At 72.1% G+C, this 49,827-nt stretch carries 37 protein-coding genes; 29 read left to right on the forward strand and 8 right to left on the reverse strand.

The window, feature by feature from the left end; translation table 11 throughout:
- Nucleotides 1-232: 232 nt before the first annotated feature.
- From ACZ7GJ_RS24060 to ACZ7GJ_RS24095, 8 genes are all read left to right on the forward strand, one after another.
- Nucleotides 233-1,351, forward strand: coding sequence for a hypothetical protein (locus ACZ7GJ_RS24060; RefSeq protein ID WP_470754560.1), 1,119 nt, complete (start codon nucleotides 233-235; stop codon nucleotides 1,349-1,351).
- Between the two features lie 80 nt (nucleotides 1,352-1,431).
- On the forward strand, nucleotides 1,432-1,773 hold the full coding sequence (locus ACZ7GJ_RS24065) for a metalloregulator ArsR/SmtB family transcription factor (protein WP_470754562.1): 342 nt from the start codon (nucleotides 1,432-1,434) through the stop codon (nucleotides 1,771-1,773).
- On the forward strand, nucleotides 1,770-2,516 hold the full coding sequence (locus ACZ7GJ_RS24070; RefSeq protein ID WP_470754563.1) for a DUF2071 domain-containing protein: 747 nt from the start codon (nucleotides 1,770-1,772) through the stop codon (nucleotides 2,514-2,516). The genes ACZ7GJ_RS24065 and ACZ7GJ_RS24070 overlap by 4 nt, the downstream gene beginning before the upstream one ends.
- Before the next feature lie 100 nt (nucleotides 2,517-2,616).
- Entirely contained in the window at nucleotides 2,617-3,441 is an 825-nt protein-coding gene (locus tag ACZ7GJ_RS24075; RefSeq protein WP_470754564.1) for an arylamine N-acetyltransferase family protein, read from the forward strand.
- Between the two features lie 32 nt (nucleotides 3,442-3,473).
- Nucleotides 3,474-4,079: a YdbC family protein gene (locus ACZ7GJ_RS24080; RefSeq protein WP_112451534.1), complete on the forward strand. Its 606-nt coding sequence runs from the start codon at nucleotides 3,474-3,476 to the stop codon at nucleotides 4,077-4,079.
- Nucleotides 4,080-4,151: 72 nt separating this feature from the next.
- On the forward strand, nucleotides 4,152-4,811 hold the full coding sequence (locus ACZ7GJ_RS24085) for a histidine phosphatase family protein (RefSeq protein ID WP_365919689.1): 660 nt from the start codon (nucleotides 4,152-4,154) through the stop codon (nucleotides 4,809-4,811).
- 11 nt (nucleotides 4,812-4,822) lie between these two features.
- Nucleotides 4,823-5,737 carry an ADP-ribosylglycohydrolase family protein gene (locus ACZ7GJ_RS24090; protein ID WP_470754566.1) on the forward strand — a complete coding sequence of 305 codons (915 nt, stop codon included), beginning with the start codon at nucleotides 4,823-4,825 and terminating at the stop codon, nucleotides 5,735-5,737.
- Nucleotides 5,738-5,914: 177 nt separating this feature from the next.
- Nucleotides 5,915-7,651 (forward strand): DUF4153 domain-containing protein, encoded by a 1,737-nt coding sequence (locus tag ACZ7GJ_RS24095; RefSeq protein WP_470754567.1) that lies wholly within the window; start codon nucleotides 5,915-5,917, stop codon nucleotides 7,649-7,651.
- A gap of 119 nt (nucleotides 7,652-7,770) precedes the next feature.
- On the opposite strand, the gene ACZ7GJ_RS24100 is transcribed toward ACZ7GJ_RS24095, so the two are convergent.
- Nucleotides 7,771-9,324 (reverse strand): MFS transporter, encoded by a 1,554-nt coding sequence (locus ACZ7GJ_RS24100; protein WP_470754568.1) that lies wholly within the window; start codon nucleotides 9,322-9,324, stop codon nucleotides 7,771-7,773.
- A gap of 140 nt (nucleotides 9,325-9,464) precedes the next feature.
- On the opposite strand from ACZ7GJ_RS24100, the gene ACZ7GJ_RS24105 reads away from it, so the two are divergent.
- The 3 genes from ACZ7GJ_RS24105 (at nucleotide 9,465) to ACZ7GJ_RS24115 (ending at nucleotide 11,575) form a co-directional block, all read left to right on the forward strand.
- Nucleotides 9,465-10,067: a TetR/AcrR family transcriptional regulator gene (locus ACZ7GJ_RS24105; RefSeq protein WP_470754678.1), complete on the forward strand. Its 603-nt coding sequence runs from the start codon at nucleotides 9,465-9,467 to the stop codon at nucleotides 10,065-10,067.
- A gap of 105 nt (nucleotides 10,068-10,172) precedes the next feature.
- On the forward strand, nucleotides 10,173-10,883 hold the full coding sequence (locus ACZ7GJ_RS24110) for a ribonuclease HII (RefSeq protein WP_470754569.1): 711 nt from the start codon (nucleotides 10,173-10,175) through the stop codon (nucleotides 10,881-10,883).
- 59 nt (nucleotides 10,884-10,942) lie between these two features.
- Nucleotides 10,943-11,575: a hypothetical protein gene (locus ACZ7GJ_RS24115; RefSeq protein ID WP_470754570.1), complete on the forward strand. Its 633-nt coding sequence runs from the start codon at nucleotides 10,943-10,945 to the stop codon at nucleotides 11,573-11,575.
- A 206-nt stretch (nucleotides 11,576-11,781) separates the two neighbouring features.
- On the opposite strand, the gene ACZ7GJ_RS24120 is transcribed toward ACZ7GJ_RS24115, so the two are convergent.
- Entirely contained in the window at nucleotides 11,782-12,411 is a 630-nt protein-coding gene (locus tag ACZ7GJ_RS24120; protein ID WP_470754572.1) for a hypothetical protein, read from the reverse strand.
- Between the two features lie 214 nt (nucleotides 12,412-12,625).
- Nucleotides 12,626-14,785, reverse strand: coding sequence for a RecQ family ATP-dependent DNA helicase (locus tag ACZ7GJ_RS24125; protein WP_470754574.1), 2,160 nt, complete (start codon nucleotides 14,783-14,785; stop codon nucleotides 12,626-12,628).
- 131 nt (nucleotides 14,786-14,916) lie between these two features.
- On the opposite strand from ACZ7GJ_RS24125, the gene ACZ7GJ_RS24130 reads away from it, so the two are divergent.
- From ACZ7GJ_RS24130 to ACZ7GJ_RS24160, 7 genes are all read left to right on the forward strand, one after another.
- Nucleotides 14,917-16,179 (forward strand): DUF4192 domain-containing protein, encoded by a 1,263-nt coding sequence (locus tag ACZ7GJ_RS24130; RefSeq protein ID WP_470754575.1) that lies wholly within the window; start codon nucleotides 14,917-14,919, stop codon nucleotides 16,177-16,179.
- A 251-nt stretch (nucleotides 16,180-16,430) separates the two neighbouring features.
- Nucleotides 16,431-18,362, forward strand: a complete 1,932-nt coding sequence (locus ACZ7GJ_RS24135) for a glycogen debranching N-terminal domain-containing protein (protein ID WP_470754679.1) — start codon at nucleotides 16,431-16,433, stop codon at nucleotides 18,360-18,362.
- A gap of 234 nt (nucleotides 18,363-18,596) precedes the next feature.
- Nucleotides 18,597-19,343, forward strand: coding sequence for an NUDIX hydrolase (locus ACZ7GJ_RS24140; protein ID WP_470754577.1), 747 nt, complete (start codon nucleotides 18,597-18,599; stop codon nucleotides 19,341-19,343).
- Between the two features lie 107 nt (nucleotides 19,344-19,450).
- Nucleotides 19,451-21,217 carry an ATP-binding cassette domain-containing protein gene (locus tag ACZ7GJ_RS24145; RefSeq protein WP_470754579.1) on the forward strand — a complete coding sequence of 589 codons (1,767 nt, stop codon included), beginning with the start codon at nucleotides 19,451-19,453 and terminating at the stop codon, nucleotides 21,215-21,217.
- A 137-nt stretch (nucleotides 21,218-21,354) separates the two neighbouring features.
- Complete coding sequence (locus tag ACZ7GJ_RS24150; protein WP_470754581.1) at nucleotides 21,355-22,296, forward strand: FadR/GntR family transcriptional regulator; 942 nt, start codon at nucleotides 21,355-21,357, stop codon at nucleotides 22,294-22,296.
- A gap of 447 nt (nucleotides 22,297-22,743) precedes the next feature.
- Nucleotides 22,744-24,339, forward strand: a complete 1,596-nt coding sequence (locus tag ACZ7GJ_RS24155; protein WP_470754583.1) for an RNA polymerase sigma factor — start codon at nucleotides 22,744-22,746, stop codon at nucleotides 24,337-24,339.
- Nucleotides 24,340-24,449: 110 nt separating this feature from the next.
- Nucleotides 24,450-25,397, forward strand: coding sequence for a S1 family peptidase (locus tag ACZ7GJ_RS24160; RefSeq protein ID WP_470754584.1), 948 nt, complete (start codon nucleotides 24,450-24,452; stop codon nucleotides 25,395-25,397).
- Between the two features lie 148 nt (nucleotides 25,398-25,545).
- Here the strand turns inward: ACZ7GJ_RS24160 and ACZ7GJ_RS24165 are convergent, their stop codons facing one another.
- Nucleotides 25,546-25,782 (reverse strand): DUF7455 domain-containing protein, encoded by a 237-nt coding sequence (locus ACZ7GJ_RS24165; RefSeq protein ID WP_385223581.1) that lies wholly within the window; start codon nucleotides 25,780-25,782, stop codon nucleotides 25,546-25,548.
- A gap of 444 nt (nucleotides 25,783-26,226) precedes the next feature.
- On the opposite strand from ACZ7GJ_RS24165, the gene ACZ7GJ_RS24170 reads away from it, so the two are divergent.
- The 3 genes from ACZ7GJ_RS24170 to ACZ7GJ_RS24180 all read left to right on the forward strand — a co-directional run bounded on the left by ACZ7GJ_RS24170 (nucleotide 26,227) and on the right by ACZ7GJ_RS24180 (nucleotide 30,583).
- The gene (locus ACZ7GJ_RS24170; protein ID WP_365919657.1) at nucleotides 26,227-28,347 is read left to right on the forward strand and encodes a DNA gyrase/topoisomerase IV subunit B; all 2,121 of its coding nucleotides are present in this window, start codon (nucleotides 26,227-26,229) and stop codon (nucleotides 28,345-28,347) included.
- A gap of 140 nt (nucleotides 28,348-28,487) precedes the next feature.
- Nucleotides 28,488-28,994, forward strand: a complete 507-nt coding sequence (locus ACZ7GJ_RS24175; protein ID WP_470754588.1) for a DUF485 domain-containing protein — start codon at nucleotides 28,488-28,490, stop codon at nucleotides 28,992-28,994.
- Nucleotides 28,991-30,583: a solute symporter family protein gene (locus tag ACZ7GJ_RS24180; RefSeq protein WP_470754589.1), complete on the forward strand. Its 1,593-nt coding sequence runs from the start codon at nucleotides 28,991-28,993 to the stop codon at nucleotides 30,581-30,583. The genes ACZ7GJ_RS24175 and ACZ7GJ_RS24180 overlap by 4 nt, the downstream gene beginning before the upstream one ends.
- 36 nt (nucleotides 30,584-30,619) lie before the next feature.
- Here the strand turns inward: ACZ7GJ_RS24180 and ACZ7GJ_RS24185 are convergent, their stop codons facing one another.
- Together ACZ7GJ_RS24185 and ACZ7GJ_RS24190 are read right to left on the reverse strand one after the other, a co-directional pair.
- A complete protein-coding gene (locus tag ACZ7GJ_RS24185; RefSeq protein WP_470754592.1) occupies nucleotides 30,620-31,318 on the reverse strand; it encodes a response regulator in 699 nt (232 codons plus the stop codon).
- Nucleotides 31,315-32,916, reverse strand: a complete 1,602-nt coding sequence (locus tag ACZ7GJ_RS24190) for a sensor histidine kinase (RefSeq protein ID WP_470754596.1) — start codon at nucleotides 32,914-32,916, stop codon at nucleotides 31,315-31,317. Before ACZ7GJ_RS24190 ends, ACZ7GJ_RS24185 begins: the two co-directional genes overlap by 4 nt.
- 239 nt (nucleotides 32,917-33,155) lie before the next feature.
- Here ACZ7GJ_RS24190 and ACZ7GJ_RS24195 point away from each other — a divergent pair, with 239 nt between their 5' ends.
- The 6 genes from ACZ7GJ_RS24195 (at nucleotide 33,156) to ACZ7GJ_RS24220 (ending at nucleotide 43,796) form a co-directional block, all read left to right on the forward strand.
- Nucleotides 33,156-37,442 carry a discoidin domain-containing protein gene (locus tag ACZ7GJ_RS24195; RefSeq protein WP_470754600.1) on the forward strand — a complete coding sequence of 1,429 codons (4,287 nt, stop codon included), beginning with the start codon at nucleotides 33,156-33,158 and terminating at the stop codon, nucleotides 37,440-37,442.
- A gap of 125 nt (nucleotides 37,443-37,567) precedes the next feature.
- On the forward strand, nucleotides 37,568-38,587 hold the full coding sequence (locus tag ACZ7GJ_RS24200; protein WP_470754602.1) for a LacI family DNA-binding transcriptional regulator: 1,020 nt from the start codon (nucleotides 37,568-37,570) through the stop codon (nucleotides 38,585-38,587).
- Between the two features lie 228 nt (nucleotides 38,588-38,815).
- Entirely contained in the window at nucleotides 38,816-40,216 is a 1,401-nt protein-coding gene (locus ACZ7GJ_RS24205; RefSeq protein ID WP_470754605.1) for an ABC transporter substrate-binding protein, read from the forward strand.
- Between the two features lie 111 nt (nucleotides 40,217-40,327).
- Nucleotides 40,328-41,236: a carbohydrate ABC transporter permease gene (locus ACZ7GJ_RS24210; protein ID WP_470754606.1), complete on the forward strand. Its 909-nt coding sequence runs from the start codon at nucleotides 40,328-40,330 to the stop codon at nucleotides 41,234-41,236.
- Between the two features lie 14 nt (nucleotides 41,237-41,250).
- A complete protein-coding gene (locus tag ACZ7GJ_RS24215) occupies nucleotides 41,251-42,126 on the forward strand; it encodes a carbohydrate ABC transporter permease (protein ID WP_470754607.1) in 876 nt (291 codons plus the stop codon).
- Nucleotides 42,127-42,188: 62 nt separating this feature from the next.
- The gene (locus ACZ7GJ_RS24220) at nucleotides 42,189-43,796 is read left to right on the forward strand and encodes a glycoside hydrolase family 13 protein (protein WP_470754609.1); all 1,608 of its coding nucleotides are present in this window, start codon (nucleotides 42,189-42,191) and stop codon (nucleotides 43,794-43,796) included.
- Nucleotides 43,797-43,835: 39 nt separating this feature from the next.
- Here ACZ7GJ_RS24220 and ACZ7GJ_RS24225 read toward each other — a convergent pair whose 3' ends face one another.
- Nucleotides 43,836-45,059 carry a citrate synthase gene (locus ACZ7GJ_RS24225; protein ID WP_470754610.1) on the reverse strand — a complete coding sequence of 408 codons (1,224 nt, stop codon included), beginning with the start codon at nucleotides 45,057-45,059 and terminating at the stop codon, nucleotides 43,836-43,838.
- 70 nt (nucleotides 45,060-45,129) lie between these two features.
- On the opposite strand from ACZ7GJ_RS24225, the gene ACZ7GJ_RS24230 reads away from it, so the two are divergent.
- Together ACZ7GJ_RS24230 and ACZ7GJ_RS24235 are read left to right on the forward strand one after the other, a co-directional pair.
- The gene (locus ACZ7GJ_RS24230; RefSeq protein ID WP_470754611.1) at nucleotides 45,130-46,290 is read left to right on the forward strand and encodes a citrate synthase; all 1,161 of its coding nucleotides are present in this window, start codon (nucleotides 45,130-45,132) and stop codon (nucleotides 46,288-46,290) included.
- A gap of 35 nt (nucleotides 46,291-46,325) precedes the next feature.
- Nucleotides 46,326-47,426, forward strand: a complete 1,101-nt coding sequence (locus ACZ7GJ_RS24235) for a CobW family GTP-binding protein (RefSeq protein WP_470754612.1) — start codon at nucleotides 46,326-46,328, stop codon at nucleotides 47,424-47,426.
- Between the two features lie 127 nt (nucleotides 47,427-47,553).
- On the opposite strand, the gene ACZ7GJ_RS24240 is transcribed toward ACZ7GJ_RS24235, so the two are convergent.
- Nucleotides 47,554-49,674 (reverse strand): restriction endonuclease, encoded by a 2,121-nt coding sequence (locus tag ACZ7GJ_RS24240; protein WP_470754614.1) that lies wholly within the window; start codon nucleotides 49,672-49,674, stop codon nucleotides 47,554-47,556.
- Nucleotides 49,675-49,827 lie beyond the last annotated feature (153 nt).

Consider the following 49,827-nt stretch of genomic DNA (forward strand, 5'->3'; position numbering starts at 1 on the left):
GGGGCGTGGGTACCACCACGTCGGCGGGAGAGGGAAGGGGGGAAGGCTGTGGTGTGACGCCTTTCCCGGGGGAGGGGGGCGGGGGGGGGGGTGTGGGGGGGGGGGGGCCCCCCCCCCCCCCCCCCCCCCCCTCCCTTCTGCAGTGCACGTGGTGGCGAAAGCGGCTTGTCGCAGTGGCTCTGGCATGGCATGCTCCGGCCATGATCAAGAGAATCGAGTCCTCCGTCCGCCGATGAGCGAGACGACCGGGACGGGACTGCCCGGATCACCGACAACACTGTTCGACCACGCGCTCCGGCTGCACCGGCTGGCTCCCGGAGAGCCGCTTCATCGCGACGGGGAACCGTACCCCGACGACGGCGCGCACCGTCATCGGCAAGAGCCGCGCTCACCTGAGGGCCGGCACGTGGCCGGCAAGGACGTGGCGCTCATCCTGGACGCGCATTTCGCACGGGCCTCTGCCCATCCCAGTGAACTGGCCGATGCGTTCCACGACGTCTACGTACCGCTTCACCACAACGAGCACATCGCCGCCGCGGCTCAGCGGGCGGACAGCGAACGTGTTCGCCGAACGGGTCGATGGCTGGTCCGACGCGGGACCGATCGATGCGCGGTCACCGTTGGGCTCGCCTTGGTCGTCGCCGTGGGGACCGCCGACGACATCCCGCTGATTCAAACGATCGGGCTGCTCTCCGACCGCTTCGGGCCACTGGCGGCGCACGCCTTCGAGTGTCAGGCGGGAGGTGTCCAGGCACTGCTCTGGCTTGCCGAGCGAGCCACCGGCTGGGGACGTGTCTACGTCGTCGAGGCTCTCTGCAGACTCGACGACCCGGCTGCCCGACCGTGGCTGCTTCGCAGGGCCTGCGATGGGGACTTCCTCAACGGATACTTCGCCGGCAAGGTCGCCACTGTCGGCAGACTTCATGAGGCGCTTGCGGACCTCGGAACTGACGGCGAGATGGTCGACCACGCCGGTCGGCTGCTCCATCTCATGAGCGACTGCGGGGGCATGGGGCTCACCCTCGCTCACTACCCCCATGCGGCAGCGGTCCTGGAGGCTCATGCCCGCCATGTGGGTTCGCTCAGCCCGACCGTCGAGCGCTACTTCACGATCGCGGCGCTCACTCAGCACCTGACCACGAAGTCTGCCGAGGCTGCGGGGTGCGCCGGGGTACAGCAGGAGGCGCTCCGGGAGGCGTACCTCGAAGTCCTCGACCGAGAGGAGTGGACCCGGACCGCATGTGCAGGTTTCGCGGCGGACGACAACCGGATGCGGTGGCTCGCCGATCACCGGTCGCCACAGCTGAGGCTGCGTGCGTTCCCCGATCGAGAGCCGGTTGCCGAGGACTAGCGCAGGCCGGTCCCCTTCGGCGTGCCCGGGAACAGGGGGTGCTGTATTTAGCTAATTAGCTCATGTGCTAAAAAGGTCGTATGGCCGAGAATAGCGAGACCGAAGACGAGGCCGGTGTCTTCCGGGCGCTCGCCGATCCCACACGGCGCCAGATCCTGGAGGACCTGCGCGACGGGGAGCTGGCGGCCGGGGAGATCGCCGGCCGGTTCCCCATCAGCGCACCCTCCGTGTCCCGGCACCTCGGCGTGCTGAAGTCCGCCGGGCTGGTGCGGGAGCGGCGCGACGGCAACCGGATCCTCTACACGCTCGTCGAGGAGCGGCTGGCCGCCTCCGTCGGGCGGTTCCTCAGCATGGTGTGCCCGGAGCAGATCGTGCTCCGGCACCAGCGGCGCAAGACCGACTCGGGGGAGAACACGCAATGATCAGTCCGAAGATCGCGAGTGTCATCGAGCGGCGGCTGCTCGTGAACTACCGGGTCGAGCCCGACGTGGCGGCGAGGCTGCTGCCGGCGGGGATGCGGCCGCAGCTCGTGGGCGACTGGGCCGTCGCCGGGATCTGCCTGCTGAGGCTGGGGGACACCCGGCCGCGCTGGGCGCCCGCCGGCGTCGGCGTGCGCAGCGAGAACGCCGCGCACCGGATCTCCGTCGAGTGGGACGGCCCGGACGGGATCGAGACGGGGGTCTGGATTCCGCGCCGCGACAGCGGCTCCCGGATCAATGTCCTGGCGGGCGGCCGGATGTTCCCCGGAGCGCACGGGTCCGCCGTCTTCGACGTGCGGGAGACCCCGCAGGAGGTCGGGGTCGCCTACGAGACCAAGGACGGCTCCACCCGGGTACGGGTCGTCGCCCGGGTCGCGGACGAACTGCACGGCAGCCGGCTGTTCGGCGACCTGGCCGAGGCCTCCGAGTTCTTCCGGCAGGGCGCCCGCGGCTACTCCCCCGCGCGCGCCGAGGGCCGGCTCGACGGCATGGAGCTGCACACGGACGCGTGGCGGGTGGAGGCCACCGAAGTCACCCGCGCCGAGTCCTCCTTCTTCGAGGACCCCGAGCGCTTCCCGCCCGGCACGGCCCACTTCGACTGCGCCCTGCTGATGCGCGACGTGCCGGTGGAGTGGCACCCGCTGGACTCCGCCGCGAGCGTGGGGTGCGCTGCTACGGCAGCGTGAAAGCGGGTTGGCGTCCAGGGCGCCGGCGAGCCGATCATTGTCCGGGGCGCGATGACCGTCCGCCCCGGACGTGACGTGACGGCGAGTACGGGGAGCAGCCATGTGGAGCGGGGACGAGCTGGATCTGGACGCCTATCTGGCGCGGATCGGGTACGGAGGCCGGGAACTCCTCCCGGACCTGCGGACGTTGTACGAAGTGCACCGGGCCCACACCGGTGCGATCACCTTCGAGAGCCTGGACGTGCTCTTCGGCCGCCCCGTCGAGCTGGACGTCAAGGCCATCGAGGACAAGCTCGTGCACGCCCGCCGCGGCGGCTACTGCTACGAGCAGAACCTGCTGCTGGCCGCTGCCCTGGAGCGGATCGGCTTCGAGGTCTCCGGGCGCGGGGCCCGCAACCGCACCCGGGGGGACTCGCTGCTCGCGGTGACGCATGCCGTCCTCGCCGTCACCATCGAGGGTGAATCCTGGCTCTGCGACGCCGGGTTCGGCTACCAGGGCCCGCGTGAGCCGGTGCCGTTGGCACGCCCCGGTGTCGAGGTGCGGCAGGGGGAGTGGACCTTCCGCGTCCGTGAGGAGGAAGGCGGAGTCCTCGCGCTGTCAACGCTGCGCGAGGGAGCCTGGCGGGACCTGTACGCCTTCTCCCCGCAGCCGTACCACCCCGTCGACTACGTCGTGCTGAACCACTACAGCTCCTCCCACCCCCGCTCCTCCTTCGTGGGGCAGGTCGTCGCCCAGTACCCGGGCGACGCCGTCCGGCTGTCCCTCGTGGGGCGGGAGCTGATACGGCTCCACCCCGACGGGCACGTCGAGCGGGATGTGATCGGCTCCGAGGGCCTGCTCGACCTGCTCGACCGGGAGTTCGGGCTTCGGCTGTCCGGGCGGGACGCCGCCGAACTGCTGCGGATCTACCGCGCCGGGGACTGACCCGGGCCCCGCCGGGACCGTACGATGGCGCAGTGCTGGTCAAGTGGATTCGCTGCACGGTGACGGACCGACGCGGGTTCGAGCGCGGGCAGCGCAAATGGGCGGGGCTGCCGGGGGAGCCGGGTTTCCGGGGACAGGGCGGCGGCTGGAGCCGAGGCCGGCAGGGGGTGGCGCATGTTTTCGCGTTCTGGGAGAGCCGCTCCTTCTATGACTCCTTCATGGCCCGCTCCCACGACCGGCTGGCCGCCTCCCAGAACGGCACCTACACCGACGCGCGCGTCACGCTCTTCGACCACCGCTTCGACGTGAAGACCGGCTTCGAGCCGCGCTTCACCGACGCCGATGTCGTCAGGGTGGCCCACACCCGGGTCCGGGAGGGCCGCGTGGACCACTTCGCCCTCATGCAGGAGAAGGTGTGGAACCCGGCCATGGCGGGCTCGCCGGGCATGGTCCGGGGCCTCTTCGGGGAGGCGCCGGGCCGGGAGTTCCTCGTGCTGTCGATGTGGCACGCGGCGGCCGAGCACGGCAAGTACCGCCAGGAGAGGGTCGAGCGGCTCTCCCTGCGCGCCCAGATCCAGGCCGACGTCGAGGCCCTCACCGGAGACGTCGTCGACCTCGAACCCTCCTGGACGGTATGACCGTAGGACGATCGTCAGGCCGACCGGCGTGCCCGGTCGGTCTGTCCGCACGCCGCCGAATAGGGTCGTGGGATGGTACGACCACGGCGCATCGTCCTTGTCCGGCACGGGGAATCGGAGGGGAACGTCGATGACTCGGTGTACGAGCGCGAGCCCGACCACGCCCTGCGGCTGACCCGGAGCGGGCGCGAGCAGGCCGCGTCGGTCGGCGTACGCCTGCGCGAGCTGTTCGGCGACGAGCACATCAGCGCGTACGTCTCCCCGTACCGCCGGACCCTGCAGACCTTCCGGGAACTGCGGCTCGACCCGGCGCGGGTCCGGATGCGCGAGGAGCCCCGGCTGCGCGAGCAGGACTGGGGGAACTGGCAGGACCGCGAGGACGTACGGCTCCAGAAGGCGTACCGGGACGCGTACGGCCACTTCTTCTACCGCTTCGCACAGGGCGAGTCGGGGGCGGACGTGTACGACCGGGTCGGCTCCTTCCTGGAGAGCCTCTACCGCAGCTTCGAGGCGTCCGACCATCCGGAGAACGTGCTGCTCGTGACGCACGGCCTGACGATGCGGCTGTTCTGCATGCGCTGGTTCCACTGGTCGGTGGCCGAGTTCGAGGCCCTCTCCAACCCGGGGAACGGCGAATTCCGGGTGCTTCTGCTGGGCCCGGACGGCCGGTACCGGATGGACCGCCCGTTTGAGCGGTGGACCACACCCGAGCCTTATGACCTGGACGGCTAAAGTGACGCGGGATGACCTCTGACTCCTCTTCCGAAAGGCGCTACGCACGCGCCATGGCCAGCCTGCGCGGGCTGGCCCTGGGTGACGCCCTGGGCTCCCAGTACTTCGTCCCCGTGAACTACCCGCTGCTCAAGCAGCGCGAGCTGCCCGCCGGCACCGACCCGTGGCAGTGGACCGACGACACCGAGATGGCCTGCTCGCTGGTGGCCGTGCTCGCCGAACACGGCCGGATCGACCAGGACGCCCTGGCCGCCTCCTTCGCCCACCACCACGACTTCGACCGCGGCTACGGCCCCGCCGTGAACCGGATGCTGCGCCTGATCCGCGAGGGCGCGGACTGGCGGACGCTGGCGGCCGAGCTGTTCAACGGGCAGGGCTCGTGGGGCAATGGCGCGGCCATGCGGGTCGCACCGCTGGGCGCCTGGTACGCCGACGACCCCGAGCAGGCCACCCACCAGGCGGAGATCTCCGCCTACACCACCCACCAGCACCGCGAGGCGGTCTGCGGCGCCATGGCCGTCGCCGCGGCGGCCGCGCTCGCGGCGGCCCCGGCGGGCCCGCCGAAGGCCGCCGATCTGCTGGACGGGGTGATCGCGCTGGTGCCGCGTAGCGCCGTCGGCGCCGGGCTGCGGCGGGCGCGGGACATGCTGGACTACGGCGACGCGACCACGGTCGCCGCGGTACTGGGCTGCGGCCGGCGCACCAGCGCACACGACACCGTGCCGTTCGCCCTGTGGTCGGCGGCGCGGTCGCTGGACGACTACGAGCAGGCGTTCTGGACCACGGCCAAGGTGGGCGGGGACGTGGACACGACCTGCGCGATCGTCGGCGGGGTGCTGGGCGCGCGCGGCGACGCGGTGCTGCCGGCCGCCTGGCTGGCGCGGACCGAGGCCCTGCCGGCCTGGCTGCCGGAGGCGGCGCGGTAACGGCGCTCTGCACGGGTCTGGACCCGTCGCTGCACCCGTCTCCGCCCCCGTCCGTTTGTCACGGTCCTGCCACAGGGCTCTTTTGAGCCTGTTCAAAACTGCATGTCACCGGCCTACTCTGTCCGCTTCGCCGCCTCCACCGGATCACCGGGGGCGGCCCGCAGGGGAGGGGAACCGATGTCAGAGAACACCGACGGCGCGGCGCAGGCCGCGGACGGGGGCGTGGCCGCCGGGGAAGCGGCGGAGCAGGCTCGGGCCGCGGAGGCTCGGTCGGCCGCGGAAGCCGATGCGGGATCCGCTTCGTCGACGCCGACGCCGACGCCGACGCCGATTCCGCCCGCGCCGCCCGGCTGGGATCCCAAGGCGTGGAAGATCTACCAGGCCCGCCAGCAGCGGGCCCGGTCCGGAGCCTGGTCCCTCGCGCCGGTGGCGTGGGCGGAGGCGGCCCGCCCGGGCGACGCGGGACCCGTCGGCGGTGCCGTCCTGCTCGCCACCGCCGCCTCGGGCATCGCCACCGCCCTGCTGCTCGCCGACGGGCTGGGTCCCGGCCTGCTGATCGCGGCGGTGCCCGCGATGGCGGGTGCGTACGCCGCCGCCCGCGCGGCCCGGCGTAGCGCCCGCCCGTGGACCGTGGTGTGGGCACTCGGCTGCGTGGCGCTGCTGGCCGTGCCCGCCCTGCGCGACTCGGGCTGGCCCGCCACGCTGGCGGTGCTCGCGGCCGTCCTGACCGGCGCCCTGGCCCTGCACGGCGGCCGCAGTTGGCCCGGCATCCTGCTCAGCCCGATCGGCTTCATCGACTCCACCGTGCTGGGGGTGCGCTGGGCCTGGACCGGTCTGCGTTCGCGCGGCGGCGGGGTCTCCCGCGACCGCTGGCTGCCCGTGGTCAAGGCCGTGGTCGTGGCCGCGGTCCTGCTGGTGCTCTTCGGCACGCTGTTCGCGTCGGCCGACGCCGCCTTCGCGGACCTGGTCGGCGGACTGACGCCCGAGATCAGCGCCGAGGACGGGCCGGTGCGCGTCCTGCTCTTCTTCCTCGGGTCCCTCATCGCGCTCGCAGTCGCCCGCACCGCAGTGGCGCCCTCGCGCTGGGACCGCATCTCGGTGGCCCCCGGCAAGGCGCGCTCGCGCGTCGAATGGGCCCTGCCGCTCATCCTGCTGAACCTGCTCTTCGCCGGCTTCAACGCCGTCCAGCTCACCGTGCTGTTCGGCGGCTACGAGAAGATCCTGGCCAGCACCGACCTCAACTACTCCGAGTACGCACGCCAGGGCTTCTGGCAGTTGCTCTGGGCCACGCTGCTCGTGCTCGTCGTCATCGCGCTCGCTCTGCGCTGGGCCCCGCGCGCCGGAGCCGGCGACCGGCGGCTCGTCCGCGCGGTCCTCGGGACCCTGTGCGCGCTCACCCTGGTGGTGGTCGCTTCGGCGCTGCGCCGCATGGACCTCTACGTGGACGCCTACGGGCTGACGCGGCTGCGGGTGTCGGTGACGGCGATAGAGCTGTGGCTCGGGCTGGTCATCGTACTGATCATGGCCGCAGGGGTGTTCGGCGCGCGATGGCTGCCGCGCGCGATCGCGGGGAGCGCCATGGCCGGCGTACTGGCCTTCGGGCTGCTGTCCCCGGACGGGATGATCGCGCAGAGCAACGCCACCCGCTACGAGCAGCGCGACAAGCTCGACCTGGCCTACCTCCGGTCCCTGTCGGCGGACGCGGTGCCCGTCCTGGACCGGCTGCCGGAGCCCCAGCGCTCCTGCGCCCTGATGGGGATCAGCAACGACCTGGCGCGCGACCGTGACGAGCCCTGGTACGCCATCAGCCTCGGCGAGTACCGCGCCCGGCAGATCCTGCGCGAGCGGCCGGTGAAGGCCGTGTTCGCGGAGTGCCGCAAGCTCGGAGCGTCCGGCATCCGAGTCGAGTACTAGTACGGAGTTCAGCAGTACCGGAGTTCAGGAGTACCGGCGTCTCCTACGGGGCCCGGGCGCGGGGGACGGTCCCACGCCCGGGCCCTCGTCGTTCGCGTGCGCCCCGTGCGGGAACCGGCTCAGGCCGCCGGACCGGCCTTCGCGGCGATGCCGTTGAGGGCCTCCAGGTCGCTCTTGCGCACCCGTATCACCAGCAGCGCGGTGACCAGGGCGACCGCCGCCATGACCACCCCCGCGACGAAGGCGTTGGCGATGCCCTGGGTGAGGACGACGTCCCCCCAGGGGTCGGGCAGCCGGCCGGTCTGCGCGAAGGCGGCCAACTGACCGGGGTCCGCCTGCTCCCTGAAGGCGGCCACCTGCCGGTCGGCCTCGGTGCGCGAAGCCGTGCCGAAGACGGTGACCAGGATCGACAGGCCCAGCGAGCCGCCGACCTGCTGGCTGGCGTTGAGCAGCCCGGACGCCGCACCCGCTTCCTGCGGCGCCACACCGGAGACGGCCGTGAGGGTGAGGGTGACGAAGTTGAGCCCCATGCCGAAGCCGAACAGCAGCATCGGGCCGAGCACCCCGGCGAGGTACGAGCTGTCGGTGTCGATGAGGGCGAGCCAGGCCAGCCCGGAAGCGGTGATTGCGGATCCGGTGACCATGAACGGCTTGGGGCCGAAGCGCGGCAGGAAGCGCTGCGCGATGGCGGCCGCGGCCACGATGGCCACCGTGGTGGGCAGGAAGCCGAGTCCGGAGCGGATCGGTGAGAAACCGAGCACGTTCTGCACGAACTGGACGATGAAGAAGAACATGCCGAACATGGCGGCGGCGAGGCCGAGCATGATCAGGTAGGTGCCGGCGCGGTTGCGGTCGGCGAACATCCGCAGCGGGGTGATCGGTTCGCGGGCCCGGGACTCGATGACGACGAAGGCGGTGAGCAGGACGACCGCCGCGCCGAACGAACCGAAGGTGAGGCCGTCGCGCCAGCCGTCCTCGGAGGCGCGGATGAACCCGTAGACGAGCGAGGCCATTCCGCCGGTGGAGGTCAGCGCTCCGGCGATGTCGAAGCGGCCCGGATGGCGCTCGGACTCGCTGATGTAGAGCGGTGTGAGGAACGCGATCAGCAGGCCGATCGGCACGTTGACGAAGAGGACCCAGCGCCAGTCGAGCCATTCGGTGAGCATGCCGCCCGCCAGCAGGCCGAGCGCGCCGCCGCCCGCCGAGACGGCGGCGAAGACCCCGAAGGCGCGGTTGCGCTCGGGGCCTTCGGCGAAAGTGGTCGTGATGAGGGCGAGTGAGGTCGGCGAGGCTATCGCGCCGCCGATCCCCTGGAGGGCGCGGGCGGCGAGCAACTGCCAGGGCTCCTGGGCGAAGCCGCCGAGGAGGGAGGCCGCGGTGAAGAGCAGGATGCCGGTCAGGAAGACGCGGCGCCTGCCCAGGATGTCGCCGGCCCGGCCGCCGAGCAGCAGGAGGCCGCCGAAGGCCAGGGTGTAGGCACTGATCACCCAGGACAGGTCGGTCGTGGAGAAGGCGAGGGCGGTCTGGATGTGCGGGAGCGCGATGTTCACGATCGTCGCGTCGAGGACGACCATGAGCTGGCAGGCGGCGATGACGGCGAGCGCGATGCCGGTGCGGCCCTCGCGACGGGCCGCACCGGGTGTTCGAGACTTGGAGAGTTGAGGAGTAGTCACTGAGGATCCCCCCGAAGTGAAATAGTGAACGTCTTCGTTCACTGCCGATCCACCGTAGGAGTCAGCCTTAGTGAACGCAAGCGTTCACTAAGGCTGAAAATACGTGCGAGGGACGCGCGAGCCGGTCGGAGGTCGCAATGATGGTGGGTTCGCGCTGGTCGACGACGTCGCCGGGGCGCAGACGGGGGCCGGAACTCGAACGCGCCATTCTCGACGCCGCGTTGGAGCAGCTGAGCACCGTTGGCTGGAATGCGCTCACGATGGAGGGTGTGGCGGCTGGTGCGCACACCGGCAAGGCGGCGCTGTACCGGCGCTGGCCCTCCAAGGCCGACCTGGTGGCCGACGCGCTGCGCACCGGGCTGCCGCCGCTGGGGGAGATCGGGGACCTCGGCTCGATCCGCGAGGACCTGTACGAGCTGTGCGTGCGGATGCGGGACGTGATGCACTCCAGGGCCGGACAGGCGTTGCGCGCGGTCCTTCACGAGTGCGATCACGCACAGGCGGACCGGTTCCGGGAAGTCATCCGGGCCGGGCTGCATGAACCGGCTCACAGGCTGATCCGTGCGCTGGTGCAGCAGGGAATCGAGCGGGGCGATGTGCGGCCGGAGGCGACCGGGCCGTTCGTCGTGGACGTCATTCCGGCGATGATGATGTACCGCACGAAGATGTGCGGAAGCGAATGGCGGGAAGCGGAGATTGCCGAGATGGTCGACGATGTGATGGTGCCCCTGCTCCGCGCGTGAGCCGGTGCGCGAGCCGGTGCCCGCGCTCCCGTCACCGGAGTACGCGCATCCGTGACCGGGGCGGGGTGTGCAGGCGGCGCGGGGCGGCGTAACCTTGCTGGCGCCATGCCGTACGAAGCACCCACCCACACCGTCGAACGCTCCCTCCGTGCAACCACTGGCGCCAAGGTCATCGCCGGGGTCGACGAAGTCGGACGAGGGGCCTGGGCCGGTCCCGTCACCGTGTGCGCGGCGATCACCGGCCTGCGCCGGCCGCCCGAAGGGCTGACCGACTCCAAGCTGCTCACCCCCAAGCGACGTGACGCGCTCCTCGACGTCCTGGAGAGCTGGGTCACCGCCTACGCGCTGGGGCACGCCTCTCCCGAGGAGATCGACGAGCTGGGGATGACCGCCGCCCTGCGGCTGGCCGCGGAGCGCGCACTGGAAGCGCTGCCGATCCGGCCGGATGCGGTGATCCTCGACGGCAAGCACGACTATCTCGGCCCGCCCTGGCAGGTCCGTACGGTGATCAAGGGCGACCAGTCCTGCATTTCCGTCGCGGCCGCATCTGTGATCGCCAAGGTTCGACGCGACCGGATGATGGCCGAAATCGGCGGACAGGGCGGCGGAATTGAAGATTTCGCTTTCGCCGCCAACGCCGGATATCCCTCGCCCGTGCACCGGGCGGTGCTGGAGGAGCGGGGTCCGACCCCCTACCACCGGCTCTCGTGGTCCTACCTCGACGCACTGCCGCGCTGGCGCCATCTCAAAAAGGTTCGGCGCAGCGAGGAGTCGATGGAACTGGAAAGCGGAGGCCAACTCGGCTTCGATTTCTGATCGCACCCACGCGCCACCCACCGGTACGTTTCGTACCGGTGTTTGATAGATATCAACTCATGCCTCTCACCATCGCCATCGAGGAGCCTCAGATTCACGAGAGTGCCCAGGGTCCCAGCGTCACGCCGGCCGCGAGCCGCACCGCGCAGACCCCCCGCCCCGTACCTGGTCCGCGTCCCGCCGCCGTCCCGCGGCCCGGGCGTCCCGGTCCCGCCCGGCCCGCACCGCCCGCGCAGCGTGCGCCGCAGGCCGCCCCCGGGCCCGTTCCCGCAGCCCCCACCGCACCGTCCGTCTCCGCGGCGGTGCCGCAGGTCCAGCTGATCCCGGCCTCCGCCGAGGGTGCGCTGGACGCGGCCGAAGAGGCCGTGGACCTGCTGCTCGACACCGGGCGCGCGCCCGGCGACATCCTGGTTCTCACCACCGGCGACCCCCACCCGTGGGCCGCTCACGAGCTGTCCTTCGGCGAGGCCGCGTACTGGGCCCTGCACGACGCCGCGGACGACGTGTTCTACGCGGACGCGGCGCAGGTCCAGCGCGCCGCCGGCCGTCCCGTCGTGGTCTTCGCGGCCAACGGCGGACCGGACGACGCCGCTGTCGGCGCACTGCCCGTCGCGCTCGCGCGGGCCGGTGCGCTGCTGATCGTGTGCGGCGACCCGCAGCAGATCAACTCCGTGCTGGGTGCGGGCGTCTGACGTCCCGTGACCCGGTGCGGGCGAGGGGCGGGGCGGGCGAGCAGCCGGTCCCGCTGAAGTCCGAGGCCTGACCAGCCGTACGCCCGGTTACGGGTGTACGGCCCTTGGGCGTGCCCGGGCGCCGGATGCACGGAGCACTGGGTGCGGGGGCTGTCCCTCGGCCCAGTGCGCGGCAGGGCGTCAGTGCGCGGCAGGGGCGGCCGGCGTCAGCGCGCGGCAGTGCGGCGCAGCGCCTCGTTCGCGCCGCCGCCGGTGTGCAGGGCGAGCGGGGCGAACTCCGTCGCCACGTCGCCGAGGCGCTCCGGCCGCGAGTCCGAACTGGGCCGCCGGCCGCCGCGGCCCTCGCCCAGCACCTGCCAGCCGTCGCGGGTGAGGGTGATGTAGGCGCCGCAGCGCAGCCCGTGCAGGGTGCAGGCGTCCCGCAGTCCCCACATCCAGGCCCCGTCGTCCTCGGTCCAGCCCTCGTCGCCCTCGCGGCAGTACATCAGGACCGCGGTCCGCACCGGAGTCCGCCGCCGCAGGTCGTGCGGGAGGACCCGGCGCAGCCGGGACAGCAGGGCGTTGCGGTAGTCCCAGCCGTCCGCCGATGCCGTGCGCTGGGTGAAGGAGGCGCTCGCGACGAGCTGCTCCTCGGGTCCGAGGACCGCGATCACGACGGTCGACGGCACCGGGCTGTGCCGGGAGTGGAGACCGCTGACGATCTCGCGCGGGTTGCGGAGCAGGGGAACCCCGGCCGCCGTCCACTCGGCGGGTTCCAGCAGTCTGCCGTGCCGGCTGGCGCCACCGGTGGCCATGGCCAGGGACGCCGTCGAGGGCGGGGCGAATCCGAAGGTCACGGTCCTCCCTTCGGGTACACGCCCGCGGACGGGCACGGCTGGCTGAGGGCACGCCGCGGCGCGGCCCTGGAGGGTGCCGACGAGCCGAGCGGGAGCACTTCGATTCTCGCGTGGCCGTTGAGCATGCGGCAACGAGCAATTGGCGCCGCCGACCGGAATTCGCCGGTATGCCGTTCATATCCTTGCCCCGCCACGCCGTGGATGACGCATCGGGCTATGGCTGGAGCGCCAGCACCAGCGGAAACACCCCCTTCGCACCCGCCCGGCGCAGGAGCCGCGCGGCCACGGCGAGCGTCCATCCGCTCTCCGCCCGGTCGTCCACGAGGAGAACCGGACCCGCTGCCTCAGCCAGTGTCGCAGCGAGTTCCGGGGGAACGGTCAATGCCTGGTGGAGTCCGCGCACCCGCTGGGCGCTGTTGGACGAGGGCAGCCCGAACTCCGGTGCCTGGTCGGTGTACGCGAGCGTCCCGAGCAACGGCATCCGCCCGACCTCCGCGATCCGCGCGGCCAGCGAGCCGACCAGCAGGGGACGGCTGCGCGAGGGAAGCGCGACCACGCCGACCGGCCGCGCGGGTGCGTCCGCCGCTCCGGAAGCCCATCCGCCCGGGCCCCGGGCCCAGTCCGCCAGCACCGCCACGACGGCCTGGGCGACATCGTCCGGAATCGGCTGGTCGGGAGCCTGCGGCGCGAGCATCGGCCGCAACCGGTTGCCCCAGCCGATGTCGGAGAGCCGGCCCAGGGCCCGCCCCGCGAGGGCCTGTTCGCCGACCGGGATCTTGCCCTTGAGGTCGACGCCGACGGCGGCCAGTCCCGTCGGCCACATCTTGCGCGGCTCCAGCTCCACCCCGGGCCTGCCCAGCTCTCCGCGGGCCGTGTCCAGCGCGGTGGAGGAGACCTCCGCGGTGAACCGGGCGCCGGCGCAGTTGTCGCAGCGGCCGCACGGCGCGGCCTCCTCGTCGTCCAACTGCCGGCGCAGGAACTCCATGCGGCACCCGGTGGCCGCCGCGTAGTCGCGCATCGCCTGCTGTTCGGCGGCACGCTGGCGGGCGACCCAGGCGTAGCGGTCGGTGTCGTAGACCCACGGCTCACCCGTGGAGGTCCAGCCACCCTTCACGCGGTGCACCGCGCCGTCCACGTCGAGGACCTTGAGCATGGTCTCCAGCCGCGTGCGGCGCAGGTCGACCAGCGGCTCCAGGGCGGGCAGCGACAGCGGCCGGCCCGCCTGTGCCAGGACCTCCAGGGTGCGGCGTACCTGCTGCTCCGGAGGGAACGCCACCGAGGCGAAGTACTGCCAGATCGCCTCGTCCTCGCGGCCGGGCAGCAGCAGCACCTCGGCGTGCTCCACGCCGCGGCCGGCCCGGCCGACCTGCTGGTAGTAGGCGATGGGGGAGGAGGGCGAGCCCAGGTGGACCACGAAGCCGAGGTCGGGCTTGTCGAAGCCCATTCCCAGCGCGGAGGTGGCCACCAGGGCCTTGACCCGGTTGGCCTGAAGGTCGTTCTCCGCCTGCTCGCGGTCGGCGTTCTCCGTCTTGCCGGTGTACGAGGAGACCGTGTGCCCGCGGTGTCGCAGGTACGCGGTGACCTCCTCGGCGGCGGCGACCGTCAGCGTGTAGATGATCCCGGAACCGGGCAGCTCGGCGAGGTGGTCGGCGAGCCAGGCCAGTCGGTGCGCCGCATCTGGCAGCGTCAGCACCGCAAGGCTCAGGCTCTCCCGGTCCAGGGGACCCCGCAGCACCAGGGCGTCCGTACCGGCCCCGGTGCCCAGCTGCTCGGCGACGTCCGCGGTCACCCGGGCGTTCGCCGTGGCGGTCGTGGCCAGCACCGGGACGCCCGGCGGGAGATCGGCCAGCATGGTGCGCAGGCGCCTGTAGTCGGGGCGGAAGTCGTGCCCCCAGTCGGAGATGCAGTGGGCCTCGTCCACCACGAGCAGGCCCGTGGCGGCGGAGAGCTTGGGGAGCACCTGGTCGCGGAAATCGGGATTGTTGAGCCGCTCCGGACTCACCAGCAGGACGTCGACGTCGCCCGCCGCGATTTCGGCCTGAATTCCCTCCCATTCCTCAGGATTGGCCGAATTGATGGTGCGGGCGTGGATCCCCGCGCGGGCCGCGGCCTCGACCTGATTGCGCATCAGAGCGAGGAGCGGGGAGACGATCACGGTGGGACCGGCGCCGCTCGCGCGAAGCAACGAGGTGGCGACGAAGTACACCGCGGACTTGCCCCAGCCGGTGCGCTGCACCACCAGGGCGCGCCGCTTGTCCGCGACCAGGGCCTCGATCGCACGCCATTGGTCCTCGCGTAGCCGGGCGGTGCCCGTGGGATCGCCCACGAGACGGGCCAGTACGGAGTCGGCCGAGGACCTCAGGTCTGCGTTCATGCCCCCATGCAACCCGATGCCTCCGACATCGCGCCAATGGCACTCTGGCCCTGTGGATGTTGAATTTTGGACGGATTTGAGAGTTATCCACAGGGGTTTCCGGATCGGATCTTGCGCGGGACCGTCGGGGCATGACGAACAACCACGAGTCACGTATCCCGTCCGGACGGCCTGCCGTCAGCCCCTCCGGATCCACCGACGACCCCAGGATCACCCTGCGCAGCCCGGCCGAACTGGCCGACGCGCTGCCCTACATGCTCGGCTTCCACCCGACCGACTCCCTCGTCATGGTCGCCGTGCACGGCGAGGGCGGACGCTTCGGCGGCCGGCTCCGCGTGGGCATCCCGACCGCCCCCGCGGAGTGGGAGGACACTGCCCAGCAGGCCGCCGACTGCCTGATCCGCGGCAGCGAACGGCGAGGGGACAAGCCCGACGGCATCGTCGTCTACCTCTGCCAGGACCCGTACGGCGACGAGAGCGGGCAGCGGGTCATGACCCGGCTGCGCCCGCTCGCCCAGCGGGTCCGCCTGGCCTGCGGAGCCCTGGACGTGCCCGTACTGGAGGCGCTGTGCCTCTCCGGCGGGCGGTACTGGTCCTACTGCTGCCCCGACGAGCGCTGCTGCCCGGCCGAGGGCAGCGCGCTGGCCGCACCCGGAACCTCCGTCATGGCCGCCGCGGCCACCTACGCCGGACTACAGGTCAGGGGCTCGCTGCGGCAGATCGAGGGGCGTCTGACACCGATGGGCGGGCCGATGGCTGGGGAGATGGAACAGGCCCTGGACCGGGCGGCCGCCGCCCTGGTGCCGAAGATCCTCGACGGCGCCACCCGGGCGGAAGTGGGCGCCGAGACCGTCACGCTGGCCCGGGCCCTCATGCAGCGCATGACCCTCGCACCGCCCGTCGAGGGCGGACCCGGCGCCGACGACTGGGACGACGCACTGCTCGGCCACGACGAAGCGGCCTCGCTGATCCTCGGGCTCCAGGACCGCGAGATCCGGGACATCGCCGCCGAGTGGATGGAGGGCGAGGAGGCCGTGCCCGCCCTGCGCCTGTGGCGGGCCCTGGCCCGGCGCTGCGTCGGGGCCTACGGGGAACACGCGGCGGCCCCGCTCACCCTCGCGGGCTGGGTCTCCTGGTCCACCGGGGACGAGCCGACCGCCCGGATCGCGCTCGCCCTGGCGCTGCGGGCGGACTCCGAGTACCGGTTCGCCCAACTCCTCCACCACGCCTGCAACGAGGGCATCGACCCGGAAGGGCTGCGGCACTGCCTGCGCGAGGAGCGCCGACGCCGGGAGCCGCGGCGCAAGCGCCCGGGCGCCGGCACCCGCCCGCCCGGCCGCCGCACCCGCACGGCCCGCCGCGAGCCCCGCCGCACCGCGGGGAGCGACCAGTGAGCCGGCAGCGGCGCACCCCCGAGCGGCGGCTGCGTCGTGCGCTGGGTGCGGCACTGCACCACGGACTCCCACCCTGGCGGGCGCAGGGGCCGCCGGGGCCCGTGACCCGGGCGGGGGTGGGGGCGTTGCGCTGGGGGGCGGTGAGGGCCCGGCCGCGCCGCCGCCCAGCCGAACCGACCGGAGCGCAGACAAGGCGACAGATGTCCCACCCCGCACCCCCCGCCCGCGTACCTCCCTCCCGCAGGCCCGATCTGCCGCCCGTGCACGACGCGGTGATCTGCCTCGCCGCGCCCTGCCTGGCCGTCTCCCCGGAGCACGGCCAGCTCACCGGACGGGGGATCGAGGGGATCTACCGCTCCGGCCGTCGGCTGCTCTCCCGCTGCGTGCTGCGCGTCGGCGGCCGGGACCCGGTCGCCGTCCAGGGGCGCAGCCTGGGCGCCGACCGGGCCGCCTTCACCGCCACGGTGCGGACCGGAGCGGAGGCCGGTCCCGACCCCGACGTCGGTGTGGAGCGGGTCCGGCACGCGGACGGCACCGAGCGGATCACCTTGCGCAGCTTCACGGCCCGTGCGCTGCGGCTGCCCGTGGAGGTCTCGCTCGGCACCGACCTCGCGGAACTGGCCGAGGTGGCGGCCGGGCGCGTCGGACCGGAACTGCCGGCCGCGGTGCATGCCGCCGGGCTGCGCTGGAGCACCGGAGCGGCGCAGGCCGTCACCGCGGCCGAGCCGCCGCCGGACGATGCGCTCGCCTCGGCCGGGCTGCTGCGCTGGCAGCTCGACCTGGGGCCCGGCGAGTCCCGCACCATCGAGCTGCGGACCACTCCGGACCGCAGCGCCCGGGCCCCCGCAGGCCAGGTGGCCAACCCGCTGGCCGACGCCCGCGCCGAGGGCGACGACCCGAGGGCCGAGGCGTGGTTCAGGACCAGTGTCGAAGACCTCGGCGCGCTGCTGCTGCGGGACCCTCAGGACCCCGCCGACGCCTACGCGGCGGCTGGCGTGCCGTGGCGCCTCGGACTGGCCCCGGCGGAGTCGCTGTGGGCCGCCCGGATGGCGCTCCCGGTCGGCACCGGGCTCGCCGCGGCCACCCTGCGCACCCTGGCCCGGACCCAGAGCGGCGGGAAGGGGCCCGACGCGGGGAAGATCCCCGGGCCGCTGCGCGGGGCCGGACCGCAGCTGCCGCCGGGCTGCACCGGGACCGAGGCGACCCTGGCCTTCCCCGCGGTGCTCGCCGAAGCCCGCCGCTGGGGGATGCCCGAGGCGGAGGTGGACCGGCTGCTGCCGGCCGCCGAGCGGTGCCTGGGCTGGCTGCGGGGAGCCCTGGGCAGGGACGGGTTCCTCGCCGACCCCGATCCCGGGCCGCGTCGCTGCGAGACCCAGGCCCACGCCCACCGGGCCGCGCTGCTCGGCGCCGACCTGCTCGCCGGGTGCGGTCGGCCCGGAGCCGAGGAGTGGCGGGAGTGGGCGGCCGCGCTGCGGGAGCGGTTCCGGGCCGAGTTCTGGGTCGACGGCCTCGACGGCGGCCGGCCCGCGGCGGCCCTGCACCCCGACGGGCGTCCGCTGCCCCGGCTGACGGGGGCGGCCGCGCACCTGCTGGACACCGGGCTGCTGGGCGGAGGCCGGCTCGCACCCGGGCTGCTGGACCGGGTCCGTACCGAGCAGCTGGCGCGGTTGCTCGGGGGCCCCGCCATGGATTGCGGATGGGGGCTGCGGAGCATGGCGGCCCGGGAGCCCGGGCACAACCCGTTCGGCCACCGCTCGGGCGCGGTACGGGCGTACGAGAGCGCCGTGGCGGTGGCCGGACTGGCCCAGGCGGGCTTCGAGAAGGAGGCCGCCGGGCTGCTGCGCGGCCTGCTCGACGCGGCGGAGGCCTTCGGGTACCGGCTGCCGGAGATGTACGCGGCCGAGCAGCGCACCGCGGGCAGCGCCCCGTTGCCGCACCCGGCGGCCTGCCGCCCTGCGGCGGTCGCCGCAGCCGCGGGCATCCACGTGCTGAGCGCCCTCGCCGGAATCCGCCCCGACGCCCCGGCCGGAACCGTCGCCCTCGCCCCGATGCCGGGCGCTCCGCTGGGCGCACTGCGACTGTCGGGTCTGCGGGTCTCGGGGGAGCCCTTCGCGGTCCGGATCAGCCGGCTCGGCCTCGGCATGGTGGAGGAGGCGGCCGATGCGCTGCAACTGGGTGTCTAGCTTCTGCCCGGCCACTCCGGCCACTCCGGCCACTCCGGCCGGGCTCGCGGGGGCCGGCGGGCCGGCGCGGTCATCCGGGCCGATCGGACCGGCCCGGCCGGGCATCCGTGGGTCCCGACCGGCGCGGGGCCGACTCGGCGCTCTGATCGCCCGGGCGGGCCCCGGCTTGTGCACCGCGGCGTTCAGGATCACCAAAGCTCTGTTTATCGTCAGGCAGACGACTATGATCGCGGCATGTCGCCCTACGACCCGTCGGCCTTTCCGCCCTTCGCCGTCACTGTCGACCTGGTCGTGCTCACCGTGCGGCGCCACGCGCTCTGCGCGTTGGTCGTCCGCCGGGGTGAGCAGCCGTTCCAGGGCCGCTGGGCGCTGCCCGGAGGCTTCGTGCGCGGGGACGAGGACCTGTCGGCGGCCGCGGCCCGGGAGCTCTCCGAGGAGACCGGACTGTGCGCCCACGACCCCGCTGAACCCGGCGCGGGCAACGGAGCCCATCTCGAACAGCTCGCGACCTACGGCGACCCGAAGCGGGATCCGCGCATGCGCGTGGTCAGCGTGGCGCACCTGGTTCTGGCGCCCGACCTGCCCGCGCCCCGGGCCGGCGGCGACGCCAACAGCGCGCGCTGGGCCCCCGTCGACGAACTCCTGGCCACCGCCGACCCGGCATCCGCGGGACTCGCCTTCGACCACGAGCGGATCCTCGCCGACGGTGTGGAACGGGCCCGCTCGAAGATCGAGTACTCCTCCCTGGCCACTGCCTTCTGCCCGCCGGAGTTCACCGTCGGGGAGCTGCGCCGGGTCTACGAGGCCGTCTGGGGCGTCGCCCTCGACCCCCGCAACTTCCACCGCAAGGTCACCGGCACCCCGGGGTTCCTGGTGCCGGCCGGGGGGACGACGACCCGTCAGGGCGGTCGGCCCGCCCAGCTGTTCCGGGCCGGCGGTGCGACCCTGCTCAACCCGCCGATGCTGCGTCCGGAGGTCTGACCCTTCGACACCTCCTGTCGGCTCCCCGGAAAATCGGACATATCGCGTTATCTTGTTTGCGGTACTCACACTGCCGCAGAGCGGTCTCACACCCCGCGAGAGAAGCGATGCTCCAGGCCATCGGACTCACCAGTACACCCCGTCGAGACCTCCCGCCCCTCGTGGACGACCTCACCTTCGAGGCCCGCCCGGGGAGCGTGACCGCCCTGCTCGGTGAACCGGGCGCGGGCAAGACCACCGCACTGCGGCTCATGCTCGAACTGGAACCGGGCCGCGGCGTCACCTACTTCCGCGGCCGACCACTGCACCGGGTCCCGCATCCCGGCCGCGAGGTCGGTGTGCTGCTCGGCGACCTCCCCGGCAACCCGGCGCGGACCGTACGCAACCAGCTGCGGATGCTGTGCGCCGCCGCGGGGGTGCCGGCCTCGCGGGCCGACACCATGCTGGAGGTCGTCGGCCTGACGGGCCTGTGCGACCAGCGGCTCGGATCGCTGTCGCTCGGAATGGAACGCCGGGTCGGGCTCGCCACAGCACTCCTTGCCGACCCCTGCACGCTGCTCCTGGACGAGCCCGCGGCCGGGCTCTCCCCCCGGGAGCGCGGCTGGCTGCACGCACTGCTGCGCGGGCACGCCGCACTCGGCGGCGCGGTGCTCTTCACCACCGACGACGCGAAGGAGGCCGCGGGCAGCGCCGACCGGGTCGTCAGCATCGAGGCGGGCAGGCTCGTCGCCGACCAGGACGCCGCGGAGTTCGCCCGCACCCGGCTGCGGCCGCGGGTGGCCGTGCGCACCCCGCACGCCGCCCGGCTGGCCGACGTACTGGGCCGCGAGGCGCGCGCGGCACAGCGCCCGGTGGAGATCGTCGAGGAGAGCGGCAGCCGCCTGTCGGTGTACGGCAGCAACTGCGCGGAGGTCGGCGAGGCGGCCTTCCGGCACGGCGTCCTGGTCCACCAGCTCGCTGACGAGACCGGCGACGCCGGAACCCCGCCGACGCTCCCGCACGCCCGGGCCGAGGGTGACACCCGGGAGGTGCCCCGCGCCGCGGCCGACAGCGACGGCGGCCGCCACCGCTCCCGGCGGCCCGCGTCGGCCGTGCGCCGGGTCGGAGGCCCGCTCCGGCCGCTCCGCTACGAACTGCACCGCGTCTTCGGCACCGCCACGCCCGCCCTCACCGCCGCCCTCGTGGTCGCGGTCTCCGTCGTCGTCGCGCTCGTGCTCGCCCGAGCCGGGCAGACCCCGCAGAACCGGCTGCTCGCCGCCTGGCCGGAGCTGCTCCCGCTGCCGCCCGCCGCCCTCGGCGCCGGACTGCTCGGCGCGCTCGCCTTCGGTGAGGAGTACCGCTACCCCGCGCTCGCCGCCGACCGCGGCACCGTCCCGCGCCGGATGGGCCTGCTCACCGCCAAGCTGGCGGTCACCGCCGCCCTCGCCCTGCTGCTCGGCGCACTGGCCGTGGCCGCCGACGCCGCCGCCCTGAAGCTCGTCTTCGACAGCGGCCCGCTGCGCTCCCCAGCGGAGTGGGTGTCCCCGGCCGCGAGTTGGGCGGGGCTGCTCATCGGCTGCGCCTGGTCCGGCGTGCTGGCCTCCGGAGTCTTCCGCTCCGCGGCCGCGGGCCTGGCCGCGGTGCTGGCCGTACCGGTGGCGGTCGTACCGCTGGTGCGCAAGGTGATCGAGGGGCCGTCCGCGTACCCGATGACCGGGCTCGCGGCCCGGCTGCGCGGCATGGCCTGGGCGCAGTGGCCGCCGGAGGCCGACCGGCTGGTGCTCGGCGCTCTCCGGGTGATGGCCCAACCCGTCGGCACCGCATTGGTGTTGTCGCTGATGGTCCTGTTGTGCGCCTATGGGTTCACAGGACTGCGCAGCCGCGTTCGTTGGTGATCGTTCCGACGCTAGAGATGTCCGTAATGAGGCCGTTGGGGTTCGTGTCGGGTGAGCCGGACCGCAACTCCCCGTAAAAGGCCCGGTTACTTACGATAAGTCGTCAATTGTGTAGGTGGCACCGATCACCCTTTCGTGTGCTTTTCACCAAAGACCTCAAGGGTCATGGAGGCACGACCGACAAAGGATTCGTGAGTACCCTTGCGCACACCATGATGACCGCCGCCCGCCACGCCGAATCCGGCATCGCCGGCCCGGGCGAACTCGACCGCTACCCCTACGCGGAGGCCCCCGGGGCCGACCGTGTCGCGGTGCCCCACTGGGAGGGAGGCGACGTCGAGTTGAGCCGGGTCGGCCGCCGCGCCGCCGGCAGCCGCGGCCGCGGATTGCACGGCCAACTCGTCCAGCAGCTCGGCCAGATGATCGTCTCCGGCGACCTCGGTGCGGACCGCCCCCTGGTCCCCGAGGAGATCGGCCAGCGCTTCGAGGTCTCCCGCACGGTCGTTCGCGAATCGCTCCGGGTCCTGGAGGCCAAGGGCCTGGTCAGCGCCCGGCCCAACGTCGGCACCCGGGTCCGCCCGGTCGCGGACTGGAACCTGCTCGACCCCGACATCATCGAGTGGAGGGCCTTCGGCCCCCAGCGCGACGACCAGCGCCGCGAGCTCAACGAGCTCCGCTGGACCATCGAACCGCTGGCCGCCCGCCTGGCCGCCGGCCACGGCCGCCCGGACATCCAGCAGCGCCTCGCCGACATGGTCGAGATCATGGGCCACGCACTCGGCCAGGGCGACTCCATCACCTTCGCCCGCGCCGACAACGAGTTCCACGCGCTGCTCATCCAGGTCGCGGGCAACCGCATGCTGGAGCACCTCTCCGGCATCGTCTCCTCCGCCCTCCAGGTCTCCGGCAGCCCCATCACCGCCTGCGACCGCCCCAGCGAGACCTGCGTCGCGCACCACGCGCGCATGGTCGAGGCCCTCGCCGCCGGCGACGCGACGGGCGCCGAGGGCGCCATGCGCCAGCTTCTGACGGTGCATCCGGAGGTCGAGCGCGTGGTTCCGGCCCCGCGCGAGCACTGACGGGCGCACGCGCGGGGGCGCGGAGGTGCACCACCAGTCGCCGGGCCCGGTCGGGTCCGGCGACACCGGCGTCCGACGGGTGTCGCCCCTGGTCGGCGGCGCCGTCCGGCCCTCGCGGCCGGGCCTGTTCGGCCGTGTGGGACCCGTGCCGGAGCCACCCCGCACCGGCCTCGGAACCCACCCCGGACCCGCCGGTGTGACCGTATGACGGGCGTGGATGCGAAAGGGGTGTGACTCGGGCCACGAAGATTGGGCGTAACGCTCTGCGAGGTCACGCGATGACCTAAGAGGTGATGGCCGACGGAGGGAAGACAGCAGCCCTTGGGGGTGCTGTACAGCTCCCCGGCCCCTGCCCGCGCCCCCGGCCCATCCCCAGTCGGTGGTCGTCGGCTCCGGTCCAGCACCACCAGGCCCGGGGTCGGAAGCCGTTCCCATCGTTCCGAGAGGTTGTTCGTGTCGGCCAGCACATCCCGTACGCTCCCGCCGGAGATCGCCGAATCCGAGTCTGTGATGGCGCTCATCGAGCGGGGCAAGGCCGAGGGGCAGATCGCCGGCGATGACGTGCGTCGGGCCTTCGAGGCTGACCAGATTCCTGCGACCCAGTGGAAGAATGTTCTGCGCAGCCTCAACCAGATCCTCGAGGAAGAGGGTGTGACGCTGATGGTCAGTGCCGCGGAGTCGCCCAAGCGCACCACCCGCAAGAGCGTCGCAGCGAAGAGCCCCGCCAAGCGGACGGCCACCAAGACGGTGGCGGCGAAGACGGCGGCCGCGCCGCCCGTCGACATCGAGGCCCCCGCGGACACCACGGCCCCGGCGGCCGAGACGGTGGCCCCGGAGACCGCTGACGCGCTCGCGCAGGACCCCGGAACCGAGCCCGCCGCCAAGAAGACGGCAGCGAAGAAGACGGCGGCGAAGAAGGCCGCACCGGCGAAGAAGGCCGCGGCCAAGAAGACGGCGGCCAAGAAGACCGCCGCCAAGAAGGACGCGGACGAGGGCGACGAGGAGACCACGGAAGAGGGTCCCGACGCGGCGAAGGCCGAGGCCGACGAGGAAGAGGAGGGCGGGGAGAACAAGGGCTTCGTCATCTCCGACGACGAGGACGACGCCCCCGCCCAGCAGGTCGTCGTGGCCGGCGCCACCGCCGACCCCGTCAAGGACTACCTCAAGCAGATCGGCAAGGTCCCCCTCCTCAACGCCGAGCAGGAGGTCGAGCTCGCCAAGCGGATCGAGGCGGGCCTGTTCGCCGAGGACAAGCTGGCCAACTCCGACAAGCTCGCGCCCAAGCTCAAGCGCGAGCTGGAGATCATCGCCGAGGACGGCCGCCGCGCCAAGAACCACCTGCTGGAGGCCAACCTCCGCCTCGTGGTCTCCCTGGCCAAGCGCTACACCGGTCGCGGCATGCTCTTCCTGGACCTGATCCAGGAGGGCAACCTCGGCCTGATCCGTGCGGTGGAGAAGTTCGACTACACCAAGGGCTACAAGTTCTCCACGTACGCCACCTGGTGGATCCGCCAGGCGATCACCCGCGCCATGGCCGACCAGGCCCGCACCATCCGCATCCCGGTGCACATGGTCGAGGTCATCAACAAGCTGGCCCGGGTCCAGCGCCAGATGCTCCAGGACCTGGGCCGCGAGCCCACCCCGGAGGAGCTGGCCAAGGAACTCGACATGACCCCCGAGAAGGTCATCGAGGTCCAGAAGTACGGCCGCGAGCCGATCTCCCTGCACACCCCGCTCGGCGAGGACGGCGACAGCGAGTTCGGCGACCTGATCGAGGACTCCGAGGCGGTCGTCCCGGCCGACGCCGTGAGCTTCACGCTCCTGCAGGAGCAGCTGCACTCGGTGCTCGACACCCTGAGCGAGCGCGAGGCGGGCGTGGTCTCGATGCGCTTCGGCCTCACGGACGGCCAGCCCAAGACCCTCGACGAGATCGGCAAGGTCTACGGCGTCACGCGCGAGCGCATCCGCCAGATCGAGTCGAAGACGATGTCGAAGCTGCGCCACCCGTCCCGGTCCCAGGTGCTGCGCGACTACCTGGACTGACGGCGCCGGGTCGGGCCTGCGGTCATGTGCCGTGGCCGCGCGCGGGTGCGCGCGGCCGCCGGGCATCCCACTCTGGGTGGAGTCATGCACACTCGGAGTCAGGAGGCCCCATGCGTCGTCCCTTTGCCCATGTCCTGGCGGGCACGCTGACCCTGGTGGCGGGAGCGGCGGCGGCGCCGCTGGCCGGCGCGCCGCACGTGGCAGCGGACAGCGTGGTGATCGGCGGGAAGCCGGTGAAGGCGGCGGACAGTCCCTGGGTCGTGGCCCTCGCGAGCCGTGACCGGTTCGGGGGTACGCGGGGCGGGCAGTTCTGCGGGGGCGTCGTCGTGGCCCCGACCAAGGTGCTGACGGCGGCCCACTGCCTGGGGCGGCAGGTGCTGGGCGGACCCGTGGAGTCCGTCTCCGACTTCCGTGTGATCACCGGACGTACGGAGCTCAGGGCGGACGACGGCCGGGAGATCGCGGTGCGCTCGGCCCGGGTGAACCCGGCCTACGACTCCGTGAGCAATGCCGGGGACCTGGCCGTACTGGAGCTGGACGAACCCGTACCGGCGCACTTCGTGCTGCCCATGGCCGGGGTGGGGCATCCGGCGTACGAGGCGGGTACGGAGGCCGCCGTGTACGGCTGGGGCGACACGAGCGGATTCGGTGACTACGCGTACGCGCTGCGGGCCGCGCGGGTGACCGTACTGGCCGACGAGGTCTGCGGCCGGGCCTACCCGGGGGACGCCGACGGCCAGTACCGGGCGGAGTCCATGGTGTGCGCCGGGGACCGCGACGGCGGCAAGGACGCCTGCCAGGGTGACAGCGGCGGGCCGCTGGTGGCCCAGGGGCGGCTCATCGGGCTCGTGTCCTGGGGGCGCGGGTGCGGGCGCGCGGACAGCCCGGGGGTGTACACGCGGATCGCTCCGCTGGCCGGCTTCGTGACGGGCCCGGAGGCGGCTCCGCAGGGGCGTGGTGGTCCCGGTGCCCACTCAGCCCCCGGCAGCGCCCTACAGCCCGCACAGAAGCCCGTCAAGGCCCCATTCGCGGGAAACCGCCCGGCGCCGGGGCGCTGAGGCGGGCCGCTTCAGCGCGAGGCGGGCCGCTTCGGCGCCCGTACGCGTCCGGACATGAGGACGGGCGGCTCCCCTGGGTCTCAGGGGTGCCGCCCGTCGACCGGCCTGGCCGGTCCTGGCTCGTCGGATGCGAGGTGTAGGCCTTGTGTCAGCGGTCCTCGGTGTCGGCCGCATTCGCGGTCGGAGCGGACGTGAGCCGCTCGGTCTCATCCTGTATTTCCGCGGCGATCTTCTTGAGTTCCGGCTCGAACTTACGCCCGTGGTGGGCGCAGAAGAGCAGTTCACCGCCGCTCAGCAGGACGACGCGCAGATATGCCTGGGCGCCGCAACGGTCGCATCGGTCAGCGGCCGTCAGCGGGGTCGCGGGTGTCAGAACAGTAGTCACGTCGCCTCTTCTCTAGCTCGACGAGCTGTCGTACCAGGGTCAACATCCAACCAGGCCGAAAACGTTCCCGCTCGCGGCTTTTCCTCGAAACTTCCTTCCGAAGCTGGCCGGCTGCTGCCGGTTGGCGGCGAAGGAGCCGTATTGCGTTGCTTTACGGTTTCGCGTTGTCAGTCGTTCGCTTGTAGCAGTTCCGTCCTCCCCGGCTGAGTGCCGGTTGTTCATGAGGACGTGCCCGAACCCTAAATGGTTCATGCGCGGAAGGGAACGTGATGTTTGCTTCACTCCCACGGGGGATCGAACACCCGTGCGGGCCTGCACTAGGCTGATGAAGCACGAGGGTGGCGTTGCATCGGCTCTACCAGGCCTCGGTACCCTCTGACCGGCAACCGAGCCACCCCTGCGCCCGACCGGGCCAGAAAAGAAATTCAGCGAGGAGCGAACTGCGTGACCGCCGACACGTCCGTGCCTTCCAGCGCACTGCTGACCGGAGCAGACCGGGACGGCTCCAACTACACCGCGCGGCACCTGCTCGTCCTCGAAGGCCTCGAGGCCGTCCGCAAGCGCCCCGGCATGTATATCGGGTCCACCGACAGCCGTGGCCTCATGCACTGCCTCTGGGAGATCATCGACAATTCCGTCGACGAGGCCCTGGGCGGGTACTGCGACCACATCGAGGTGATCCTCCACGAGGACTCCTCCGTCGAGGTCCGGGACAACGGCCGCGGCATCCCCGTAGACGTCGAGCCCAAGACCGGCCTCTCCGGCGTCGAGGTCGTCATGACCAAGCTGCACGCCGGCGGAAAGTTCGGCGGCGGCTCGTACGCGGCCTCCGGCGGCCTGCACGGCGTCGGCGCCTCCGTGGTCAACGCCCTCTCCGCCCGCCTGGACGTCGAGGTCGACCGCAACAGCTCGGTCCACGCCATCAGCTTCCGCCGCGGCGTCCCGGGCATGTTCACCGAGCAGGGCGCGGAGAGCCCCTTCGACCCCGCCAACGGCCTGCGCAAGGTCAAGCGGATCGCCAAGGGCAAGACCGGCACCCGGATCCGCTACTGGGCCGACCGGCAGATCTTCCTGAAGGACGCCCGGCTCAACCTGGAGACGCTCTACCAGCGCGCCCGCCAGACCGCCTTCCTGGTCCCCGGCCTGACCCTGGTCGTGCGCGACGAGCGCGCCCTCGAGGGCGCCGGCAAGACCGAGGAGACCTTCCACTACGACGGGGGCATCGGCGAGTTCTGCGACTACCTCGCCCAGGACAAGGCCGTCTGCGACGTGCTGCGCCTGACCGGCACCGGCACCTTCAAGGAGACCGTCCCGGTCCTGGACGACCGCGGCCACATGACCCCCACCGAGGTCACCCGCGAGCTCGGCGTGGACATCGCCCTGCGCTGGGGCACGGGGTACGAGACCAACGTCAAGTCCTTCGTGAACATCATCGCCACCCCCAAGGGCGGCACCCACGTCTCCGGCTTCGAGCGATCGGTCGCCAAGACCGTGAACGAGGTGCTGCGCTCGGCGAAGCTGCTGCGCGTGGCCGAGGACGACGTGGTCAAGGACGATGCGATGGAGGGCATGACAGCGGTCGTCACCGTCCGCCTCGCCGAGCCCCAGTTCGAGGGCCAGACCAAGGAGGTCCTCGGCACCTCGGCGGCCACCCGGATCGTCGCGGCCGTCGTCGCCAAGGAACTCAAGGCCTTCCTGACCTCCACCAAGCGGGACGACAAGCAGCAGGCCCGCGCCGTGATGGAGAAGATCGTCGCGGCCGCCCGGACCCGGATCGCGGCCCGCCAGCACAAGGAGGCGCAGCGGCGCAAGACCGCGCTGGAGTCCTCCTCGCTGCCGGCCAAGCTGGCCGACTGCCGCAGTGACGACGTGGAGCGCAGCGAGCTCTTCATCGTCGAGGGGGACTCCGCCCTCGGCACCGCCAAGCTGGCGCGCAATTCGGAATTCCAGGCGCTCCTGCCGATCCGCGGCAAGATCCTCAATGTCCAGAAGTCGTCGGTCTCGGACATGCTCAAGAACGCCGAGTGCGGGGCGATCATCCAGGTCATAGGAGCCGGCTCGGGCCGGACCTTCGACATCGACGCCGCCCGGTACGGGAAGATCGTCCTGCTCGTCGACGCCGATGTGGACGGCGCGCACATCCGCTGCCTGCTGCTCACGCTCTTCCAGCGGTACATGAGGCCGATGGTCGAGGCGGGCCGGGTCTTCGCGGCGGTGCCGCCGCTGCACCGGATCGAGCTGGTCCAGCCGAAGAAGGGCCAGGACAAGTACGTCTACACGTACTCGGACAACGAGCTGCGCCAGACCCTGCTGGAGTACCAGCGCAAGAACATCCGGTACAAGGACTCGATCCAGCGCTACAAGGGCCTCGGCGAGATGGACGCGGACCAGTTGGCGGAGACCACCATGGACCCCCGCTTCCGGACCCTGCGGCGCATCAACATCGGCGACCTGGACTCCGCGGAGTCGGTCTTCGACCTGCTCATGGGCAATGAGGTGGCCCCGCGCAAGGAGTTCATCACCAGCTCGGCGGCGACCCTGGACCGCTCGCGCATCGACGCCTGAGCCGGACGCCCCGGCACACCGGCGCTCTTCACTCCATCACCTGAAGGAGTGAAGAGCGCCGGTACACCAGTCCGGAAAACGACCATTGAGCCCATCCTTGGGGGCACGCGGCCAATGCGGCGGCGGACAAGGAGAGTTCGGTGGACAAGCACGAAGGTCGTGATGCCGGAACGATCCGGCTCGACGACCCCTGGTACGACGCGCTGGCCGTCGGCTGGGGTGAGGTCGGGGGCGAGGAAACGTCCCCGCCGCGCCCGGACCCCGGAGCCCGGCCCGCGCCCGGGGCGTCCGACATCTACCTCGAAGTGCAGCGCAGCGCCGCCTTCCAGGAGGTCCGCAGCCGCTACCGAAGGTTCGTCGTCCCCGCCACCGCCGGCTTCTTCCTCTGGTACGTCGCCTACGTGGGCGCCGCCACCATGGCGCCCGGGATCATGACCCGGCCCGTCGTCGGCTCGATCAACGTGGCGCTGCTGGCGGGCCTCGGCCAGTTCCTCAGCACCTTCCTGCTGACCTGGGCGTACGCCCGGCACGCGCGGCTGCGCCGCGACCGGGCCGCCCTCGACCTGCGCTGGACGGTCTTCGAGCAGGAGCAGGTCCGCCGGGCGGATGCCGGGACGCGGGCGCGGAGCCGGGGGGACGGCCGGTGACCACCGAGCACCAGACCATGGCGCTGACCCTGTTCAGCGTCTTCGTCGCCGTCACCCTGGGCATCACCACCTGGGTCAGCCGCAACAGGCACGGCTCGGCTGAGGAGTTCTATGCGGGCGGGCGGCTGTTCTCCCCGCTGGAGAACGGTTTCGCCATCGCCGGCGACTACATGTCCGCCGCCTCCTTCCTCGGCATCTCCGGACTGATCGCGCTGTTCGGCTACGACGGCATGCTGTACTCGGTGGGCTTCCTCGTCGCGTGGCTGGTGGTGCTGCTCCTGGTGGCCGAACTGGTCCGCAATTGCGGGCGCTTCACCCTGGCCGACGTGGTCGCCGCCCGGATGAGCGAGCGGCCGGTGCGGATCGCCGCCGGAACCTCGTCGGTCGTCGTCTCCGTGCTGTACCTCGTCGCGCAGATGGTCGGTGCGGGCAGCCTGGTGGGTCTGCTGCTCGGCAATTCGAGCACCAGTGCCCGGACCCTGACCGTGGTCGGGGTCGGTGCGCTGATGGTGGTGTACGTGTCCTTCGGCGGGATGCGGGCCACCACGTGGATCCAGATCGTCAAGGCCGTCCTGCTCATGGGCGGGGCGATCACGCTGACGGTGCTCGTACTGCTCCGCTTCCACGGGAACTTCGACCAGTTGCTCGCCAGCGCCGCCGAGCGCAGCGGGCACGGGCAGCGGTTCCTGGGCCCCGGGCTCAAGTACGGCGGGGACTGGACGGCCCGGTTCGACTTCATGAGCCTCGGGCTCGCGCTGGTGCTCGGTACGGCAGGGCTGCCGCACATCCTGTCCCGCTTCTACACGGTGCCGACCGCGCGGGCGGCCCGCCGGTCGGTGGTGTGGGCGATCGCGCTGATCGGCGGCTTCTACCTGATGACCATCGTGCTCGGCTTCGGGGCCGCCGCGCTGCTCGGGCCGGACGAGGTCCGCAATTCCAACGCCTCGGGGAACACGGCGGTTCCGCTGCTGGCGGCGTATCTCGGCGGGGGCGCCGAATCCACCGGGGGCGCGGTGCTGTTCGCCTTCGTGGCCGCCATCGCCTTCGCCACCATCCTCGCGGTGGTCGCCGGGATCACGCTCGCCTCCTCGGCCTCGGTCGCGCACGACCTGTACGCCTCGCTCAAGCGCCGGCACGCCAAGCAGCGCAGCGAGGTGGCGGTGGCCAGGATGGCGGCCGTCGGCATCGGGGCCGTGGCCATCGCCCTCGGGCTGCTCGCCCAGGACCTGAACGTGGCGTTCCTGGTGGGGCTGGCCTTCGCGGTGGCGGCCTCGGCGAATCTGCCGGTGCTGGTGTACTCGCTGTTCTGGCGGGGCTTCACGACGCGGGGCGCCGTCTGGTCGGTGTACGGGGGGCTGGTGCCGGCGGTGCTGCTGGTGGTCCTCTCACCGGTGGTCTCCGGCAGTGCGGAATCCCTCTTCCCGGGCGTGGACTTCGCGTACTTCCCGCTCCAGAACCCGGGCCTGGTCTCGATCCCGCTGGGCTTCCTGGCGGGCTGGCTGGGCACGGTCACCTCGGCGGAGCCCGCCGACGAGGGCAAGTACGCCGAGACGGAGGTCCGCTCCCTGACCGGCGCCGGCGCCGTCTGACCCCGCCGGGGCCCCCGGGCCGGCTCCGGGAGGGATCTAGGAGGGGCACCAGGAGTAGAGGTGTTCTGGGCGGCCCGTTTCGCCGTAGCGGAGGGCCAGGGTGACGCGGCCGGTGCGTTCCAGCAGCTTCAGGTAGCGCTGGGCGGTCTGGCGGCTGATGCCCGCGCGCGTGGCGACCTGCTGGGTGGACAGCGGGCCCTCGGCGGAGCGCAGGACCTGGCGGACCAGTTCCGCGGTGGTGGGGGAGTGGCCCTTGGGGAGCTCGTTCGGGGTGCCGGCCGCGGCCAGGGCGCCGAAGATGCGGTCCACCTCGGCCTGTTCGGCCTCGCCGCCCGTCTCCAGGGTCCGGCGCAGCGCCCCGTAGGCCTCCAGCCTGGTCCGCAGGCCGGCGAAGGTGAAGGGCTTGACCAGGTACTGGAGGGCTCCGAGGCGCATGGCGGCCTGGACGGTGGCCAGGTCGCGGGCGGCCGTCACCATCATCACGTCGGTCCGGTGGCCGAGCTGGCGCAGCCGGCGTACGAGGTCGAGGCCGTTCTCGTCCGGCAGGTAGTGGTCCAGGAGGATCAGGTCCACCGGGTGGGCCGACAGGAACTCCAGGGCCTCGGTGGCCGAATGGGCCTGGCCCGACACGCGGAAACCGGGAACCTTCTCCACGTAGGCCGCGTTGATCCGGGCAACACGCATGTCGTCGTCGACGACCAATACGGTGAAAACCCTGCTCGCGGTCCCGTTCATCGCAGGGCCTCCGGGAGTACGACGGAGAACTCCGCCCCTCCGTCCGCTGCCTCACCGGCCACGGCCGTGCCGCCCTGCCGCTCCGCGAGGCGGCGTACGAGCGCGAGACCCAGCCCGCGCTCGCGCAGGGCCCGGGGCTGCTTGGTCGACCAACCCTCGGTGAAGATCTCCTCGCGCCGGTCCGGCGGGATGCCCGGCCCGCTGTCCCGGACCCGCAGTACCGCCGCCCGGCCCTCGGTGCGCAGGTCCACCTCCACCAGGGGCGTCGCCGAGCCCACCGCGGCGTCCAGGGCGTTGTCGACCAGGTTGCCGACGATGGTGACCAGGCCGCCGGGGTCGACCAGGCGGTCGGGGAGGTGCGCGGCGTGGGCCAGCCGCAGCGGGACGCCGCGCTCCGCCGCGACGGTCGCCTTGCCGACCAGCAGGGCGGCCAGCAGCGGGTCGTGGATCTTCTCGGTGACCTGTTCGGCGGTGCTGCGGTGCACTCCGACGACCTCGGTCACGAACTCGACGGCTTCCTCGTGCAGGCCGAGCTCCAGGAGGCCGAGGAGGGTGTGGAGGCGGTTGGCATGCTCGTGGTCCTGTGCGCGCAGGGCGTCGATCAGGCCCTTGGTGGAGTCGAGCTCGCGGCTCAGGTGCTCCAGTTCCGTGCGGTCGCGCAGGGTGGCCACGGCCCCGCCGTCCTCGGTCGGCATCCGGTTGGCGACCAGGACCCGTGGGCCCTGCACGGTGAGCAGGTCGCGGCCGCTGACCCGGCCGGCCAGTACGTCGGTGGTGCGTCCGGCGCCGAGTACGTCGTCCAGCGCACGCCCCGCGACGGCCTCGGCGTGGTCGGGCGAGAGGCCGAGCAGGCGGGCGGCCTCGTCGTTGACCAGGCGGATCCGGCCGTCCGGGTCGAGGGCGATCACGCCCTCGCGGATGGAGTGGAGCATCGCCTCGCGCTCGGCCAGCAGCCCGGCGATGTCCGAGAAGGCCAGGTCGCGGGTTTGCCGCTGGATCCGCCGGGCCAGCAGGACGGCGGCCAGCGCGCCTGCCGCCAGGGCGCCGCCCGCGTACGCGAGCAGGCCGGGGATGGCGCCGAGCAGCCGGTCGCGGACGCTGTCGTAGGCGATGCCGACCGAGACCGCGCCGATGATCTCGCCGTCGGCGGAGAGCAGTGGGACCTTGCCGCGCGCGGAGCGGCCCAGGGTGCCCTCGTCGATCTCCATCACCTCGCGGCCCGCCAGAGCGTCGCTCGGGTCGGTGGAGACGGGCAGTCCGATCCGGTCGGAGCTGGGGTGGGAGCGGCGGATGCCGTCCAGGTCGAGGACGACCACGTACTCGGCTCCGGTCGCCCGCCGGATCCGCTCGGCGCCGGCCTGCACCGGGCCGTCCGCGGCGGGTCCGGAGCGCAGGAGGCCGGACGCCAGCTCCGGGTCGGCCGCGGCGCTCTGGGCGATGGCCAGAGCACGCCGCATGGCCTGGTCGTCGAGCTGTGCACTCAGGGGGGCCAGGAAGAGCCCGGTGGCCAGCAGCAGCACTCCGGCGGCGATGGCGAGCTGGGTGAGCAGAATCTGGGAGACGGCCCGTCTGGGCAGCCCGAGGCGCCGAGCGCTCATGTGGAGGAACCGCAGGGACCGCATGTGTACGAACGGTAGGGCGGTTCGGGCGTAATCGGAATTTCCAGCGTGTACGCAAATGGCTTGCGTGATTTGCGCCCAGCTTGCGCAAGTGATGAGGGCATAAAAATGCGGTCCGGAAGGTAGACGACCCGGCAAACCTCTGCAACTCTCGCACCGCACAACGCAAATTCCTGTCTCACCTGGCTCAGAAAGTTCATGTCGAGGGACGAGGACATATGAGAAGGCACAACCGGAGACGGCGGGCCCTGGCCGTCCTGATCAGCGCAGCCCTGTTGATGCTGGGCTGGCCCGCTCTGCACGCCGCGGCCGCCGGCGGACCGAGCGTCGCGGCGGGCAGGCCCGCCACCGCGAGCAGCACCAACGGCGCCTACGCGGCCGCCAACGCCACCGACGGCAACCAGTCCACGTACTGGGAGAGCGCCGGCAGCACCTTCCCGCAGTGGGTGCAGACCGACCTCGGCGCCACCACCCGCGTCGACCAGGTGGTGCTCAAGCTGCCCGCCGCCTGGGAGAGCCGCAGCCAGACGCTGTCCGTCCAGGGCAGCGCCGACGGCACCAGCTACAGCACCCTGGTGAACTCGGCGACGTACGCCTTCGGCCAGGGCGGCGGAAACGTCGTCCCGATCGCCTTCCCGGCCTCACAGACCCGGTACGTCCGGATCAACATCACCGCCAACACCGGCTGGCAGGCCGCCCAGCTCTCCGAGCTGGAGGTCCACGCCGCCGGCGAGTCCTCGACGAACCTGGCGCTCGGCAAGACCCTGACCGCGAGCAGCAGCACCCAGGTCTACGTCCCGGCCAACGCCAACGACGGCAGCACGGCCAGCTACTGGGAGAGCGTGAACAACGCCATGCCCCAGTGGCTCCAGGCGGACCTCGGCTCCTCCGTCCGCGTGACCCGGGTGGTCCTGCGGCTGCCCGACAACTGGGGCGCCCGCACCCAGACCCTGAAGATCCAGGGCAGTGCCAACGGCACGGACTACACCGACCTGACCGCGTCCAGGACGTACGAGTTCAACGCCGCCGGGGCGAACGCGGTGACCATCGCCTTCGACGCCGCGACCACCCGCCACCTCCGCGTCTGGATATCCGCGAACTCCGTGCAGCCCGGGGGCCAGCTCTCCGAGCTGGAGATCTACGGCCCGCAGACGGGGGACACCCAGGCACCGACGGCCCCGGCCCAGCTCGCGTACACCGAGCCGGCCACCGGCCGGATCAAGCTCACCTGGCAGGCCTCCACCGACGACACCGGGGTCACGGGCTACGACGTCTACGCCGACGACCAGCTGCGCACGAGCGTCGCCGGCAACGCCACCACCTACACCGACACCCAGCCCGCCGGCGCGAGCGTGACCTACTACGTCCGCGCCAGGGACGCGGCCGGCAACCAGTCGCCGAACAGCAACAGCGTGACCCGCGCCGGCGACACCGGTGACACCCAGGCCCCGACCGTCCCGGGCTCCCTGACCCTCACCGAGCCAGCGGCCGGCCAGGTCAAGCTCGCCTGGCAGGCCTCCACCGACAACGTCGGCGTCACCGGCTACGAGGTGTACGCCAACAACGTGCTGCGCACCACGGTCGCGGGCAACGCCACCACGTACACGGACAGCCAGCCCGCGAGCGCGACCGTGACCTACTTCGTGCGGGCCAAGGACGCGGCCGGCAACCGCTCCGGCGACAGCAACTCCGCGACCCGCAACGGCAGCGGGGGCGGCGGCTCCAACCTGGCCGTCGGCAAGCCCGTCACCGGCTCCTCCGTGATCCACACCTTCGTCGCGGAGAATGCCAACGACAACAGCACCGCCACCTACTGGGAGGGAGCGGCCGGCGCCTACCCGAGCACGCTGACCGTCAGGCTCGGCGCCAACGCGGACGTCGACCGCCTCGTGCTGAAGCTCAACCCGGACAGCAGCTGGGGCGCGCGTACCCAGAAAATCGAGGTCCTCGGCAGGGAGCAGAGCGCCCCGGGGGCCACCGGCCTCGTCGCGGCGAAGGACTATGCCTTCGACCCGGCATCCGGCAACACCGTCACCATCCCGCTGACCGCCCGCGTCGCGGACGTCCAGCTGCGCTTCACCTCCAACACCGGCTCCTCCAACGGCCAGATCGCGGAGTTCCAGGTCATCGGCGTCCCGGCGCCCAATCCCGACCTGGAGATCACCGGACTGGGCGCGAGCCCGGCCGCCCCGGTCGAGTCGGACTCCGTCACCCTGTCCGCCACCGTCAAGAACAGCGGGCCGGCCCCGGCCGCCGCAACCGCGGTCGCCTTCCGGCTCGGGGGCGCGAAGGCCGCCTCGGCCGCCGTCCCGGCCCTGGCCGCGGGGGCCACGGTCACCGTCACCGCCGGCATCGGGCAGCGCGACGCGGGTTCGTACCCGCTCGACGCCATCGTCGACGAGGCGAACGCGGTCATCGAGCAGAACGACACCAACAACACCTTCACCGGCTCCCCGCTGGTGGTCAGGCCGGTCGACAGCTCGGACCTGGTCGCCTCGGCCGTCACCTGGTCGCCCGGCGCCCCCTCCGCGGGCCAGTCGGTGGACTTCGCAGTCACCGTCAGGAACCAGGGCACCGTGGCGGCCGCCTCCGGTACGCACAACGTCACCCTCACCCTGCAGGACGCCGGCGGCGCCATCGTGCGTACGCTGGCCGGATCCTTCGGCGGAGCCCTCGCGGCCGGTGCCTCCACGGCCCCGATCGCCCTCGGCAACTGGACGGCCGCCAACGGCAAGTACACCGTCAAGGTGGTCCTCGCCGACGACGCCAACGAACTGCCGGTCAAGCGCGGCAACAACACCTCCACCAAGCCCTTCTTCGTGGGCCGCGGGGCGAACATGCCCTTCGACATGTACGAGGCGGAGGACGGGGTCGTCGGCGGCGGGGCCAGTGTGGTCGGGCCCAACCGCACGATCGGCGACATCGCGGGCGAGGCCTCCGGGCGCAGGGCTGTGAACCTGGACGCGACCGGCGAGTACGTCGAGTTCACCACCAGGGCAGCCACCAACACCCTGGTCACCCGGTTCTCCATCCCGGACGCCCCGGGCGGCGGCGGCATCGACTCCACCATCAACGTCTACGTCAACGGCACCCTCAGGAAGGCCCTGCCGCTGACCTCCAAGTACGCCTGGCTGTACGGGGCCGAGGCCTCGCCCGGCAACGCGCCGAGCGCGGGCGCCCCGCGCCACATCTACGACGAGGCGAACATCCTGCTGGGCGAGACGGTCCCGCAGGGCAGCAGGATCCGCCTCCAGAAGGACGCGTCCAACACCTCCACCTACGCCATCGACTTCGTGAGCCTGGAGCAGGCCTCGGCGGCGCCCAACCCCGACCCGGCGACCTACACCGAGCCGGCCGGCTTCACCCACCAGGACGTGCAGAACGCCCTGGACAAGGTCCGGATGGACACCACCGGCAAGCTCGTCGGCGTCTACCTGCCGCCGGGCGAGTACCAGACGGCCGCCAAGTTCCAGGTGTACGGCAAGTCCGTGCAGGTCGTCGGCGCCGGACCGTGGTTCACCCGCTTCCACGCCCCGGCCTCCCAGGACAACACCGACATCGGCTGGCGCGCGGAGGGCACCGCCAAGGGCTCGTCCTTCGCGGGCTTCGCCTACTTCGGCAACTACACGTCGAGGATCGACGGACCGGGCAAGGTCTTCGACTTCTCCAACGTCACCGACATCACCATCGACAACATCTGGGACGAGCACACGGTGTGCCTGTACTGGGGCGCCAACACCGACCGGATCACCATCAAGAACTCGCGGATCCGCGACACGTTCGCCGACGGCATCAACATGACCAACGGCAGCACGGACAACCTCGTGGCCAACAACGAGGCGCGGTCCACGGGCGACGACAGCTTCGCGCTCTTCTCCGCGATCGACGCGGGCGGCGCGGACATGAAGAACAACGTCTACGAGAACCTGACCGCGATCCTGACCTGGCGCGCGGCCGGGGTCGCCGTGTACGGCGGCTTCGACAACACCTTCCGCAACGTCTACATCGCCGACACCCTCGTCTATTCGGGCATCACCATCAGCTCGCTGGACTTCGGGTATCCGATGAACGGCTTCGGGACGGAGCCGACGACTTTCGAGAACATCTCGATCGTCCGCTCCGGCGGCCACTTCTGGGGAGCACAGACCTTCCCCGGAATCTGGATCTTCTCGGCGTCGAAGGTGTTCCAGGGAATCCGGATCAACAACGTCGACATCATCGACCCGACGTACAGCGGAATCATGTTCCAGACGCAGTACGTGGGCGGTCAGCCGGTCAATCCCATCAAGGACACCATCCTGAAGGACATCACCATCACCGGGGCGAAGAAGAGCGGTGACGCCTACGACGCCAAGTCCGGCTTCGGCCTCTGGGCCAACGAGATGCCCGAGGCGGGGCAGGGTCCGGCGGTCGGTGAGGTCACCATCCACAACCTCAAGTTGAGCGACAACGCGGTGGACGTGCGGAACACGACCACCACCTTCAAGATCAACCAACTGCCCTAGCGGACAGGCGTCACAGGTGCCGCCCGGGGTCTTCCCGGGCGGCACCCGCATGACCGAGACTTCACCTCAAACTGGCTGTAATCGATCTGCAAGGAATTTGCATTCCTTGCGCTACTCTTGCGCCCATGACGCGACGACTTGCTCAGGTAGCGAAGAAGGTGGGGGTCAGCGAGGCAACGGTCAGCCGGGTGCTCAACGGCAAGCCGGGCGTCTCGGAAGCGACCCGCCAGTCCGTGCTCACCGCCCTGGACGTCCTCGGCTACGAGCGCCCCACCCAGCTGCGGGGCGAGCGCGCCCGGCTGGTCGGCCTGGTCCTCCCGGAGCTCCAGAACCCCATCTTCCCGGCCTTCGCCGAGGTCATCGGCGGTGCGTTGGCTCAGCAGGGGCTGACCCCGGTCCTCTGCACGCAGACCACCGGCGGAGTCTCCGAGGCCGACTACGTCGAACTCCTGCTCCAGCAGCAGGTGTCGGGCGTCGTCTTCGCCGGGGGCCTCTTCGCCCAGGCCGACGCCCCGCACGAGCACTACCGGCTGCTGTCCGACCGCAAGGTCCCGGTGGTGCTGATCAACGCCTCCATAGAGGACCTCGGCTTCCCGTGCGTGTCCTGCGACGACGCCGTGGCCGTCGAGCAGGCCTGGCGCCACCTCGCCTCCCTCGGCCACGAGCGCATCGGCCTGGTGCTCGGCCCGCCCGACCACATCCCCTCCCTGCGCAAGCTGGTCGCCGCCCAGACCGTCGCCGCCGCGGCCGGTTCCGAGCTGCCCGCCGAGCACGTGGAGCGCGCCCTGTTCTCCCTGGAGGGCGGGCACGCGGCCGCCTCCAGGCTGCTCGACCGCGGGGTGACCGGCATCATCTGCGCCAGCGATCCGCTGGCCCTGGGAGCCGTACGGGCGGCCCGCCGCCGGGGGCTGGGCGTACCCCGGGACATCTCTGTCGTGGGCTACGACGACTCGGCTTTCATGAACTGCACCGAGCCCCCGCTGACCACCGTCAGACAGCCCATCGAGGCCATGGGCCGGGCGGCCGTGGAACTGCTCACCGCGCAGATCCAGGGCGCCGCCGTGCAGCCCGGCGAGCTGCTCTTCGAGCCCGAGCTGGTGGTCCGCGGCTCGACCGCGCAGGCCCCGCGCAACCCGACCGCGTAGCGGCACCGGGGCTGCGCACCCCGGACGACAGGGCTCCGGAAACGTCCGACGGACGTTTCCGGAGCCCTGTTTTGCGTTCTGCGTCCCACCTGTCCGGCGTCTGACTGTCAAAGTCTTCCGAAATCTGCGCGAGATATTGCGTTCATCTGTGGGTGGTGGTTGAGTGTGCCGCGCTCGCCCCTGCACCTGACTCCACGCCTCCTGCTCGATGCTCGAAGGGGACCACCGATGAGAACCGACATCCGCCGTGCCACCGCGGCCGCCCTCGTCTCCGCGCTCGCCGTCACGGCCCTCGCGGCCTGCGGTACGAGCAGCAGCGGCGCCGCCAAGAAGGAGCAGCCGGCCGGCGGTTCCACCGACGCCTCCGCCCCGCTCGACCCGAAGACCAAGGTCACGATCTCCATCGACTGCATGCCGCCGGCGGCGAAGGCGGCCGAGCTCAAGCAGTGGAAGGAGGACGTCGCGGAGTTCAACAAGACCTACCCGAACGTGACGATCGACGGCCGCTCCACCCCCGGCCAGTGCCTGGAGCCCCCGCGCTTCACCGCGATGCTCAAGGCCAAGTCCCAGCCGGACGTCTTCTACGCCTACTTCACCGACTTGCAGCAGGTGCTGGACAACGACGGGGCCGAGGACATTTCCGCGTACGCCACCGCCAAGTCGGTCCCGGCGTTCGACGACATCGACAAGAACGTCCTGAACGTCCTCAAGCGGGACGGCAAGCTCTACGGCCTGCCCACCAGCAACTACACGATGGGCCTGCTCATCAACCGCAAGCTCTTCCAGCAGGCCGGCCTGAACCCGGACACCCCGCCGCGCACCTGGGACGAGGTCCGCGCGGCCGCCAAGAAGATCGCGGCCCTGGGCAACGGCACCGCGGGCTACGGCGAGTACAGCGTCGAGAACACCGGCGGCTGGCACTACACGGCGGCCATGTACGGCCTGGGCGGCGACGTGGTCGGCGCCGACGGCAAGGCCGCCTTCAACAACGCCACGGGCAGGCAGATCGTCGACAACCTCCACGCCATGCGCTGGGAGGACGACAGCATGGGCAAGACCCAACTGCTCAAGTGGGGTGACCTGCAGAAGCAGATGGCCTCCGACAAGCTCGGCATGTTCCTCGCAGCCCCCGACGACATCACGTACATGGTCCAGCAGCTCGGTGCCAAGTACGAGAACTTCGGCATGGGCCCCATGCCCGGCGGCGCGGCCACCCTGGCCGGCGGCAACGGCTACGTGATCAAGAAGGGCAGCTCGCCCGACAAGATCAAGGCGGCCGTCGCCTGGCTGAACTTCAAGACCCTCGCGGTCGGCAAGGGCCAGTTCCAGTACGACCGCAGCAAGGCCGACGGCCTGCCGGTCGGCCTTCCCCAGCCCGCCTTCTTCACCGGGGCGAGCAAGGCCCAGGACGACGAGCTGAAGGCGGCGAGCGCCACGATGCCGGTGGCCAACTTCAAGTCCTTCCTGGACAACCCGGTCGCGGGCAAGGCGGAGCCGGCCAAGGCCCAGGAGGTCTACAAGGTCCTCGACAAGGTGATGTCGGGTGTCCTGACCAACAAGGACGCCGACCCGGCTCAGCTCCTCGCCGAAGCGGAGAAGGCGGTCAACCAGGTGCTGGCCAACCAGTAGCGGCCCCTGGCCGGGCGGGGGTTCGGGCGGCCCTCCCCGGCCCGGACCCACCCCGGGCACCCTGCCCCGGGCACCCGCCCGCGTGCAGACGGCGACCACCAAGGAGCGGCGATGTCGGCCCCCACCCTGTCCGGTACCTCCCGCGAGGAATTCCTCCGGGCGGTCAAGCGGAACCTCACGGCCCACGGCTTTCTGATCGGCGCCGTCCTGTGCTTCTCCTTCTTCTCCTGGTACCCGATGGTCCGGGAGTTCCTGCTGGCCTTCCAGAAGACCGAGGGCGGCGCCACCCGTTGGGTCGGCTGGGAGAACTTCCGCTACGTCTTCGGCGACCCGAACTTCTGGCAGGCCTGGCGCAACACCCTGCTCTTCACGGGACTCGCCCTGGTCCTCGGCTTCGCCGTCCCCTTCGCCGTCTCCCTCGTGCTCAACGAGTTCCGGCACGCCCAGGGGTACTTGAGGCTCCTCGTCTACCTGCCGGTGATGCTGCCGCCGGTGGCCTCGATCCTGCTCTTCAAGTACTTCTACGACCCCGGTTTCGGAATTTTCAACAGGGCCCTGGAATTCCTGCACCTTCCGCCGCAAGACTGGCTGCAATCCACCGATACCGCGATGCTGTCCGTCGTCATCGCTTCCACGTGGATGAACATGGGCGGGGCCACGCTGATCTACCTGGCCGCCCTCCAGGGGATCCCCGGCGAGCTCTACGAGGCCGCCGAGCTCGACGGAGCCGGACTGCTGCGCAAGATCTGGCACGTCACCATCCCGCAGACCAAGCTCATCCTCTCGCTCATGCTGCTGATGCAGGTCATCGCCACGATGCAGGTGTTCGTCGAACCGTTCATGCTGACCGGCGGCGCCGGCCCCGAGGGCTCGACCACCACCGTGGTCGTCCTCATCTACCAGTACGCCTTCAGCTTCAACCAGTACGGCGGCGCCGCGGCCCTCGGCCTGTGCCTGCTCGTCCTGCTCGCGGGCTTCTCCGCCGTCTACGTCCGGCTGAGCCGCGACAACGAGAACTGACCGGGAGCACTCACATGGCAGAGCGCACGCTGATATCGCCGGCCCAACTCGGCCGCACCCGAGGCAAGATCGCCTACTGGACGGTCCTCGTCCTGGTCGTCGTCGGCTTCACCCTCGTCTTCCTCGGGCCCCTCTACTGGATGGTCGCCAACGGCCTCAAGAGCACCCAGGAGTTCACGCAGGTCCCGCCCACCCTGGTGCCGGACTCGCTGCACGCCGACAACTACACGGCGGCCTGGAAGGTCATGGACCTCGCCAAGCTGCTCCTCAACACGCTCTACTACGCCTTCGGCGCCCTGGCCTTCCAGCTCGTGCTCGACGTGGCCGCCGCCTACTCGCTGTCCAAGCTGCGGCCGGTGTTCGGCAGGGCCGTCCTCGGGATGATGCTGGCCACGCTGATGATCCCGGCCACCGTGCTCGTCGTACCGCAGTACCTCACGGTCCTGGACATGCCGCTCATCCAGCGGAACCTGCTCAACTCGCCCTGGGTGATCTGGCTGCCCTCCGTCACCAACGCCTTCAACATCTTCCTGCTGAAGCGGTTCTTCGACTCCATCCCGGGCGAGATCCTCGACGCCGCCGCCATCGACGGGGCGAGCGCCCTGCGCACGCTGCGATCCGTGGTTCTGCCGATGTCCCGGCCCGTCCTCGGCGTCGTGTCGATCTTCGCGGTCGTCGGCGTCTGGAAGGACTTCCTCTGGCCCATGCTCACCCTCCCCGACCCGGCCCTGCAGACGCTCAACGTCGGCATCCACTCGCTGGCCAGGGGAGTCCCCGAGAACCATCTCGTCGCCGCCCTCGCGATGGCCTCCGCTCCCACGCTGATCATCTTCCTGATCTTCCAGCGCAACATCATGAGCGGTCTGACGGCAGGTTCCCTCAAGGGCTGAACCCGGCCTCCGTCGCCGTCCCCGGCCTCCTCCGTACCAGGACACCGTGAAAGGACCCCTCCGTGGCCGACTTTCCCCTGCCCGAAAACGCCGCCGACTGGTGGCGCTCGGCCGCCATCTACCAGGTGTACGTGCGCAGCTTCGCCGACGGCGACGGGGACGGCACCGGCGACCTCGCGGGCGTCCGGGCCCGCCTGCCCCATCTCGCCGAACTGGGGGTGGACGCCCTCTGGTTCACCCCCTGGTACCTCTCCCCGCTGGCCGACGGCGGCTACGACGTCGCCGACTACCGCACCATCGACCCCGCCTTCGGCACCCTCGCCGAAGCCGAGAAGCTCATCGCCGAGGCCCGCGAGCTGGGCATCCGCACCATCGTGGACATCGTCCCGAACCACGTGTCCGACCAGCACGCCTGGTTCCGGGCAGCCCTGGCCGCCGGCCCCGGCAGCCCCGAGCGGGAGCTCTTCCACTTCCGCCCCGGCCGCGGTGAGCACGGCGAACTGCCGCCCGGCGACTGGCCCTCGCAGTTCAACGGCGCCGCCACCTGGACGCAGGTACCGGACGGGGAGTGGTACCTGCACCTGTTCACCCCGCAGCAGCCCGACCTCAACTGGGACCACCCCGCCGTCCGCCGGGAGCACGAGGAAGTGCTGCGCTTCTGGTTCGAGCGGGGCGTGGCCGGCGTACGGATCGACTCCGCGGCCCTGCTCGCCAAGGACCCGGCGCTGCCCGACCTGGCCGGCCGCTCGCCCGAACCCTGGCCCGGGGAGACCCACCCGTACATCGACCGGGACGAACTGCACGGCATCTACCGCTCATGGCGCGCCATCGCCGACGAGTACGGAGCCGTCTTCGTCGGCGAGGTCTGGCTGCCGGACTCCGAGCGCTTCGCCCGCTACCTGCGCCCCGACGAGCTGCACACCGCCTTCAACTTCTCCTTCCTCAGCTGCCCCTGGGACGCCGGGCGGCTGCGCACCTCCATCGAGGAGACCCTCGCCGAGCACGCGCCCGTCGGGGCCCCGGCCACATGGGTGCTGTGCAACCACGACGTGACCCGCACGGTCACCCGCTACGGGCGGGCCGACACCGGCTTCGACTTCGCGGCCAAGGCCTTCGGCACCCCGACCGACCTGGCGCTCGGCACCCGGCGGGCGCGCGCCGCGGCCCTGCTGACGCTGGCCCTGCCCGGCGCCGTGTACGTCTACCAGGGCGAGGAACTGGGGCTGCCGGAAGCCGAGATACCGCTCGACCGGATCCAGGACCCCATGCACTTCCGCTCCGGCGGCGTCGACCCCGGGCGCGACGGGTGCCGGGTGCCGCTGCCGTGGACCGCCGATCCGTGGCACGACCCGTGGCTGCCCCAGCCCGCGGACTGGGCGGCGTACGCGGCGGACCGCCAGGCCGGCGACCCGGGCTCCATGCTCACCCTCTACCGCACGGCCCTCGCGCTGCGGCGGGCCGCGGCTGGGTTCGGCGGCGGCTCGCTCCGGTGGCGCGGGGCGGAGCCCGGAGTGCTCGCCTTCGACCGCCCCGACGGGCTGGTCTGCATGGTCAACCTCTCGCCGGAGCCGGTGGCGCTGCCGGCCGGTACCAGACTCCTGCTGAGCAGTTCCGCCCTGGACGACACGGGGCTGCTCGCGCAGGACACGGCGGTCTGGCTGCGGACCTGACGCCGCAGCCGGACCGCCACCCCGCGGGGGATCCGCCCGTCACGGCATCGGCTGTGGCGGGCGGGGCCCGTGGTACTCGCCGCTCGGGCGCATCCGCAGCGGCCGTTCCTGGTACTCCTCCAGCGCGTGTGCGATCCAGCCCGCCGTGCGGGCCACCGCGAAGACCGTTTCCCCGGCCTCCGCCGCCATCCCGCACGACACGGTCAGCACCGCCAGCGCCAAGTCCACATTGGCGTGCAGCCCGCCCTGCCGGGTCATCATCGCGGCGACCTCCCGCGCGGCGCCCAGCGCGGGCGCGGCCTGCGGCAGGCCCTCCAGCCTGGCGAAGAGCACCTGCGCGCGCGGGTCCTCGCCCTTGTAGAGCCGGTGCCCGAGCCCCGGCACCCGCCGGCCCGCACGCAAGTACTCGGCCACCACCGGAGCGGCCCCGCCCCGCTCCAGGACCTCCACCAGCATCCGGTGCGCCAGCCGGCCGGCCGCGCCGTGCAGCGGCCCTTCGAGCGCGCCGAGGCCGGCCGACACCGCCGCGTACGGATGGGCGCGGGCCGACGCGGCCACCCGTACCGCCAGGGTGGAGGCGGCCAGGTCGTGGTCGGCCAGGAGTCCGAGCGCCAGGTCCAGCACGGCCAGCGCGTCCGGGTCCGGCTCGCGCGCCGTCAGCCGCGCCCACAGCTGCCGGGCGATACGGCCGTCCCCCGGCCACCCGGACGGCCCGGCCTCGGGCAGGGCTCCGACCAGCGTGGGGATCAGGCAGCGCGCGGAGCCCAGTACGGCCTCCTCGGACAGGTCGAAGCGCAGAGGGTCCGCCACCGCCGCCGCGGCCACCGCCACGCGCAGCCGGTCGACCGGACCGCTGTGGTCGGGGAGGGCGGCGACCGCCTGGCGGGCCGCGGCGAGGGGCTCCGCGGGGGCCGTGAAGCGCGCCCCGAGCGGGAGCCGGCCCGTCCAGAGCCACTCCGCCACCTCCTCGTAGCTGTGGCGCGAGGCCAGGGCCACGGCGTCCACGCCCCGGAAGTAGTACCGGTCCGGCTCGATGAGCGTGAGGGCCGTCCGTACGGAGAGCTCCCCGGCGGGGGCCGCTGCCTCGCGCCGGTTGCGCCGGGCCAGCTCCTCCACCTCTCGCGCGTCGAAACTGCTGCCCCGGCCGACCGCGTCGCGCCGGCTGGTGAGCTGGCCGCGGCTGACGTAGGCGTACACGGTGGCGGGCTTCACCCCGAGCAGTTCGGCGGCCTGCCGGGTGGTGAGCCGTCGCTCTTCGTTCATGCACGACACCCTACATATGTTGATTCAATCAATATTGACAAGGATTCCATCAATCATCGATGGTCGATCCATGAACACCACCGCCAGTACCTTCAAAGCCCCGCGCGGTCTCGCGGGGGTCGTGGTCACCGAGACCCAGCTCGGCGACGTCCGGGGCCGTGAGGGCTTCTACCACTACCGCCAGTACTCGGCCGTCGAACTCGCCGCGCACCGCACCTTCGAGGACGTGTGGCAGCTGATGTTCCGCGGCACGCTCCCGGCCGACGCCGCCGAGCGGGCCGCCTTCGCCGCCGAGATCGCGCCGCTGCGCCGGCTGCCCGCCGAGGTGCGGGACGCCCTGCCCGCGCTGGCCCGCGCCACCGCGCTGGCCGGCCCGCTCGCGGGGCTGCGCACGGCACTCTCACTGCTCGGCGCCAGCGCCGGCTTCCGCCCGGTGTACGACCTCGGTCCCGAGCGCCGGGCCGCCGACGCGCTGGCCGCCTGCGCCGCCGTACCGACCCTGCTCACCGCACTGCACCGGCTCGGGCAGGGGCTGGAGCCGGTGGAGCCGCGCGAGGACCTCCCGTACGCCGCCAACTACCTGTACATGCTGACCGGCGAGGAACCCGACCCGGTCAGGGCCCGTGCGGTCGAGCAGTACCTGATCTCCACCATCGACCACGGTTTCAACGCCTCCACCTTCACCGCCCGCGTGATCGCCTCCACCGGCGCCGACATCGCGGCCTGCCTCACCGGAGCGATCGGCGCGCTCTCCGGGCCCCTGCACGGCGGGGCGCCCAGCCGTGCCCTGGACACCCTGGACGCCATCGGCACGGCCGACCGGATCGACCCGTGGATCCGCGAGCGGGTGCTGGCCGGGGACCGGATCATGGGCTTCGGGCACCCCGTGTACCGCACCGAGGACCCCCGCTCGCGCATGCTGCGGGACATCGCCGCCCGGTTCGGCGGCCCGCTCGTCGACTTCGCCGTCGAGGTCGAGCGGCAGGTCGAGAGGATCCTCGCCGAGCTCAAGCCGGGCCGCGAACTCCACACCAACGTCGAGTTCTACGCGGGCGTGGTCATGGAGCTGTGCGGGCTGCCCCGCGAGATGTTCACCCCGACGTTCTGCGCGGCCCGGGTGGTCGGCTGGAGCGCGAACATCCTGGAGCAGGCGGCCGACCCGAAGATCATCCGACCGGCCGCCCAGTACACCGGACCGACCCCGCCCCAACCGGTGCCGCCGCTCGGCTGAGGGCACCCGAGGCGGCACTGGCTACGATCGGGCGGGTGAACAGCAGGCAGGCCATCCCCGTCGTCGTCCTCGCCGGATTCCTCGGATCCGGCAAGACCACCGTGCTCAACCACCTCCTCGGCAACCGGGGCGGCACCCGCATCGGGGTGGTCGTCAACGACTTCGGGTCGATCGAGATCGACGCGATGTCGGTGGCGGGCCAGGTCGGCGACTCGATGGTCTCCCTCGGCAGCGGCTGCCTGTGCTGCGCGGTGGACGGCAGCGAGCTGGACGCCTACCTGGAGAAGCTCGCCGCGCCGGTCCACCGCATCGATGTGATCGTCATCGAGGCGAGCGGGCTGGCCGAGCCCCAGGAGATGATCCGGATGCTGATGGCCAGCGAGAACCCGGACATCCGCTACGGCGGCATGGTGCAGGTCGTGGACGCGGCGGAGTTCGACGCGACCCGGGTCAAGCACCCCGAGACCGACCGCCACCTCGCCGTCGCCGATCTCGTCGTCCTCAACAAGACCGACCGGGTGGACACCGCCGAGCGGGCGCGCATCGAGGGCGTACTGGCTACCCTCTGCGCTCCGGGAACCCCGGTCATCGGCGCCGACCACGGGCGGATCGACCCCGAGCTGCTCTTCGACCGCCGCCCGTGGACGCAGACCCGCGGACAGCTCTCCTTCGAGGACCTGCTCGCCGAGGCGGACGACCGCGACCACGATCACCACCACGAGGCCGACCACTGCGCCCATGCGCACGCGTCGTACGAGAGCGTCGAGTTCGTTTCCGAGCAGGCCCTCTCCCCGAGGCGGTTCATCGACTTCCTGGACCGCCGGCCGGCCGGGCTCTACCGGATCAAGGGCTTCGTCTACTTCGGCGTACCCGGCCACGAGGAGCGCTACGAGGTCCACGCGGTCGGCCGCTTCCTGCGCTTCGCCCCGCAGCCCTGGGGCCGGGGCGAGCCCCGCCTGACGCAGCTCGTCCTGATCGGCTCCGGCACCGACGGGCCCGCACTCCTGGGCGGGCTCGCGGACTGCCGCGAACCCTCCCCGCGCGAGCTCGGCCCGGAGAGCATGTGGGGCGTCCTGCGGTACGTGGCCCGACGCGAGCCGGAGCCGCAGCCGGAGCCCGAAGCCGATCGCGGCTAGTGCCGTGCCGGGCGCCGCGACCCGGTGGACCTTGCCGGTCACGGCACTAGTAGGTCGTGTCGTCAAAGTCCCGTCTGGCCGGCGGGGCCCGCCCTTAGGGCGGCCGACGCCACTTTGACGACACTCCCTAGGCGACCTCGATGCCGTGTTCGCGCAGGAGGTCCTCCAGCCCGGCGCGGTAGCCCTTGCCACCGATCACGAAGTCCCAGTCGTCGTTCGCCCGGCGCCGGAACGAGCCGAGGACCAGGGCGGTTTCCCCGGCGCGGCCGTCGGAGACCTCCAGGCGGCCGAGCTCCTCGCCGTCGGCGCCGAGCAGGCGCACGTGTGCGTCGGTGAAGCCGGCCAGGTCGGCGTTCGGGTCGGCCTCGGGGTCGATCGCCGCGACGAGGACCAGGCGGTCGGCGCGCTGCGGCAGCGCCTCGAAGGAGACCTCCAGCGCGGCCTTGTCCGGCGCGCAGTGTGCCCGGGTGCGTACCGAACCGTCCGGCGTGCACGGGTTGTTGAAGAACACGAAGTGGTCCTCGCTCAGCACCCGGCTGCCCTCGCAGACCAGGGCGCACACGTCGAGCGCGACCTGGCCCGACCAGGACATGCCCAGCACGTTGTGCTCCGGGGGCGCGGCAGGCTGCGTCTGCGGCCGCGGCGGCTCCGGCGTCCGCTGGGCCGGTACGGAGGCTCCTGCGCCCCCGCCGCCGAGGCGCCCCCGCAGTCCGTACTGGTGCAGGAGCTCCACGAGCTCGGCCCCGGGAACCAACTCCAGCGGCTTGCCGTTGGCAAAGGTGTACGACCCGGGTCCGAAGGACGAAGTGGTGACCAGCACGCCCTTGTTGGCCCCCGCGTCCTGGACCGTGCCGTACAGGTCACGCACCGCCGTCGGCGGCACCGTGTTGCGGTAGCGCTTGACCTGGACCACGATCCGACCGCCCCGGATCGGTGCCGGGTCCAGCGCCTCGACGTCGACACCGCCGTCGCCCGAGCGCTGCGTGGTCACCGCCTCCATGCCCATCGCCCGGAACAGCTCCGCGACCAGGTTCTCGAAGGCGATCGGGTCCATCGCGAAGAGGTCGGGCTCCTCCTCGCCGTCGGCCGCGTGCCCACCGTGGCTGACGACGCCGGCCGCGCCGCCGACCTCGGCCGGCCTGCGCCCCGGCCGTACCGCGGTCAGCTGGTCGGGGCGCGCCGACAGCTGCCCGCGCAACCCCTCGACCAGGCAGTCCACCGCGCTCACCTGCTCCAGCCGCAGCCCGGTGAAGGCGGAGCGCGCGGCCGACACGGTGGCCAGGACGAGCTGGGTCTCCCGGCCCGTCACCGGATCGTGGTCGTCCACGAAGCCGTTGACCACCACCGAGTCCAGCGAGCCGAACTCGTCCGCGGCGTACAGCTCGCGCACCACCAGCAGGACGCACTGGGCCAGCAGGTCCCGGTACAGGCCCCGCCGCTGGGTGGCCGGGCGGGCCGTCTCCTTGTCCTGGTCGGTACTCGGCACGTACCGGACCGACTTGGCCTCCGGCACCACCTCGTAGCGCGGCAGCTCCCAGTCCAACACCAACTGCCGGGCCGCCGGGTCGTACGCCGCCGAGACCTGGCGCGGCAGGGCCTCGGGCCAGGCCGTGGAGGCGTACAGGGCCGCCGAGAAGTACTCGACCGCTGCCTCGGCGTCGCCCGCCCGCAGCGCCGAGGCCAGCTCGGTCAGCCCGTCGTTGTGCCGGTGCACCCCGGCGTGCTGCTCGGCCGCCCAGCGGTCGTACTGCTCCCGGTAGACCGCCAGTTGCCGGCGCCGCTCGGTCTCGGCCGCATGCGCCGCCTGCCAGGCCTGGGTGTACCGGGCGTGCGCCTCGCGCTCCGCCTGGGCGCGCCGGCCGGCGCCGGGCAGCCAGCCGCCCGGCTGCTGGAACTGCTCGATGCGGGGCATCGGCACGGGGTGCGCCAGGTTCCCGGGGTTGAACGGCGCGAGCACCTCGGGCTGCCGCACCAGCCCGGCCATCCGGAACGCGGGGGCCCGGCAGCCCGCGGCCAGCAGGCCCTGCAGGGCGGCCACTTCCGCCTCGATCCGCTCCGAACGCCGCCGGGCCTCCGCCTCGCGGTGCTGCCGGTAGGCCGCCTGCTGCTCGCGCTGGCCCCGGGCCACGTCCCGCTCGTACGCCCGTTGGCGGCGCTCGGCCTCACGCTGCTGGATCAGCTGCGTACGCTGCTGCCGGCGCTGGGCCTCGGCCCAGTCCCCGATCGATCCGCCCGACCGACGACTCATCAGCTTTCTTCCCCCGCCCGCCCGCAAGCACCAACGGGAAAACAGTAGTCGGTGCATCCGACACGGGGCGGGGGGGGGGGGGGGGGGGGGGGGGGGGGGGGGGGGAGCCAGGGCCGAGCGGTCCGCCCGGCGGTTCGCACCACACGACCCCGC

The sequence above is a fragment of the Streptomyces sp. NPDC037242 genome (assembly GCF_055604165.1).

Bases quoted from the DNA above. Each gene is read 5' to 3' on its own strand.
- ACZ7GJ_RS24060 (WP_470754560.1), top strand. From the start codon at position 233: ATGAGCGAGACGACCGGGACGGGACTGCCCGGATCACCGACAACACTG.
- ACZ7GJ_RS24065 (WP_470754562.1), top strand. From the start codon at position 1,432: ATGGCCGAGAATAGCGAGACCGAAGACGAGGCCGGTGTCTTCCGGGCG.
- ACZ7GJ_RS24070 (WP_470754563.1), top strand. From the start codon at position 1,770: ATGATCAGTCCGAAGATCGCGAGTGTCATCGAGCGGCGGCTGCTCGTG.
- ACZ7GJ_RS24075 (WP_470754564.1), top strand. From the start codon at position 2,617: ATGTGGAGCGGGGACGAGCTGGATCTGGACGCCTATCTGGCGCGGATC.
- ACZ7GJ_RS24085 (WP_365919689.1), top strand. From the start codon at position 4,152: ATGGTACGACCACGGCGCATCGTCCTTGTCCGGCACGGGGAATCGGAG.
- ACZ7GJ_RS24090 (WP_470754566.1), top strand. From the start codon at position 4,823: ATGACCTCTGACTCCTCTTCCGAAAGGCGCTACGCACGCGCCATGGCC.
- ACZ7GJ_RS24095 (WP_470754567.1), top strand. From the start codon at position 5,915: ATGTCAGAGAACACCGACGGCGCGGCGCAGGCCGCGGACGGGGGCGTG.
- ACZ7GJ_RS24105 (WP_470754678.1), top strand. From the start codon at position 9,465: ATGGTGGGTTCGCGCTGGTCGACGACGTCGCCGGGGCGCAGACGGGGG.
- ACZ7GJ_RS24110 (WP_470754569.1), top strand. From the start codon at position 10,173: ATGCCGTACGAAGCACCCACCCACACCGTCGAACGCTCCCTCCGTGCA.
- ACZ7GJ_RS24115 (WP_470754570.1), top strand. From the start codon at position 10,943: ATGCCTCTCACCATCGCCATCGAGGAGCCTCAGATTCACGAGAGTGCC.
- ACZ7GJ_RS24125 (WP_470754574.1), bottom strand. From the start codon at position 14,785: ATGAACGCAGACCTGAGGTCCTCGGCCGACTCCGTACTGGCCCGTCTC.
- ACZ7GJ_RS24130 (WP_470754575.1), top strand. From the start codon at position 14,917: ATGACGAACAACCACGAGTCACGTATCCCGTCCGGACGGCCTGCCGTC.
- ACZ7GJ_RS24140 (WP_470754577.1), top strand. From the start codon at position 18,597: ATGTCGCCCTACGACCCGTCGGCCTTTCCGCCCTTCGCCGTCACTGTC.
- ACZ7GJ_RS24145 (WP_470754579.1), top strand. From the start codon at position 19,451: ATGCTCCAGGCCATCGGACTCACCAGTACACCCCGTCGAGACCTCCCG.
- ACZ7GJ_RS24160 (WP_470754584.1), top strand. From the start codon at position 24,450: ATGCGTCGTCCCTTTGCCCATGTCCTGGCGGGCACGCTGACCCTGGTG.
- ACZ7GJ_RS24185 (WP_470754592.1), bottom strand. From the start codon at position 31,318: ATGAACGGGACCGCGAGCAGGGTTTTCACCGTATTGGTCGTCGACGAC.
- ACZ7GJ_RS24190 (WP_470754596.1), bottom strand. From the start codon at position 32,916: ATGAGCGCTCGGCGCCTCGGGCTGCCCAGACGGGCCGTCTCCCAGATT.
- ACZ7GJ_RS24195 (WP_470754600.1), top strand. From the start codon at position 33,156: ATGAGAAGGCACAACCGGAGACGGCGGGCCCTGGCCGTCCTGATCAGC.
- ACZ7GJ_RS24200 (WP_470754602.1), top strand. From the start codon at position 37,568: ATGACGCGACGACTTGCTCAGGTAGCGAAGAAGGTGGGGGTCAGCGAG.
- ACZ7GJ_RS24205 (WP_470754605.1), top strand. From the start codon at position 38,816: ATGAGAACCGACATCCGCCGTGCCACCGCGGCCGCCCTCGTCTCCGCG.
- ACZ7GJ_RS24210 (WP_470754606.1), top strand. From the start codon at position 40,328: ATGTCGGCCCCCACCCTGTCCGGTACCTCCCGCGAGGAATTCCTCCGG.
- ACZ7GJ_RS24215 (WP_470754607.1), top strand. From the start codon at position 41,251: ATGGCAGAGCGCACGCTGATATCGCCGGCCCAACTCGGCCGCACCCGA.
- ACZ7GJ_RS24225 (WP_470754610.1), bottom strand. From the start codon at position 45,059: ATGAACGAAGAGCGACGGCTCACCACCCGGCAGGCCGCCGAACTGCTC.
- ACZ7GJ_RS24230 (WP_470754611.1), top strand. From the start codon at position 45,130: ATGAACACCACCGCCAGTACCTTCAAAGCCCCGCGCGGTCTCGCGGGG.
- ACZ7GJ_RS24240 (WP_470754614.1), bottom strand. From the start codon at position 49,674: ATGAGTCGTCGGTCGGGCGGATCGATCGGGGACTGGGCCGAGGCCCAG.